The following is a 57671-nucleotide window of genomic DNA, read 5'->3' on the forward strand; positions in this document are numbered from 1 at the left end:
TTTAAAGCGAAACATTTCCTTGCTAATCCTGATTTGAGATTTCAAACCGATATCAAATTTTGGGAGGATGCCCTCTTTATCAATACCTTTTTACTTGAACACAAGCAATACGGGGTAGTCTCAGAAGCAAAATATCATTACCGCCGACGTGTCGATGAGGATTCACTCGTTAGTAACGCTTGGTATCAAAAATCAAGATACACGGAAATGATTAGACGCTGCTATTTAACACTGATTAACGAATCAAGGAGTCACTATAACGAGATCCTTCCATATGTGCAGTTTTTAATCACGTATCATATCCGGTTGTACCTGTTTCCTAAAAACAACCCTATTATCTATGAAGTATTATCCAAAGAAGAACAAGAGGAGTTTTTTGAGGAATTTGTGAAGTTAATTCAACTGTTTGATCAGAAATACATCAAGGAACAGGACATGCCCTTTTATTATAAAACCTATTTGTTAAACCTAAGTGAAAATGGCTGGCCGTACAAAGAAAATATAACTCCCAAGAAGATTGAAAAACAAAAGGTTGTAATAACTGAATGTCATCACCGTGCTTTAAAGTGGACAATAAAAGGTCACTTCATGAATAAAGTCTATTTTATGAAGGAAAATGATCGGCTGTTTATCCAGGCGAAAGACAAGATCACGTATTTGCCAAAAGCCGAACTTCCAGGAAAACTGCGGATTATCTGGGGAACCGTCGTCCGAAACTACGAGCATGCTGGTTTTGAAACGAGTCTACCCTTCTATCGGAATAAATTACAATTCGGCCTAGAAACCGAATCCGGCAGAAAATACATGTTAAACAAAGTAAACTTGAAAGAATTAGAGCTGGATTAAAACAAAAGGGGTCGATCCAATTATTGGATCAACCCCTTTTTCATTATTGATAAACAGGAATATCGTATAGCAGCGTAAATTGTGTTAGCGTACTTAACATCTGTGACATTCTCGTCGTTTGTTTAACAGCCCAGCCAATATCAGTTGCATATTGATGGGATGCATAACCATAGGTATCCATCGCTTCTGGATTCCAGCGCATTTTATAGAGCGTGTCTTGTCCTGCATGAATATACTTTTCAGCAGCAAACTTGGCACCGCCAATGATCGCTTTCTCGACAGTTGTCCAGCCTTGTTCATAGGCAAACTTGGCACCATAGTAATCAGGGTTGCTATCATAGGCACCCACGCCATAGACATTATAGACCGTTACACCATTCACTTTTATACCAGTGGCGAGCTTGCTTTTACCATTACCAGTTTCCAAGAGAGAATGACTAATAAGGTAGATTTCATTAATATGGTAAGTGTTGGCTGCTTTAATATAGGAACTTCCCTTACCAGCTAAAACCCCTTTACCATAAAGAATCCGGTTGTTCAACTCGGTTGCATTTGTCCCTGCCGGATGCGACAAGATTAAGAATTGCAAATACGTATCCGAATTGGATTGGAAGTTTAGAGGGTCCAGATAATATTCGACTTGTTCGGATGTAGCGGACAACCACTCTGCATCTTTATCGGTTACTGGCGAAGCATTTTTTTGCATATTTACCGCTTGATCTAAAGTCAAATCATAGACCGTTTTTCGTTGTTCACCAATATCTGACTTTTTAATATAGCAAATCACAACTTTTCCATTTACCGTGGCATAGGATTTATACCAATTTTCACTATAGTTATAAAATTTTAAAATCATATTCTGCGGATAATCTCTTAGAATCTTCGAATCTCTCGAAGGCAATGAATAAACATGAGTAGATGATCTTAATGTCAGACCTTGTAAAGTAGTATTCGAGAAGTTAGCTTGCTCAAGATCGTCCTTATGAATATAAACCGTCTGAACTTTCCCATTCACCGTTACATACGACTTTTTCCAATGAGCAGAATACGAATAATATTTCAAAATGGTTCCTGGTTTATAGCTTTTCAATACTTTCGCACCCCTTGTTGGAGAAGCGTACATCATGGTCGGATTTTTTAAAGCAATTCCTTCTTCTTTTTCCGACTTATCGACCAGTTGGTCCACTTGATCTTTTGCAAGATAGACAACTGTTGGAACCCCATTATAAGTCACAGTCGACTTATACCAATTGGATGAATAGGTATAATACAATAACCTTGCACCCGAAGGATAGACTTTTAAAACCTTTGAACCTTTTGATGGTGCTGAGTACATGTTTGTTGGATTTGCTACCGCAATCCCAGATTGTTTCACAGGATTAGTTGTTGGTTTTTCAATATCATCTTTATGAATATAAATTGTGCGAAGCTGACCATTCACAGATACTACTGATTTAAACCATTCAGAAGTATAAGTATAAAAAGATAAATAGGAATCTATGGCAAACGTTCGTAGCACTTGCGCATTTCTTGATGGTGAGCCATACATATTAGTCGGGTTCTTTGTGGTAAAACCTTGTTGTTTAACTGGATTAGAGATGACTTGCTCCACATCATCCTTGTTAATGTAGACGGCTTGTTGCACACCATTAACATTTACACTGGTTTTATACCAACCCGATGTATAGGTATAATATTTAAGTAGTGAGCCTTCACTATAAATCTTTACTACTTTTGAACTTCTCATTGGTGAGGCGTACAAATTGGTTTCTGCCTTGATCGCAATTCCCTCTTGTTTTTCAGGATTGCTTTCAGCTTGTTCAATATCATCCTTATGGATATAAACGGTTTGATATTTACCATTGACATTCACACTCGTCCTAAACCATTGTGATGTATAAGAATAATAGAGTAAGAATGAACCCTGGCGATAGGATTTTACCGCATTAGACGTTTTTGTTGGTGAGGCGTATAAGTTGGTCGGATCCTTTAACGCAATCCCTTCATATTTTACCGGGGTGGATGTAACTAAATCAATCGCACTTTTTGGAATGTAACCTGATTGCTCGGCTCCATCGACATTGACCGTAGTAACATACCAATCAGCTGAAAAATCATATACTTTTACTAAAGTACCTTCTGTATATGTCTGAAGGCTGGTTGAGTCCGTAGAAGTTTCGGCAAAGACATTAGTCACTGGCAGGATCGTTATCCCTGTAAGTTCGACCTCTACATTCGCAATTTTTTCCGCCGTCACATTGTCTTTTTCCACCATTGTGGTTTCTTTAACTTCTGTTACTTGATGCTTCTCTTCTGTTACTTGATCCTTCTCAACTGGAGCAGCTGTTGTTTCAGTTACAGATTCCTCTTCAACCGCAGCTTTTGTATCCTCCATTACTTGATTCTGGTTAATCGTAGCTGTAGTATCCTGATCTTTCTCGACAGCAGTTATTGCTGCCTCCGTCGGACTCCCCTCTGCAAACGCAGGTAAAGGGCTCATTGTTGTGAACAATAAGCCTGCGATAGCGGCATGCCCAACAATTTTTCTAACCTTCTCCATAATACCTCCCTAAAAGTGGTAAATAATTTTTTAAGAGACCAATTGACCCCTCAGTCCTCTACAAAGTTTGACCTTGAAATGAGAATCATCGTGTTCTCTATAAATCTAGCAAAATCCAAATGTAAAACTTCAAGAACATATTTCAGTAGACGAACTATTTTCTATTGTAACAATATAGTTATAGAATTTTAATCTATTTTTACAAATTACGACAAATTACTTATACCAAAAACGACATTTTATGGGACTTTTATCTCGCAACCACAAAAAAAAGAACTATTCCCAAATTGGAAAATAGCTCTTTTGAATCTTGTCCTAGATTACTTTATATTTTTAGGTTGATTTATTTGGCGAATCGCATCATAAACCCTTTTACAATTATCTTGATCCGTAAAGGAATAAAATTGATTCACACGTTCCTGGAACGATGCTTCCATTTGGCAATTTTGATTCATATATTGTATAATTCTGTCCGCTACCTGCTCACTTTCAGTCAAGACATCACCAAACCCCATTGTTTGATAATCAAAATACCCTTCTGCCAAATGGTTCATTCCAAATTGATAATAAACCACCGGTTTCTTTAAATAAGCAAAATCAAAGGCGACCGAGGAAAAATCCGTAACCAGTAAACTGGATTGATTAAAATTATCACGATAACTGCTATTCATGTCCGCCACTTCAATCGAATCATCAATCTGATAATCCTTCAACTGCTGCCTGATATTAGGGTGTGGGAAAAAGACTAGCTTATAACCTTTTTCTTTTGCCGCATTTAATAACTTATCATTGTTCAGCAGATCATTGAAGGCTTTAAAGTATTCCGATTCCTTAAAGACAGGATTATATTCGCGCGTTCCAGTGATTGGATTTAGCTTTGCTACCAAATCGCTGCGCCATGTCGGCATGATGAGAATCCGCTTCTTATCATCATTTTGCAATTTATCAAAGCGCGGAAACCCTGATAATAAGACCTCATTTTCCGTGTAATCATAATGGCCATTTACAATCGAATCGTATTCTTGGTTGGCCGCCGTGATAAATAAACGAATATTCTTTTTATATTTATTTAACCAACTTGAAATATCGTCCTTAGTGATACCGTGTTGCAGGAAAATAAAATCATATGTAAATAAATCCTTAAGATACTTTTTCATTTTCCCAAATGGATTGACAATAAACTCATCGGCATGAGAAGAAATCAATTTGTCGGCAAGTAATAAATAACGTTTATGCTGGCGCGATCCATACGGAATAACATTGCCAATCTTTTGAAGGCGTTTAAAATCTTCACTATCTTGATTTATAACGAAGTATTTCTGAATTCCGTCTTGTTGCTTTGTCGCATATTCAAACAGGACTTCCGCATTATCATCGGCTTTGTTTACCCGGTCCATAAATAACCAGATGGGCTTCTTTTGAAAGAAATGCTTTTGAAGAAAATGATCTAACCTGACCAATAACGCCCTTCTGGAGCCTGGTTTATTCATTTTATATAAAGTTTTAAGAACAGCAATTTCTTTCCCGCGGATTAATGTAAATTCACTTTTTCTAACCAGGAATTGCTTCTTCTTTTTTTGATAAATAACTACGTATCCATTTTTATTAAAATAAGAATAACTATTATCTTTTAAATGGCTTTGCCCGCTAAATAACACATCTAACTTTACTTTACTCTCATGAACGATCGCATAAAAAGAAATTTTTAGTGATTTACTCTGTTTTCCTATTTTAGCTAATGGAAAGTTGAATTTAATCCCTATGGCCTTTTTTATGTTTTTCCCAAAGACATTAATATCTTTATAAAAACGTTCGACAATTTGAGCCTCAATCATTTCACCATTAACCGCTGCAACAATTTTTGTATCACTATTTTCAAAAAGAGAAGTAAAATGACCTTCAATAAAAAGCTGCTTACTTTCAATATTGATTAACTCTACCGCAAATTGATGCTGGTCCAAAGCATCCCTGACCTGATCGCCGTGTAATAAGACCGCATTATTAGGCGAATAGAATGGTTGGTAAAAATCAGTAGAATTCTGACCGGACTTAATTCGTAACAAATAATTTTTCCGATACAAATTTAAATGCTTCTGTTCCAGAATGATATCATCATCGATATAGCTTAGCAGGTCTCTAAGCTTTTTGAGGAACTTTTCCGTTTCTTCTGCAGTCATGAGTACATTTAAATCATTATTATTAAGACGCCACTGCAAATCATACATTATCATATATTGAAAATATTTAGGGACAAATCCTAAAATCTCCAATGACATATTAATAAACGTAAACGAAAAGTTCTTCAAACTGTGTAAATAATAGTCCTTATCCTGTAAGGCCTGCTGGGTCGCAGAAGTATTGGTGCTTCGTTTACGGTAATGGTATTTAGCCTTTTTTACAACACCATATTCACACTTCTTTAAAATAATCCGATTTAACCATTCTGCATCTTCCCCATATTTTAGGGTTTCTTTAAATCTTTGCTCGCCAATTGCCGTCCTTCGAACAAACGAACTTGATGCAGACATTTGAATAAAGCGATGGTCCTTTAGAATATTGATGATTTTATTGGATGCGTATTTATAGTTAAGTAGATGCTCACCTTTAGCTTGGTCAAACCAAAAGATGGGTATGGAAACAACATCGATGTCTTTGCCCTGCTTTTCAAAAAAGTTATAGACCTTTTCTAAGGCATTTAATGATAATTTATCATCTGGATCGAGGAAGTTAACATATTTCCCCTTTGCCGCCTCTAACCCCGCATTACGCGCACTACTTACCCCTTGGTTTTCTTGATCAATAAAGACGATATTATTCGGATACTTTTTTTGAAACTTTTTACATAGTTTCCCACTTTCATCTATGCTTCCATCGTTAATCAAAATCAATTGAATATGCTTGTCGAAGTTTATCGTTTGGTTAATAATACTTTCGACAGCTTCTTTTAAATAATCTTCAACATTATACACCGCCATAATGATCGAAAAATAAAAATCATTATAAGACCGATTTTCTGGCTCCAAATTTACTACCTCCGAAAGAATAGATTAGAAAAAGGGCAAACATCAAGTTTATTGATTTTCACCCTGCCCTGGATGTTTAAAATTTGTTAATGCAGGAGTTACAAATATTGAGTTGATATTATATAGCAGGACAATTTGGTCAATATTGTTTTTCTCCACATATTTTTCGATGGGCATTTTATTGTAATGACGTAGATCTAATACATGCGTCTCTTTATAATGTGGAACAAGAAATTGAATAAATGCATTGGCATAAGAATCCTTTATCACTAATACCTTTTTTCCGTTTGTTTTATTAGGATTGGTAATTAACAATTGAGCGTAATCCCCACCTAAATAAGCTTGATAACGGTTGGTGTAGGGATCTTCCATTGTTAAAAAATCCATATTATATAATCCACTTCTTGTACGATTTCCCCATTTCATCGTATACGGCTGATGTTTTTCTTTCAGCTGGGCCACTAAAATCGTATCAGTCTTCTTAGCATTGGCACTTGTTGTTTTCCGAGCATCGGAACCCAAAAACGGTTTTCCAGATAAGTTCCATGTGTAATCGTTATATTGGTAAACCTGGTTATCGGTTTGCTCATTCGCATTAATCTCAGACATGACATTTTGATACGCATAAAAGGCAGCTTTTGCTTGCCAATGATGGTCTGAATAGAAAAACATATAGTCTTCATTCATATGCTTAGCAAGGGCGTTACGGGAGTCAATCGGATGGGACGCTTTTCCAAGCTCTTTATAAAGAAGGTTCATATTTTTTTGACCAAAGCTTGGAAAATAGGCAGGAAATTTATCCTCCATCATGGTTGATTTATTCGGCATTAATGCGGTATACACACTGATGTTCTTTTTAGCAAGGTTTGTCGCAAGTTCATTAATTCTTGCCGCTGTTTGTTTCGCATCAGCAGGGGTGACCTCGGCAATTTGTGATAACAGATACCCATCATCCGCCACATAGACATCCTCAATAATATTTTGTCTGAAGAAATTCTTATTAATTAAGGCATTCGTTTCAATAAATGAATCACGCATCGGAAATTGATCATTGTAATATTGCTCAAAACGCTTGGAATACTCCCCAGTCAGTAAATTATCCTTATTTAAATCAGGCCTTTGCGCTAGCTTTCGATTTTCTAGTAACGACATGGACTTCGATGGGGTCACAAATGTAAAAATAAAGAAACCGAAGATCGTTAACAAAAAAATAGCTATGACGGCGAGGCCTTGTACATTAGCTTTTTTCATAATTCCCTCCATACTCATTAAAACCGGAAATAAATAAATGGATTGAAGGTGGACGATACCACGCTAACAAGCGTTAAAAAGAAAATAACAGCATAACTTGCTGTGACCACAATATCTCTGCCGCTGGCGATTCCTGATGTCCCCGGTTTTATAACTTGGTCTTTGAGAACTTGGAATACAGGCGTGGCCGCAATAATAGCAATCAATAGGACGATTCCATATTGGGATAGGTAAAAGCTTGCGTGCTGATCCCATATCGGGTTGCCATTCGCAAAAAACATCACTTTTAAATAATTAAACCCATACGTAAATGTTTCGGCACGGAAGAATACCCAGCCAATCATCACGGCAATAAGGGCGTAAAGATGTTGGAATACCCTTGGAATACTTTTGATCCATTTCAATAAAAATGCTTTTTCTAACATGATTAACACTCCGTAATAAACACCCCAGGCGATGAACGTCCAGGCGGCACCATGCCAAATCCCAGTCGCAAGCCAGACAATGAACAAATTACGATAGGTTTTATATGTCCCACCGCGGTTTCCACCTAAAGGAATATATAAATAATCCTTAAACCAGGTACTCAAGGAAATATGCCATCTTCTCCAAAATTCCGTTGCGGAACGCGAAATATACGGATAATTGAAGTTCTCAAGAAAATCAAAGCCAAACATTCTGCCTAAGCCGATTGCCATATCGGAGTATCCCGAAAAGTCAAAGTAGATTTGTAATGAATAAGCAATGATACCAATCCACGCCATCCCCACCGACATTTCACCTGCAGGCATAGAAAACACTTGGTCGGCGACCCAGCCGCAATTATTGGCTAGAATCATTTTCTTAGCTAAGCCAATGATAAATCGTTTCGTCCCATACGCAAATTTCGATAACGATTCTTTCCGTTCATCGATTTGATGAGCCACTGTGACATAGCGGACAATCGGTCCAGCAATCAGCTGTGGAAACAACGCCTTATACATTGCCATGTTGATGAGATTTTTTTGCGCTTTCGCATCTTTTCTGTACACATCAATCACATAGCTTAGTCCCTGAAAGGTAAAAAAGGAGATTCCTAATGGGAAAGGGATATTTCCTAATTCTATCGTTGTTCCAAACAGTTCATTAATGTTATCGACAATAAAATTGGCGTATTTGAAAACAATCAAAATGGAAAGGTTCGCAAAAATAGTTACCCCCATTACCCACTTAACCAAGACATGTTTTTCCCTATTTTGATCAACTAACAGGGCAAAAACATAATTAAGTACAATGGAGAGAAACAAAAATAACACAAACTTTGGTTCACCCCAGGCGTAAAAGAACAAACTCGCCAATAGTAAGATGGTGTTCCTTAACTTTCGGGGTGCCAAAAAATATAAAGTTAACGTGAGAGGTAAAAATAAAAATAAAAATACGGTTGAACTAAATAGCACGATTTTTATCCTCCGTAATTCTCTGATTGTTTTTGAAAGGATGGGTCCTCACCCAGCAGGACTCTTTTGACTACTTTCTCCGTAGATTTCCCATCATGCCAACTGCAGAATCGTTCATAAAATGCAGCGTATCTATCGGAGTACCGCTCATTTATCTCAGCAATGTTCGCAATTGCATCAATGACAGCATCACTTGTCCGCAGCAATGGCCCTGGGCCTTCATTTTCAAAATCCAGATAGAACCCTCTTAATTGGTCCCGATACTTATCAAGGTCATACGTAAAGAATAAAATCGGGCGCTTAAGATTGGCGTAATCAAAAAATACAGAAGAATAATCAGTGATGAGAATATCCGAAATCAGGTATAATTCAGCAATATCATCATACTTTGAAAGATTGAACGCAAAGCCATCCAAGCCTTCCACATTAATATCATCCGCAATAAAATAGTGCATCCTTAGTGCGACCACATAGTCATCCCCAAGGGTTTCCTTCATTTTGTGTAAATCCAGCTGCAGTTGAAATTTATACTTGCCAGGCTCATAAAAGTCATCGTCCCGCCAAGTTGGTGCATATAGTACTACCTTTTTGTTGTCAGGTATTCCAATGTTTTTCTTTACTCTTGCCACAATTTCTTCTTTTTGCGGTGAGTAAAGAACATCATTTCTTGGGTAGCCGAACTCCAGCATTTCGTTATCAAACTTAAAAGCGCTTCGAAAAATTTCCGAAGAATAGCGATTCGGCGATAATAAATAATCCCAGGCACGTGACTGCATATAGAAATCCCGCTTATATCTTGGATTGGCTGAATAGACATCCTTCATATCAAAAACCAATTTTTTAAGCGGGGTACCATGCCAGGTTTCTAAAAAGACATTTCCCTCGCGTTTAACAAGATGCAGCGGCTGCCGCATATTATTAATCCAGTATTTTGATACCGCAAAATAGTAGTAATAGGCAAGGCTGAATCGTTTCACAATTTTTGCATTCCCAGGGATTTGACGATGTTTATCATTAAATACCCAAATACATTTATAATCAAGATTGTTTTCAATGATATATTCGTAAATATTACGGGGACTATCCGAATAGTTTTTTCCTAAGAAACTTTCAAAAATAATGTAATTATCTTTCATCGGGAATCTTAAGAAAAATTTATTATAGATGTACCTTTTAAGCCTAGTGAACCCTTTTATCGCATTTTTAAAATCCCTTGCTTCTACATGGAATCTATATCCTTTGATGAATTTATTTTTATTTCCAGCCCGTAACTGGTTCACTTCCCTTTTAATATGACTAGGCTGGGAAGTAATGCTCGCTGGATTAAGTATTTTCATCGCGGACGACAATAAGTTAAAGAATTCATCTAGGTGTTTTTGATCTTTAAAGATATTAATAACCTGTCGTCGGTAAAACCTGAGAAGGAGCCCGTCCAAATATTCCTTAACTGGTTGAGACGTTCCATACTGCTGATTCATTTCCATATAGACTTTGATAAAATCACGGGTTCTCTCTTGAATAGAACGTTGAACGAGACTTGGATTAGAAATCGGGTCATTACGAACACGTTGAAAATATGTACGGATATTTAAGCTTGGTAAACTTTTGACGTATAAGAGAAACGGGATGATCCCTGATATATCTGTGGCGCCTTCTGTTCCCTCATAGAAGCGAACCATATGTTCTTTGATAAAACTGCTCCGAATCAATACATTCAAAATACTTCCGCTATGGAATATTTTTTGACTTGGTTTAGGGGTCACGATGACTTCTAACGGCTGTGGAACCTCTAAATCCGTCGGCCTCAATAATCTTTTGGTTCTCCCTGCAATCGCAGGTGCCTCCTCAATATGAGCCAAAAGGATTTCAATCGCTTCTTCTGCTAGGATGTCTTCGCTATCTAGAAAAAACACAAACTCCCCTGTCGCAGAACTCAAGCCTTTATTCCGTGAGTAGGCTACTCCCTGTTTTGATTCATTTTTTAAATAGACAATTCTTTTGTCGTCTTGCAACGTTTCAATGTATCCTGTATTTTCTGCATCCGAACCATCATTTATGATAATAATCTCCAAATTCATATAGGTTTGTGATAATACGGAATTTAAACAGTCTCCGATGAATTCCATGGAGTTATAATACGGGATTATGATTGATACCGTCGCTTTTTGTTTAGTATACATACTTTTTCTGTCACACTCCCTGAAATTTCGACAATATTCCTATTAGATTTTAACAATTAATCATTGTTATGTATAGAATTTGTTAATTCATACAATTTAATCTGTTTGTAATTTATTTGTGTTATGAAAATAACAGAAAATCAAGTAAAATGATTGGGGACATACTGTAGATAGACACCATAAGGAGAAGGATCCAACATATGAGAAAGTATTACTTAGATTGGCTGCGTGTTTATGCAATTATTGCAGTCGTAATGATTCATGTTAGTGCTGGCGTTGTTTTAATTAACCTTTTTAAGCATAACTCTAGCTTTTTTCTGGCTGGAAATCTTTATGAAACACTTTCACGCTATGCCGTTCCCATTTTTTTCATGATTAGCGGTGCCCTCATGCTGGGCAGACGAGAGGATCTTCAGATTAAAGGATTCTTGCTGAAAAGGACAAGTAAAATTTTAGTCCCTTTAGTATGCTGGAGTTTTTTCTATTATTTATACAAAGTTTCGAAGGGAACCTTTGAGTTTTCAGTGCCGCAATTTTTCCGTTATTTATTAACTGATCAAACTAACTACCATTTATGGTTTATGTATGTGATTTTAGGTCTATATTTGATTACCCCCATTCTTGCAATTTTCATCAAAAATGCCAAACGGGTAGAAATTGAATACTTTTTACTGTTATGGGGAATCGCAACAGTGGTAAGTGCATTTGTCAGGTATTTCTTCGGATTTACCTATAAATTAGAACTGAACCATGTCGCTGGAAGTATTGGATTTTTTGTGCTGGGCTATTACCTTGACCATTTTGATTTCACAAAAAGAGCAAAACGAAGTATATACATAGCGGGTTTAATCGGGTTCGTGCTGACCTTTATCTTGACCTATTGGTATACAAAAAATAGCAATGGTCAACTTGATACGTACTGGTATTCCAACTTTGCGCCTAATGTCGTGTTGGTTTCCATGGGGATCTTTTTAGGGATGAAGTCGCTGAACATGAAGAAGGCACTTCCTCCAGTGCTTAATTTACTCAGCATCTATAGTTTTGGAATCTATCTTGTCCATGCTTTAATTATCTACTTACTTAAGGATTACTCGCTGTTCCTTGATAGTAATCAGATTCACCCATTGATATCCGTACCAGTCAACATTATCATCATCCTCATCATCAGCACACTTGTGGTTTATGTCATTAAAAGGCTGCCACTTTTAAATAAGCTGATACCCTAACCACATCAAAAGGGCTGCCTCTGCGGCAGCCCTTTTTGTGTTCTACTATTGTAAGTAAATTTTAATGGTATCGCGGTCAAATACATTTTAAACCTTATTAAATGGTAAGATTATAATCGCTTGTCCTTCCAAAAATTCTTTACTATATGTTTTTGCGGGTTATAGACCTCTAATGTATAGCCTTTTTTACGCAGATAATCAATAATAATTGGAAGCTGCTGTGCTGTTCCTTTTGAATCATGGAATAGAATCACGATTGGTCCCTTTTTACCTTTGAGTCCTGATTTAACTCTTGATGTAATCGTTTTGGGACTTGTTCGATTATATTTCCAATCAAGTGTATCAATGTCCCAGTCCCACATCTTAAAGCCCTTTTTCGCTAATGCATCCCGTAATGGTTTCTTCATATAGGGTTTGCTTCCATAAGGCGCGCGGGTTAACAAACTATTAAACTTTGAAACTCTTAACAAAGTTTGCCGTGTTTTTTCCATTTCAACTGCAACGTTTTTAGAACTTCCACGATATAATTTTTTAACACTGTGGGAAACACTATGTAATGCTGGATAATTCCCTTCTTTAATCATCCTCTTAACGGTTTTTGGATTCCGTTTAATATTACCTTCAATCATAAAAAAGGTCGCATGCGCTTGTTTCTTTTTCAAAATATCAAGTATTATAGGCGTGTATTGATTTGGTCCATCATCAAAGGTCAGATAAACAACCTTACTAGCTTTTTTTTCGTTTGCGTATGTTTTATTTGTTGAAAAAAGGCAGGTACTAAGCAGCAGCAACATCGCTAGAATGACCGTGGTTGTTTTTTTTAACATATCTTTTTCCCCCTCTAAAATAAAAAACTCTAAATCTTCTATTCTAAGATATGCAATTGACACTTTTCCTTTTTTCCTTAAGTCCCGTGCAAAAGAAAAATCCTCAATGATGAATAATCCTGCATTATTCCAAACAACCTATGGATACAATTAGATCGTTTTCCTGAGGTGAATGATATATGGAAGATAAACCATTTATTTTTTCTAGAAATATGACCGCGATTGCAAAGGGACTTGCCATCGTCTTAATGGTCTATCACCATTTATTTGCTTTTCCCAACCGTATTGCTGCTGTCGATTATAAGCCGATTATGATGGTTGATAACTTACCTTTAGACCAGCTCATTGGTGAATTTGGGAAACTATGTGTGGCAATTTTCCTATTCTTAAGCGGATTGGGTCTTTATAAAAGCTTCGAATCAAAACATAAATTCACCTTTCGCCAGGGGTTCAAAAGAGCAATCAACTTTTTTACACTTTATTGGCTTGTCTTTTTTATTTTTATTCCGATTGGCCTCAAATATTTTGATGATACGGTAAGGTATGCGTGGAACTCTAAACTTTTTATTTATAATTTATTTGCCCTGATTCATACCTATAATGGCGAGTGGTGGTTCATCTCTGTTTATATTGAATTGGTACTGCTTTTCCCTGTGATTGTAAAATTGGTTGAAAAATGGCCAACTTTGACAAGTTACCTCTCATTTATTTTTTTGTTTCTTTCTGCTTTCTTTTTACACGTTGATGAATTTTTTTCTAACTTGGAATTAGTTCAGATTGCAATCAACCATTTAGGTACGTTATTTCAATGGCAAATCATGTTCATTACCGGGACCTACTTTTCCAAATATTCTTTATTTGAAAAAATGGATGCATTTTTCTCTAAAGTACACTTAAATAATAAAATCGTGTTTATGCTGCTTCTTGTTCTCTACTTTTATTTTAGACAATACTCTTTCAAATTTATTATTGAAACAAGAGGCCCTGAAATAGAAGGAATCTTTAACTACTCAGATTTTATTCTAGCACCTATGGTGATTTTCTCGTTTGTGAAACTAGTTCAAAATATCACCATTCTAGAGTGGTTATTCCTACAATTAGGGAAACACTCAACGATTATTTGGCTGACACATACCTTTTTTATTTATTACTTTTTTCAAGAAATGAGCTTTGCACCTTACTATTCAACTCTAATCGTGATTTGGGTGTTTATCTTAACCATCATGGTTTCAATCGGAATAAACTTCATAATCCGTCTGGCTCATATACCATTTTTCAAAAGAACGAGGATGGGAACGTCTTAATAATAACTAATTGCTTGACTTCCAAACTGTTTCCATCCCTCAACAAATGATTTAATCGGGCGCTTTTTATTCTTTGTTCCATCTAATGGATCATTGAAATAAACATATTTGGAATCATAACCAGTAATCACAACCGAATGTTCTTTATAGGTAATTCGAATCATTCCATGTGAGGTATACCATGTCTGCCAATAAGAATTAGGAACACGGCTGAACCAGCTTGTATTAATGATCCAGACTGGATGACCGGCACTAACATAGCTTAAAATCGTATCAAAAGATTTTCCAGTCAGATTTTTAATTCGATTTGGTTTATATTTTTCAGCCAAAGCTTCAATGGGTTTGTTAAACACGCCGAATCCCGGTTTATTGAAGGTATACATATTGCCGACAAACCCATAGTTAGGATGACCAAAATAGATTTTGCCATTTTTTCGTTTCAGTGTGGCCGGGTCCTTTTTCACTTGTTTGGCGAGTGTCATTTTATTTACTTTTATACCAGTATAATTCAATAACATTGTTATACTTGTTACTTCACACCCACGTGGTAATTCGGGCATTTGTTTAACCATCGGTACATTAAGTATTCTCTTTTTTTGTCTTTTCTGTGATTTGACGATGACTTTTCTTGATAAGCTTTTATTTTTTGCTGAATCTACTGAATAAATCTCCAATATACTTCCAATTTTTTGCTGTGGAATTGGAAAAGAATAATTCCCGTTTTTGTCCGCAGCTTGCTTTAAATAATATTTTGAATTCCTTTTTACATATACGATTGAATTTGCCTCTGCCTTCCCTTTAATCGTAAAGGATTTATTGGTCAGATTATTTACCGTAGGTATTTTCGGCGGAGTTTTATCAATCACGCCAGTGGCTGCCTCTGTCTTACCCGAATTGGCTGCCAAAAGCAGCAAAATAAACAAAGATACGATCCATTTGATTCTCTTCATTTCTTTCAACCCCTCCTATTAGAATGATGTAAAAAAGCTAGGGGTGGATGCTCCCTAGCTAAGACGATAAAGTTACATGCTTACACTAAGATCGGTAATATATTTACTAGCGACATATCCAACTCTTCCACCGATATCAACAACATAGTAATCTTTATCCCTTTTGAAAAAATAGTAATCTTGATTTTTATTAATATAGGCAATGACCTTACCTGAAGTGGTTTTGTCGACCACAGGTGTTTTTGCCTTCATTTTAATAATGCCAATTTGGGGAAGATTTGTAGCCCAGCCGCTTACCGTTGCTTTCTTTAAGGAAACCACCGATTTCTTTTCGATATAACCGGTTCCTTTCCCAAATTTGACGCCAAACCAAGTACCCTTACTTGAGATAATTTTCAGAGTTTGGTATTTTTTCAATGTTCCAATCGCAAATGCTTTGCTGCTATTTTGATAGATAGTTACATCTGCTTTACTCTTAAAATATGGAGCGGAAGCCTTCGCTTTATGATGCTTATTAACGATAGCTGCTAACCCAGCAATGACCTTTTGTGACTTCTCATAGGAAATACCTCTTGTCATAATCGCTAATACGTAAGGGTTTTTGTCATACACAATCGCTGCATCGTTATAGATTCGATCCATTGGAATCATCCCTACCTTGTGGGCAACAGCTGTGCCCTTAATCCCACGCGGTATCGTTGTATTATAGACGGTCTTTTTCAAATAGCCGACAAGTTCTTTTCCTAGCGGGCTTTTATTCGAGAATAGATAGAGCCTTTTCGCATAAATCGTTAAATCTTTTGCCGAAGTTAAATTTTGCCCATTCGGATAGGCATACTTGCCGCCCACGCTTTTCATATATTTAATAAAATTTTGTTGTCCGACTCGTTCCTTTAACATGATAAAGGCAATATTATCACTATAAATCATCACTTTTTTAACCAAATCTCGAATCGTGTAGGACGTTCCAACCTTATCTTTTTGAATGACGCCACTGCCGCCATAGTAATGATAGCTCTTGTATTTCAACTTCTGATTTAAATTGATCTTGCCTTTAGCTGCTTGCTCCATAATATAGAGTGCAAGCGGCAGTTTAATCGTACTTGCCGCACGGCTAGAGGTCTTCCCTTTAATTTGAAACGTTTCCCCTGTAACCAAATCCTGATACTGGAGCATAACCAGACCGCCAGATTTTTTTATGTACTTGTTTAGTTCAACCGATACCTTCTTAGTAAAATCCTGATGCGCTGTTAATTCAGCTGCACTAGCCTGTGGGCTCGGTATAATCATGGAAAATACGAAAATAGCAATAATTATTCCTATTAAAAAACGTCCTGCCTTCAACTCTTTCCCCATCCTTCACAAAATTCTAACAATATACTAATTTTAACAAGAATATCCATTTTTTATATACCTTTTAAAAAAATGATTTTCATATTAAATTAATGAAAATCAAGTGGTTAGCATAAAAATGCACACGTAATTCATCTTCATGAAATACGTGTACATTGGTCTATTTAGTTAAATATGTCGAATAACTTAGACCATCAAATGTATAATAAACCTTCCAATACGTATAGTAGCCGAAAGAGGTAATAGGTTTTTTCGGGTAGAAATAGTAAGTTTGCCACGACTGTCCAGTGGTAATCCAGTCCTTCGGAGAATACGAGTAAATGACTTTGCCATTATTAATTTGCTGTACTTTAGTTACTTTTAGATTGCTATATCCACGGTTGTTTACATATAGATAGCCATTGTTATAGTAAATATTATAATTGGCCGAGAAATAATAGCTTGGCTGCTCACGAATATCTAAGGAAAGTTTTTTTGTTTTGACTTTTTTGGTGCCCTTTTGCCGTACATCTACAGCCACTTTGTAATCCCCATCATAATAAGGCGCCCAATATAATGATTTATTGCTGGAGTAATCCTGGACCGTGTACCAGTAGCCGTATCGATAGACTCTAAAGCGGTACTCTAAATAAGAACCTTTCGATTTTGCCGTAAAGTAAAAGTATGTTCCTGCAGCCTGCTTTGTACTAATATCTGATTTTAACGTTGGTGTCGAGAAGTACGATGGCTTAAAAATGGTAAAATTGCCTGTTTTCGTTGCTGTCTTTTTTGATAATTTGCTTCGGACTGTTACCTGTACCTTTGCAGCCCCGGCACTTTTTGGCTTCCAATAGGTGTAGTTTCTGGCTGAATAGTTCTGAATGGTTTTCCACTTTTTATTTTGGTAGACACTAAATTTGTATTCAAGGTTAACGCCTTTTCCCGCTGCCGACCATTTAATCGATGTAGAAGTCGGACGAGGAGAGGACATATTCGCCTTTAATGAAGTTACATAGACCTTGCCATCGGTAATGTCATAACTTATTTGCTTTGTGACGATTCGGTTTGGATATTGTGACCTGCGAACTTCCACTTTCAGGTTATATCTTCCTGAACGTGTTGGTTTCCATGAATAATAGTTTTTTGCGCCGAAAGATTGGACAACCTTTCCATTAACAGAAAATTGATATTGAAGGCCACTTTTATTGGTCTTCGCCCATAAGTTTATCGTCTTACCACTCAAATAGGGAGATTTAATATTTGGTGCAAACGAAGTAATCGCAAAATCAGGTTTATAGGCTGTAATTGTATATGATATTTCCTTTACCACTACTGCACTAGGAAATGCGGGATCTCTTACCTCAACTTTTATCTTATATGTACCGGGAGCTGTTGGTGTCCACTGGTAGGCATTTGAGGTACTGAAAGTTTTGACAATTTTGTTTTGAATAGAATATTGGTATTGAAGCCCCGTTTTACTTGCACTTGTTTGAAATGTTATCGTTTTTCGTTCGATTTGAGGGGATTGTAGATTAGCAGTCGGACTATCGATAGTGAAATCTGCGTCATATAATACTTCAGGCCAGAGGTAATAAGGCTGGCTTCCTATGTAGGAATATTCATCTGCATTTACAGAGATATAATAGATTCCTTTTTCTAATTTTGTATTCAAGTACCTATAATAATAGTCAGATTCATCATCATAAAAATAATCACTGCTGGCTACGGTATTACCGTTCACATCATAGATTGTTATAGCATACTCATCATAATAATAGTGGTTATCATAAGACTCATCATTGCCTAAAAATGAGTATAACGTAAACTCACCTTTTCTTTGCATTTCTATTTTGTAAAGATCTTTGTCTTCTTCACTTATAGTCCCTTGAACTTCATCTAGGGAGTGAATGGTCTGATTTACATCCTCAAATGTATCATTTGGTTCCACTTCTGTTACTACTTGGTTGTCCTGTTTCTTAAACCCAGCTTTTACATCAGACTTCTCTGCAAAGGCAATGTTTAAAGAAAAGGTAAATGACAGTATTAAAATAATTGAAGTAATAAATATCCTTTTCAATTTCGGTTCCTTCCCCCTATTGGAATTTTTTATCCAATAAATATTTTACCATATTAAATGGGATATATATCCTATCCTATTAAAATATTTTTCTAGTATTTAGGTACTTTTCTACTATTAAATTTCATAAAAATACCCCCGATAAGCTTAAGCTCGGGGGTATCAAATAACTTATTTTTATACAGTTACATGCTTCGTTTCCATCACTTTGCTTGGAAATTGGAAAACGGAAGCTGCCATATTCGCTGAACCTTCGTTAAAGTAAATCGTAAAATCTTAATGGTTCTTAACACCAGTTACGACTGGAGGTGTTCTATCGATAGTGAATACAATAGATGTTACATTACCTGCCATATCTGACACTACTAAAGTGTATACTCCTTCTTTAGGAACTACAGTGCCTGATTCCACTGGCTTACCATTTAATAATCCACCTAACTCATTAAATTTTAGGATAACAGCCTTTTTATAGATGCCATTGTCATTAACACCAATTACCACTGGTGCTGTTTTATCAATCATAAAATGAATGGTTGCTTTGTTGCCTGCTTGATCGGTTACTACTAATGTGTAGGTTCCTTCTTCTATTACAACCTTTCCACTTGTGAATTCATTACCATTTAATATAGCTGTTCCATTATCAAAGGTAATCGTTACATCATGATTGTAGATGCCATTATCAGATACACCAGTGATTGCTGGAGCCGTTTTATCAATCGTGAAATTCACAACGACTTGATTTCCTGCAGCATCTGTTACAACAAATGTATAAGTTCCTTCAGCAGACACCGTAGTTCCGCTTGTAAACTCATTACCATTTAATGTTGCCGTCCCATCGTTAAACGTGATAGTTACATCTTGATTGTAAATTCCATCTTCAACTCCACTTACAACTGGAGCGGTTTTATCAATTGTAAATGTTACCGTTGTTTTGTTGCCAGCTGCATCTGTTACCACTAATGTGTAGCTTCCTTCTTCAGTTACTACAGTTCCATTAGCAAATTCTTGATCATTTAATGTTGCTGTACCTTCATCAAAAGTAATTGTTACATCTTGATGATAGCTTCCGTTATTCTCTACTCCTGTTACATCAGGACTTGCAGTATCAGTGCCTACTAATTCAGTAGTGTTTCTTACACGAATACGTTCACCTTGTGCAAATGCACCTGATAAACCGACTGCTTCTAATGTGTCACCCTTTTTGAGAACAGGTACTGAACCGCTCTGATTCACGATGTAACCATCCGTAAATACTAACACTTCGCCAGTTCCATCATTAATGACATAAGAATTTTCGTCATACTTAGATACGACTTTACCTTTTACCTTAACAAGTAGACCTTGGTTTAAAGCAGATGTTGCTTCCCCAGTTGGTACCAGTTTTGGCTGGACAGGTTCACTAGATCCTAGTTTAATAACGTCTTTCGCGAAGCTAGTAAACTCTAACTCTTTGTTATTTTCAAATGTTTTAATATGTCCATAAACACGAACCTTGTCGCCGAGTTTCAATGACCCATCTGGTACTTCTAGGAACGCCATAATACCGCCTGTAGCATCTTGAAGATAGAAAGCATCAAAGAAATTACCTGCTGGAGTAGTTACCGTTCCTTCTACTACTACATCTGTTTCATCAGCTAATTGACGAACATCAGCTATGTTTGCCACTTTCATTTCACGATGTGCTAACCAGTTTACAGCATTGAACGTAAATTCATCGTTACCTTTCGGTTCATACGATTCATCCATTTGTTTGTTGTTAAAAATATTCATTCCTGAAACAATGATACGGCCATTTTCACCAATTTCCTCTGATGCGATTAATGGAATTTCTGAGCCGCCTGATGTGTCAGAAACTGCATCATAAGTGTATCCACCTTGGATATTTCCTTGGTACGTTGTTTCATTACCTTTTGCTAAAATTGTCACCTTACCAGTTTCTGTGAGCTTACCATTATTTACACCGGACAAACTTCCACCGCTATAGTAATCAATGAAAGATACTCTGTCGGTAATATGGTTGGATACAAGTCCTGGATGTACTCTGACTGCATAAGGGCTAACCGTTGGATCACTCCAGAAGTTACCGCTCTTACTTAAGTCAAATACTCCATCATTCCCCATACGGATAGCAGAACCGATATTACCTAATAGGTCATTATTAATAGTAGGGTCTGCACTGTTATTGCTCTTTCCTGCCATTAATAAAGATCCGCCGTTTTTCACGAATTTCGCAACAGCAGCATTTTCTTCAGCAGTTAAGCCAATTCTTGCATTTGTTAGTACTAATACTTTTACATCTGCTAAAACTTCATCTGTAAGGGCAACTTTATTTTCAGCTACTGTGTAGCCCTCTTTTTGAAGCATAAGCGTAAATGCAGTTAAGTTATTTTTGTATGTTCCACTGTCACTGCTCGTATTTTCGTTACCATGGTTGGCATCGATTAATACTTTAATACCTAGTGGTTCTTTAATTTTTACTGGTAATGAATATTTTACATCTCCAAGGTCTAGACCTTCATTTGATGTTACTACGACAATTAATTGATGGTCCCCTTTGATCGGACTTGCCCATGTTGCTGTTGCAGTTGCAGAGTTCTTCGTTAAAATAGAAGAAATATTATTTGTTCCAATGAAATTCTCAGGATTCACTTCATCGTAATAGAAGTCTACCTTTAAGTTTTTCACAACCTCTGTTCCGTTGTTAGCCACAGTTGCCTTTAATGTTGCTGGGTTGCCGCCAACAATCACATCACCGTCAATATCAATTCCGTTTACTTTTACATCAACAGATTCTTCTTTTGACCAGATTGGTGAAGAATAAATTCTTTCGCCATCCATTTGCGTAACCTTAACAACAAACCATTGCTGGCCGCCGGAAACTGTATAAGTTGGTGTCCATGTGAAGTCTTTTTCCATTGGTGTAATAGAATCAACTACTTGTCCACCGTTCGTAATTAATTCAACTTTAGAAATTCTATCATCTGACTTATAAGTAGTTGGAAGATAGCTATAGTCTGTACTATTCTTCGCTTCTGCTACTAAGTCACTACCCGATATTTTAAAGTTTAATTTTTTGCTATCAACTGTTGAACCCATATAATAGCCATTTGCTAAAACATCTAGCGTGAAGTTTGGATCTTCTTCCATGTATACACGCATATTACGCATCGAATGAAGTAGTGATGCTTCTGAAAGATCATCCGCAACGATTACCGTACGAGCGTTTACTTCTCCCCATGTTCCTTCATGGTTATCTTCACCATAAGTAGGGGCAACATGCCAGCCTAAATCTAGTGCTGAGAAGAATTTGTTTTCAGCATTGGCATAACCATAATGTCCTGATCCGTTACCAACCTCTAACATTGTAAATAATTTGTCTACATCAGAATTGTACGGTTTAAAATTGTTGAAGGCATTGGAAGACATATCTGGGTGGTTAAATTGACCCACGATATCATCATATGTCATAACCCATGCATAGTATTGATTCAAGTCTTGGTATTGCTTTCCATTGATGTTTCTATCGATAAAGTTTTGAGTTCCAAAGATATTTGAGTGGCCCCAAGTTGTTGAAGTCATTTCAAATGCTGGGAATACTACATATTCACCATTCTTTGTATATTGAGTTGCTAAGTTTTTCGTTAATTGCCACTGGTCTCCACCAGTACGTTCTTGCATGTTATCACGAACTACCGTATCAGTTCCCAACTTTTCAGGGTCGATATCGTGTGAGTGATCCGAGAACGCAAACCAATCATAATGATGCGCTTTACCAGCTATTAACGCAGCTTCTGGAGTACCAGCACCATCGTGAGAGATGTTTGTATGATTGTGTGTTGTACCACGGTAATGATTACCACCAGAGAAACGAGGTACCACTTCAAAGGTCCATTCTTTCACAGCCTCGTTGCCTTTTACGTCTTTAGCTATCACCTTTACAGTGTGAACGCCAAGTGCAAGTTCTTCTTCAGGTGTGTATTTAACCTGTGTTTTGCTGATTGTTGCAGCAGGAGCTGTAAGCTCGTTACCATCCAACCACATTTGCACAGACCCTTCTTCAATTCCACTTGGATCGTTAATTAAAGCAGTAATTTCAGGGTGTGGACTTTCCACTCTCGTTTCATTTTGTGGTTTTTCACCGCTGATTGTCGGAGCATCAGTATCTTCTTTTAATGTTACGGTAAACGGTGCTTCTTTTGTTCCTGCTGATTGAACTTGAATACCTGCCTTAGCTTCAATGTAATATTCGAAGCCATCTTGAGGTACATTTGCAGCTTCTAACGTAACTGTATAGCGGCCCTCGCTGCCTTTAGCCATTGGTAATGCAGTGTAATCAGTCGTACCAGTAGCTCTGTAATAAGTTGTTACAGATTCTGCACCATCCGCATTGGCTGCAAATTCTACATTTACACCTTTGTAAACTGATGTTAATGCTGTGTGTGTTATGCCAAGAATTGGCGCGATGTCACTAAGCTCTCGCGGGAAAACTTGGTATCCATTTTGCGGATTAACATTTGAAGAAAATTGACCTAATACACCTGTAACTGTATAGCTTTTACCAATCACAAGGTCTGTATCAGGTACGATTCCTGTTGGACTCATAACCCTTATCGTTGTACTTTTATTGTTTGCATCTACGAAAGTTACATTATAGTTTGCACCAGAAGCAGCTACGGCAGAAACTTTACCAGTTACTGTAACCAGCGTTCCTTCAAGCGGCTCAGCAGTTGCATACGTATTTAAATCAAGGATCGTTAATTGTGTAGGATTTGGTATTGAATTACCTTCACTGATTTTCTTAATGGATACTGGTTCAAATTCAGCTAAACCATTATACACAATGACTTTTCCTGTCATTCTTAATTTATCACCTTTTAACACATTGTATGGTGTAACTAAGGAAGAATTAAAAACGTTAATGCCTGCAGTGTCGTCTTGGATAAAGAAGTTTTGCTTTTGTGTTCCAAGAATTTGATTGTCTACTGTTGCAACCCCTTCAACAGTAAAATACTTATTTAAGTTGATCGTTTTTCCATTTGCATCAGAAGCACGAACATCTGCAAGCTTTGTCACCACTGATAAATCAGCTTTTGTAACTGCTACAGGCGTACTTTCTAGCATAATTCCTTTAGCGGAGCTTGTAATTTGTGTTACATAAACGGTATCAGGAGCATCCGCGATCGTTGTTGAAAAATCACCTGCTGTACCTGATTTTAACTGTTTTAATCTTTCAGATGGATTAGCTGTATCATTTGGATAAATATTAATCGTAGAGTTTGCTACAGCAGCACCTGTATTTCCAGTTAAATTACCTTGACCATTAATAACGGCATAATTTAATTTTGCACCTGTGATAGATGCACTAGGTGTGGCAATATTCACTTGAATGGCCGCACTTTCATCCATATCCGCTTGTGTTGCTGCAAAGTATAAAGATGTGAATGTTTTATCCGTCGTGAAGTTTATTGTAAAGGTTCCATCTTCTGCTGCTGTACCTGTAGCAAGAGCAGTTCCTTTAGTGGCACTTTCATATACTTTAATAACAGAGTTTGCCGCAACCGCATCTGCAGCACCTTTTACTGTTACTTCAGTACCTTGTTGGGTAACTTGAATATTAATTCCTTTTGGCTGCAAGCTGGTTACTGGAACCATTGGAGTTTCTGGTGTGCTAGCAGTATTTCTTACAGAAGTAATAGCACCAGTGTAAAAGTCGGCAGCATTGTCATCAGTATCCCATGCATTCCCTTTACCTGGAGCCGGATCAACGTTCGCATATGGACGACGTTGAACACTTGTTGTATTAGATGGAGCTTTTGTTGCAGCAGAACCTTCAAATGAAGTTGCTCCGCCCATACCAACGAAATCAACAGTATCCGCTGGTTTTGCACCTGATGCAGCTGTTGTTTTGTCCTTGAACAAGGCAATTTTTGCACCACCGCCAGCCATTGTTAATGCACCCGTTGCATCTGGGGTTGGTAGATTTGCACCAGTTGCCCCACCACCTTCAGCAATTAGGTAGTAGCCATGTGCTTTAATTGTCCCTGCTAATGGTGTAACCTGCCAAGTAGTTCCTGTTGTGGAAGCATATTGAACAGACCATCCGTCAAGAACAACATCTTGATTGGTAGGGTTATATAACTCGATAAAATCCTTGTTATATGGTGCCCCTGAGTTACCTCCCCCGCCAAAATATTGAGAGATAACAATATGATCAGCCATATCTGCATGTGCTCTAATACTTAGACCACTTGGCAAAAAGGTACTGATCAATAGAAGTGCTGCCATGAACATGCTCGTCCAGCGCTTAAACTCCCTATGTTTTGCTTTCATCCATCTACCACCCTTTGTAGTAATTTATTTTACCCTAGTAAAAAACGCTTACATTTCTTTCACACCAAGGGAATATATTACTCTATAATTCTATAAAATTTTCAGTACTTTGGATATAGAAATATTTATACAAATTATTTCTAAATAGCCAAAATAATTTTTCAATACTGTATACAAATTCACATAAAATGTGATTATATTAAGGAGGTTTTACCTTTATTATTCCTATTGGAAAATTTAGTTATTTTATCGAAAAAATATTCAGGAGGTTCATTCGTGCTTTCGTTTTCCCTCAAAATTCAACAAATTGTGAGTTATTTTGATAGAAGCCGTTATTTCTGTAGTTTACTATCCATCCTTCTTATTACCTTACTTTGTTTCCCTAAACTCGCCAATGCCCATGCATATAGTGCTAGTTATACAAAAATAACAATGGATGAAAAGAAAACTGAGTTAGTATTCACCCTTGATACTTTATCCCTTATAGAACTATTACCCGATATTGACCTAAATAAAAACTGGGTACTTGAAAAATCTGAAGTAAAAAAAGAGCAGCATCATATTGAAGAATTAATTACTGAAGGTTTGACCTTGGACAAAAACAACAAAGAAGTTACTCCTAAAGTAGAAACAATGAAGTTAGTAAAAAAAGAAAACAAAGAGTTTCTTTCCACGACGATGACCTTTCCGGCCTTTTCCGCTGGGGATACAATCGTTTATAATGATGGCTTTTATTTTAATGATACGGGGACGAATTATGTTGATTTAATTTCGGCATCTTTTATGGGCCAAACGAGTGAGGCCGTATTACAGGGAAAGGAACGGACTTGGACCATTCTTTTAACTGAGGTACAGCAGGAACAAGGTCAGGATCAAACCACCCAGCCTGCGCCTAGTACGGAACAAGATCAACCCAATGCAACTGCGCCAGAACCACAAACAACCACTTCTTCTTGGTTTTCATTTTTCAAATTAGGGATGCTCCATATTATTACTGGCTATGATCACCTATTATTTCTATTTGCCTTGTTGTTAAGAAAACAAACCCTCAAACAGTATTTATCTATTGTTACATCCTTTACATTGGCACACAGCATCACCCTTAGCCTTGCCGTATTAGGTTGGATCACGTTACCTTCGCCTTTTGTTGAAGCAACCATCGCCTTTAGTATTTGTTACGTGGCTTTAGAGAATATTTTCCGCAAGGAGATCAGACACCGCTGGAGTATTACCTTTCTTTTCGGTTTAATTCACGGGCTTGGGTTTGCGAGTATCTTAAAAGAAATGGAGATTACTAAAAGCCATCTTGCTGTAGCATTAGTTAATTTTAATCTGGGTATTGAAGCGGTGCAGTTAGCGATTGTTCTTTTACTAGTGCCATTACTTACGTATATTTTTAGATTAAAGATCTCAAGTAGATTCATCCAAATTGGTTCATCAATCATATTTATTTTAGGAGCAATTTGGCTAATGGAACGAATCTTTTCATAGAATTTTATTAAACCGAAAAAACCCCTGAAAAATTCTTTCAGGGGTTTTTCTTGTTAACTAATTACTTTACCGTTACTTTCTTAGCCTTACTTACATTGCCAGCTTTGTCTACTGCTGTGACTTCAACCACTTTGCCAGCTTTTTGTTTTTTAATTGAGATCGAGAACTTGCCATATTTATCAGCCGTTTTAGAACCAATCACTTTGCCGCTCACTTTTACAACGACATTTGAATAGGCTTCTGCTTTACCGGTTACTTTGGTAGTTTTCACAGTAATTTTATCAACAGAAGGTGTGCTTGGAGCTTTTTTATCAATCGCAAATTGAACAGTTGTTTTGTTTCCGGCAGCATCAAATACCACTAATGTGTAGCTTCCGTCTGTTTTCACAACTGTTTTCGTTGCAATAGCTCTTCCATTTAATAAAGCTTTACCTTCATTAAAGTAAATAACTACATCTCTTTTGTAAAGACCATTATTAACTACACCACTGACTACTGGAGCAATTTTATCTAGAACTTTAATTGTTGTTTCACTCTTATTGCCAGCTCGGTCTGCCACAACTACTTTTAAAACCGTACCCGCATATTGTGCAGCTGGTAATGTTACAGAGAATTTGCCATTTACACCAGTAGTCGTAGTACCAAGAATACCTTTGCTGTTAGATACAGTAACTGTAGAACCAGCTTCAGCTGTTCCAGAAACCACTTTATCTTTGTTACTTACTGCATTTACGACAGCTTTATTCGGAGCAATAACGTCAAGAACGAATGTAGATCCAATTGGACTTAAGTTGAATGATAAATCAACAGAGAATGCGAATAACAGAGTACCTTCTTTAAGTGGCGCCATTAATGGAACACTGAAATTACCGTTTTCATCAGCTGTTAAGTGGACCTTCAAATTGAATCCATTTGTAATATAGACATGTGTTCCTGGTTCTGCACCATGACCTTTAATTTCAGTAGACATATTAGTAACTGGGTCAAATACAGGAGCATTTGGATCAGTTACGTCTTTAACCGTTAACCGAACTTCTTTTAGGTTAAGTGCTTTATCCGTAATCGTAACGACAACTTCAGTTCCTGCTTTTTGAACTGGAATGTCTACAGAGAAGCTTCCATCTTCAGTGGCAGTAGTAGTTTTATTAACGACTCCTGCTGTTACCACAACAGTTGCCCCTGCTTCTGTTTTACCAGTTACAGTTGTTGATTGGTCTGTTACTTCATTAACTGATGCAGTTACTTCTTTATCAAGTATAATTCTATCTTCAATTTGTGCCGCAACTGGTTGTGGTAAGGATTTGAAATACTGGACAAATCCGTCTAAGTCCACAACGTTTGTTACTCGATTTTTACCAGACTTAAGGACCGCAAAGCCGTCGCCGCCGTCTGCCATAAAGTTGTTTACTGTAATTGTGTATTCTGCAGTTGGATCTAATGGTGTACCATTTTCTAAATAGATATCAAGCACCTTGCTGCCGTATGGCTTATTATCACTCCAAGTATATTTCAGACCTGATATTGCCATGATTTTATTATAGCTTGGTGGTGCTTGGAATTGTTGATTTAATAAGGTTCTAATTTGATCCCCAGTGACAGTCATTGTTACTAGATCATTACCAAATGGCTGAACCTTGAATAAATCGCCCCAAGTGATTGTTCCTGCTGGAAGTGGGTTACGAATACCGCCAGCATTCATAAATCCTAATTGAGTGCCTGTTACGGAGCGCATACCATCAGCAATTAAGTTACCCAGTGCAGATTCACCAGAAGCATTGGCCACATTTGTAATTGCAGCAGATGTAGTACCTACTACTTGACTTACAACAGGTTTAATATCTTCTTGATAGCCGTCAAGTTCTGCTTTAATTTTTGCATTTGCTGTAATTTTGCTATGAAGTGTGTCTACCACTTCAGCCTTTGTTTGATCCTTAATCACATCTCCTGTAGTAGGGTCAATGGTTAAGTCAATATCAGAGAAGGCAGTACCATAAGACCAAGATTGAACTAATACTTTTCCATCAACATTTGTATTGAGATATTTATGATCATGTGCACCATAGATAACGTCAACAGCAGGGTCAATCGCTTTAGCCATGTCAACAACCTTACCAGTTGCTTCTGAACCATCAGTTTTTGAAGTTCCAGGATCATGTGCCATTACAACAATCGTATTAACGCCCTGATCCGTTAATTCTTTTGCATATTTGTTCACTGCAGTTACTTCATCAGTGAATTTAACACCCTCTACACCCTTTGGAGTAACAATTGTTGGTGTTTCAGTTGTTACAACACCAATAAAGCCAATTTTAACGCCATCTACTTCTTTAACAGCATATGGAGGTAAAATTGTTTCATTTGTTTTTTCATCGACTACGTTTGCTACAACGTAATCCATTGTTGAACCAGTAAACTTGCCATATTTCTCTTCATATTGCGCAGTTTTCGGATGATCTCCACCGTGAATTAAACGCTTCATTTCTGCTACGCCTTCGTCAAATTCATGGTTACCGATTGTACCAACATCCATTCCGATTTCATTCATCATACGGATAGTTGGCTCATCTTGTAATAATGCAGATACTGGCGGGCTTGCTCCAACAAGGTCACCAGCCTGTATCATTAGAGTATTAGCAGGGTTTACTGCTTCTCTGTCTTTTAGGTAAGCGGCTAACCATTCGACACCCCCAGAGTAATCAACAACTTTACCAGTAGAGTCTTTGACAGATCTCCAAGTATCAAGCTGACCATGGAAGTCATTGATACCTAATAATTGAACATGTATATTTTGGTCTAATTCATACAGTTCGTATCCTGCTTTAGTGGTTGATGCACCAAGATCTTTTACATCTGGTTGTTGCCCAAGGTATGCTTTTGCATCTGGAGCAGAGTGGAAAACAACCTTTGCTACGCCGCCAATCGGTGCAATCTTCCAGTTGTTATCTGCCACAGGATTGATGTTACCTTGCGCACTGATATAATCCATAAGGATTTGACGGTTTTCGAATGGAGAATCTACAACAGGTTTTAAATTCTTCAATTCAGGTAGACCACCGCTTCCGCCAGCACGATAGTTATTAGTCGCAATGATGAATTTTTGGTCCATTTTAACAGGAGTTCCATCCATCATTCTTAGGTTCACAACACGTTCACCTTTTGGTTTCGTCACATCAATGTCGTATTTCACACCATCAATGACATCATAATTGTATGGGCGGAAATCGTAATCAAGTAAATCTTGCGGTTCTGCATTATTCGGGTCAATTGTATTGAATTGTTTCGCTGATTCTTCAATCCACCTCTTCACTTGATCGCCTGTAACTTCAAGAGCCTTTAATGTGTTATCAAACAAATATAAATCCGCGGCACTCTTAATGGTTACATCGCCCTTAGCAATATTTGTATAATCGCCAACGCCACCACGGCCGCCTTTAAATGGAGCTGCTGCTGCAAGGACCGGATAATCTTTATATTCTGTGTTTGCAATCGCCTTTTTCACGTAATCCATCTGTGCTGCATTAACAATTTGTGTGGAAGCGTCATCCATGACACGGGTGAAGAAACTGTGCATTGGAATTTCTGTCGTACCGATTTTTCCACGTACATAAGCAAGTGTTTGCTCATGAACGGCTTGTGCATCACTAACAATTGTTGAGTCTGATGCAGTGTCAGCAGAAACTGGACGGTTAACCGATTTAGAATTAGCCTTATCAACAGTCCACTTGCCATTTGCATCTTGTATAAGTGCTAAATCGAGGACACCTAGGTTATTTCCCCAGAAGCCTGCTTCGACCGCTTGTACTCCATTGATTGTACCATTGGTATTATCAATGCCAGTCTTGCCTGTAAATGATGCATCACCTGGGAAGTTTACGTGTGCATGTCCAAATAGCATGGCATCAATGCCAGGTACTTTTGTTAAATCGTAAACGGCATTTTCTGCAGCTTCTTGACCTTCGGCAGCGATATCACAGCCCGAGTGAGCAATTGCGACAATAACATCTGCTCCATCAGCTTTCATTTGCGGGATAAATTTATTTGCTTGGGCAACAATATCTTTAGTAATGACTTTACCAGTTAGGTTATCTTTATCCCACTGCATGATTTGCGGTGGTGCAAACCCGATGACCCCAACCTTAATCACATGTTCATTGCCGCCAGCATCCTTAATCGTTTTGTCTACAATTTTATAAGGAGTGAAATAGTTAACATCATTTGTTGAGTCGGAATCGTGGTCGTCTTTATAAATGTTAGCGTTTACAATTGGAAATTGTACTTCTTCTTGTACGTCTTTTAAGTAGTCTAAACCATAGTTGAATTCATGGTTCCCAACAATACCTGCATCATATTTTAAATAGTTCATTGCTTTGTAAATAGGATGAGTATCGTTTGGTCCAAGTTTATTTACTTTTGCTACATAACTTGCAAGTGGATTTCCTTGAATCGTATCACCAGCGTCAAATAGCATAGAGTTGTCGACTTCAGATCTAGCTTGTTTGATTAAAGTAGCTGTTTTTGCTAAACCATAATTTGTTACAGGTGCATCTTTGAAATAATCGTACGGCAATACATTAGAATGCAGGTCCGTAGTTTCTAAGATTCGTAGTGTAGCCGTATTCACTGTTCCTTCAGCTTTTGCAGCCTGTGGGAAAATATTCAATGGAACTGTTGTAAGCGCTAACGCTGTTGCTAGAGAAGTATTAAGCATACGTCTTTTCATGCTTCTTTTTATCTGTCTCTTCACACTTTTTCCGCCCTTCGACAAAATAATTAGTATTGCATGACTATTCTACTAACTTTTCCAAAAGAATAATAGACCTTTTTTTAAAAATTTATCATTTATTTACAATAATATTTTTTGAGAATTCATCCTTTTAATCTATTGTTTTAAGGGAACTATCCAATTTCTGATAAATAATTCATGAAAGAATTATTGCCAAAAAATCCAGTTAAAAAATATGTAAGTTTTTCAAATATATGTATTAAATTTCGATAAATTCTGATATTCTAAAATATAGTTCAAAATACCGTTGTGGAGGAAAACTTGATGAGAGCTAATAAAAAGAAAAAGAGAACGTGGCTCCGCGTAACTGGAATTGTGTTAATTTTACTATTAATCGGAATAGGAGTTTATGCCTATTCAGTATATAATTCATTAACAAATGCTGTCGAAACCATGCATCATCCTGTCGACCGTACATCAGAAAAGCGGACTGAGGAAGTATCCTTGCAAAACAAGCAGCCGTTTTCCGTTTTACTTTTAGGGGTTGACCAGCGTAAAGGGGATAAAGGCCGTTCAGACACCATGATTGTTTTATCAATTAATCCGAAGCTTAATTCGGTTAAGATGCTAAGTATTCCAAGAGATACACGTACGGAAATTGTCGGTAAAGGTACAGAAGATAAAATTAACCATGCCTATGCATTCGGCGGCGAAGAAATGGCGATGAACACAGTGGAGCAGTTTTTAGATATCCCCATTGATTACTTTGTAAGAGTGAACATGGAAGGTTTTAAAGATATTGTCGATGCCGTTGGCGGCATAACGGTGGATAATGATTTGGACTTTTCTTATGGAGGCTATCATTTTCCTAAAGGGGAAGTAACCTTGAATGGCAAAAAGGCTCTTGCCTATACTCGAATGAGGAAAGAAGACCCGCGCGGTGATTTTGGCCGCCAAATACGCCAGCGTCAAATTATCCAAGGGGTTATAAAAGAAGGTGCAAGTTTATCATCACTAGCCAATTACAGTGATATCTTCTCTGCACTCGGAAAAAACGTAAAAACAAATCTCACCTTTGATCAAATGGTTTCTATTCAAAAGAACTACAAAAGTGTCGGTGGTAACATCGATCAAATGACCATCAAAGGCAATGGAACAAGAATTAACGGCATCTATTACTTTGTCGTTCCCTCTGACGAAAAAGAGCGACTACAGACAGAAATGAAAACACAGTTGGAAACTACTTAAGGTAAAAAAACAGTCTGCCAGAAGATTTGGCAGACTGTTTTTTATTGTCATTATTCATTCATTTCATACCAATATCCATTTCCTAAGGAATCACGATATTCAATCAAATAATAATACCAGGAATATTTGGAAGGCTTGGTATAGACAAACGTATTAGAACCTGACTTCACCGTATATGACTTTTGGGCAACTTGCGGACTGCCCTCATAGCTATAAACATGAACGGTAGCCGTAACCTGTTGCGTTGTGTTAATTTTCAACTGTAATTGATCGTTATAAATTTGATCGGAAGCTAAGTGAAAGCCAAAACTATGTGAAATTAGCCACGCTGGATTACCTGTTGACGTCATTTTCCCTTTAACAGACTTAAGCCCGTAGGCATTCTTAGCGGTGATGACATAATAATATGTGCCATCCTTTTCTTCGCTGCTAAGCCAGCTAAAATATTGGCTGCCTTCATTTACTGCTTTATCTTGGTCAATGGTTTTAATCTTTTGATTTGATTGATTATAAATTTCAATTGTCACATTTGCTGCCCGTGATAGTTTGTAATGTACCTCACTGCCTTCACCTGGATAAAACATGACGACAGCAGGATAACTTATTTCGATTTTATTAAGCTCGACATGTACATTTCCCGAGTAGATTTGAGTGATATTATACTTATCAACGACTTTAATTTTAAACTGATATAGACCATCGTTAAGCTGGGTGTTGGTATCATCCGTCCCATTCCATGTAAACGAGTGCTGCCCCGCTAATTCGGCTGCATCTGTTTTAATAGTAGATAGTCGTTTACCGCCTTGATAAATTCCAATTGTCACCTTTCCAGGCTTGTTTAAGGTATAGCCGATGGTCATGGTCCCTTTTGTTTTTAAATAATAATCTTTCCCCGTCGCAATAGAAGGTACACGCCAGTCCTGCAGGATCAGCGAAGCGCTGTTCATCTTGGTTAAATTCCCAGCCATATCCTTTAACTGAACGAAATATCGGTATGTGCCTTCAGGGACCAGTTGATTTTTATCATTTTTCCCTTTCCAACTAGCAGTGATTGTTCCAGCGCTCACTTTTTTATTAACTAACTTCTTTATCATGGTCCCTTTTTCATTGACAACAGAGACGACCATATAACTGGTTTCTTTTACATTCACTTTTATAGTGTTCGTGGTTTTTGTATTCATTTTAAAGAGTGTGGATGATAGCGTGATTTTCCCTGTTGGACGGACACTGTCTACTTTTAGCTGAACCTTTTTGGGTTTCCCTTTTTTATTGTGACTATCTGTAAATGACCAGACAATCTGGTAGGTCCCATCCTTGACTAGATGCCCTTTGGTGGTTTTCCCATTCCATGCTAGTAAATGTTTCCCCGCTGAGATGGTCTTTTTGGAAAGAATTTTCTTTACCGTTTTACCAGTCTTATCCGTCACAATAGCAGATACCTTCACTTTTTGTGTCAACTCATAAGGAATGGTAACCTTTCCACTTACATTCGGAGAGTAGGAATAGGTGCCTGACACCAAAATGGCTGGTTTTGTATGGTTAACCACCTTCATCATCGTGCTTTTATAAAAGCTGTCGGACCCGTCGCTGATTTTCACTTCTACTTTATAGGACCCCGTCGAAACAAACTTTTTACTTGTTGATTTCCCATCCCAAGATACGGAGATTTTTGCTCCTGTTGAGGTTTTATTCGATAGTATTTTCCTGACCGTTTTTCCGTGTGCATCCTTAATCGATAAAGAGACCTTGGTTTTACTCGTGGTTTTAAAAGAAAATGCTGCTTTGTTTTTCCCTGTCATGTTATAGGTTTTCGGTGCGGTGATGGTTGAAATTGGGGCAGGTGTATTAGAAAGCGCCTTATATGCATCAATTCTTCCGTACCCGTAATCTTCATCCCATCCCCTGCTGCCAAGATCGACTGTTGATTTTTTAAGAATGGTTTCTACTTGGCTGGCACTTAAAAAAGTGTTCTTTGCCCGGACGAGCGCAGCAATTCCTGATACCATCGGTGCAGCCATGGATGTCCCGTCATAAGAGGCATACGTGCTTCCCGATATCGATGAATAAATATCCACCCCTGGAGCAGCAAGGTCAATATAATTTCCATAGTTTGAAAAGCTGGCAATTCTATCATTTCGATCAATTGCACTTACACCCAACACACCCTCAGATGCGGCAGGATACATCGGGAAAAATGTACTAGAATTACCGGCTGCAGCCACAAGGACGACACCTTTTGATTTAGCATATTTTGTAGCAGACTCTAGTAAATAACTATAGCTATCATCACCAAGGCTCATATTGATAACATCAGCGTGGTGGGCAACGGCATAATAAATAGCTCGGATGACTGTATCCGCACTTGCCTGATTTCCTTGAAAAACGTTAATTGGCATGATCTTTACATCTGGAGCAATCCCAGCGATCCCAAACTTATTAAAACTTGCTGCGATAATGCCAGCAACATGTGTAGCATGTTCATCGGGATCATAACTGGAAGAACCATTTACCGCATTATAGGGGCTGACAATCTTTCCTTTTAGGTCAGGGTGATCCTTCTGAACCCCGCCATCGATTACCGCAACGGTAATTTTCGAAGAACCCCTTGTTTTGTCCCATGCTTTTGGCAGATGGAGTTTGGTAAGGTACCATTGCCGACTATAGCTCGGCTCTTTGGGTACATATGTCTTTTTGTATTTGTAGTTTGGCTCGACTAATAGCACTTGTTTATTCGTTAATAACTGTTTCGCAATCGCGGCTAAATTCGCACCGGGCGTGACTTTAACTAAGGAGAAATCCTTGTCGTCTAATGGAGTTTCTTCTCTTATATCTACTTGTTTAAGCAATTCCTCCCGTTCTGTTTGTGTTGTATCTGACGCAAATTTGACGATTAGTTCTTCGGCAATATATTCCGTCTTCTCCTTAAACAAGACATCTGGATCGATTTTCTTTGGATGAGCATTGATCCCATCGGCACTGGCATCCGAAGACATAAAAAGTAAGCTGAGCACCATCAAGCTCAGTGAATAAATATATTTCACTAGTTATCCCCCATTATATTTCTCGTAAAATGTCATTCTATTTTATTAATCTATTCTATCATTTTGTAGGTAGATTAGGGTGCATTAGAAGTAATATTATTTTGTTGGCACTAATATGAAAAGAGGAAATCGGCAATGGGCTGATTTCCTCTTTTTATTAGATTTTTTTGCATGTGGTTATTTAATAGTTAAGGTTCCATCTTCATCAGTACTGTAGTAGGCATTCAGACCGGCGTTGGTACCCAGTTGAAATTCGACTTTACCCTTTTGCATATTCACGTAGCGAACATAATATTTTCCCGCTTTGTATGTATGCCATGCGACGGGTTTACCAAAATATTTCTTCATTTGGCTAGCCGTAACTTTTGTTGAAACCATTTTTGTTATCAAAACAACTTTTTGTCCCGATGAGATTTTGGTGTCTGAATTTCCATAAAAGAATCCGTAATAAGCATTTTTCGTATTATAGAAAAGATATGCTTCAGATTGCCCTACTTTCCCTTTTTGCTTTTTTTTCAAGGTCTTATAGGTCATGTTAACATTCCCATAAACCCCTTTTAACTTTCCTTTCTCAAGCTTTCTATTAAAAACTAGCAAACTTATTCATTTGGTTTTGTAAAATAATTCCACTTAGCATAAACGTCCATCCTGAGCGGACAAATATGTAATTTTGTCCATGAGTGGTGCCTGACACCTTATTATCATGGATTTGTCATGAAACTAGTAAGCTATTGAAATATTTATGTAATATTATTGTGGTAACTTTTATATAACAGTAGAAAGGGGTTTTAGTTTATGAAGAAATTCCTCGTCATGTTTGGTTTGGCAGGTATGATATTACTTGGAAGTAGTCATGGAGCATCCGCAGCATCCAATACATATAAAGTTAAGAGTGGAGATTCACTTTATCGTATTGCAAAAACATATAAAATCTCGGTAAACACATTAAAAAAATGGAATAACCTTAAATCAAATACGATTCACCCAAATCAAAAGTTAAAGGTATCTAGCACAACGGCTAGTAAACCTGTCGCAAAGAAGGCAAAAACTACTACAACGAGCTCAAAGAAGCCAAAAGTAGTAAAAACAATTACTGTTAGCGCGACTGCCTATACAGCAAATTGTAAGAACTGTTCTGGCATCACGGCTTTAGGTTTAAACCTTAAGAAAAATCCAAAACTTAAAGTAATCTCTGTTGACCCTAAAGTCATCAAGCTTGGTACAAAGGTTTATGTTGAAGGGTATGGCTACGCGATCGCCGGTGACACAGGCGGAGCGATCAGAGGGAAAAAGATTGATATCTTCGTTCCTTCTTATAAGAAAGCAATTCAATGGGGAAGAAAAACAGTGAAAGTGCAAATATTAAAATAATCAAATCTAAGCCCCAAGTGAGTTCATTTACTTGGGGCTTTTTTCAATGTATAAATAGATATTTACCATGCTTTCCTCTACTAAACTAAAAAAAACAACACCTAATCACGAATAATTAGGTGCTGTATTATACATTTATTTAACTGTAACAGTCAGTTCTGCACTTACATTCTTTGCAGCATCAGTTGCAGTAATGATTAAATTAGTATTGCTTAATTGAGGTTTGATAGCAACTTTGAATTTACCATATTGATCAGTAATTCCAGTCCCTATAACAGTGGTACCTACTTTAATCGTAATAGTTGACTTCGCTTCTGCTGTCCCAGTAATTTCTGTTGTAGTGTTATCAGGAACAGTGATTGCCTTTGGTGCTACTGGTGCTATTTTATCAATCGTAAATACTACCGTTCTCTTGTTCCCAATTGCATCTTTCAACTCTAAAGTGTGTTTTCGAGATTCTTTAACAACATAGCCTGTTTTAACGGCTTTTCCATTCAACATTGCCGTTCCTTCGTTAAATGTGAGTTTAACATCTTTATTATATAGAGCATTATTGCTGACTCCACTAACTACTGGTGCTGTTTTATCAATGGTAAACACAACTGTTGTTTTGTTGCCAGCTTTATCTGTTAACACAACTGTGTGCTTTCCTTCTGTTTTCACAACGGTTTTTGTTTTAACTGCTTTCTTATCTAATGTTGCATTTCCTTCTTTGAAAGAAATCGTAACATTCTTGTTGTAAGTCTTCTTATTAGTTACTCCGCTTAATACTGGAGCTGTTTTGTCCTTTACAACCACTGTTTTCGTTTTACTGATGTTCCCCGATTTATCCTTGGCTGATAAATATAGTTTTTTACCGGCTTTTTGTTTAGGGATTTTCACCTTAAATTTTCCCTTAGAATCTGCTTTTTTTGTGTATTTTTTAGAGCCGATCTTTACAGTAACCGTTGCTCCCTTTTCTGTTACGCCTGCCACTTCATTTGATTTGTCAGAAACAATGCTAACCGTTGGGAAAGTAGGAGCTTTGATGTCGATATTTTTGTAATATGGAGCTGCTAGCTGATTAAAGGTCTTGCTTGATCTAGTAATAACTACTTTTGCTCCAATCTTTACCTTACCGAATAGTTCAATTACCTCTTTATTATGCATCCGGATACATCCACCCGAGATATATTTCCCAATCGAACTTTCATCGCTATTACCATGTATTGCGTACGGATAGCCGCCATTCTCTTGTTTACTTAACCCCAACCAGCGTTTTCCAAGTGGATTGCGAGGATCGCCGCCAGGAATATTATGTTTATAATAAGGTCTATTTTTAATCTTTTCCCTTATGTAAAAAGTTCCTTCTGGTGTAAGTTTAGATGTTCTGCCTGTTGCAACATTGTATGTTTTTACTAATTTACCATTCTCATAAAATGCAAGTTTATTAACCTTTTTGTTAATAATGATCAATTGTTTCTTTGATATAGTGCTAGCCTCTGCTTTTTGAGACTGAGGAAAAACTGAAAAACCTAAAAATAAAATAATAAATCCAATCAAAATACGCCTTAACACAAGTGAACCCCCCTGTATTTTCCATTTTATTACTACAATATTACAATATTAATACAATACCATAATTAATGTTTTAATAGAAACAGATAAACCTTATATTTATTTCGGCAATTTATTACAAATTTTTCAAACAATTTGTCGACAAAAAGAACACTTAAAATTGATTTTCACAGACTAATATAGTTACATAGCTCGAATTATCGTGCTGCTACCACTACAGTTATCTCGTCATTTCTCGGGAAATAACAGCATTTTTCTCATTGACTGACAACCTTTCTTATTAAATATTTAGAAAAAAATAGAGAAAATATGAATTTTATGTATCTTTTTGTAGTAGGATAGTAATAGTTTCAAACTATCCTATACAGGATTTAATAGCTGTAATCCAACACCATCTAGACATGATGAAATACCTAGAGGGCCCCACACATTCCGACCAGTTTCAATTAAGTCAATCTTTATTCGAACTTAGTGTGAAGCAGGAATTGCTGCGGATAGTTTAATCAAAGGTTTTGATAGGGAAAAGATTAAGTATCAACGGAAAGAGAATGGGACCATTCAATACTGGATAAACAACCAATCCTATCTAGCGAAACAATAAAAGTGGCTGCCGAAAGCTTCGGCAGCCCTTTCATTTATTCCATCTTATGCGTCCATTCTTCTCGTTGACCTGGCTGAACTGTCATATTTCTGTTGCATGAATCGTTTATGAATTATTTTCTCAGACATATGGAGACAGATGTGGAGAATTAAAATACCCAACGTGAAAAATTCCACTGCATAATCGATATAGTACCATGAGAGTGTAGCCGTAATATCGTATAAAGCATGGACAATAACCGTTAGCCAAAGGTTCCGCGTCCATAATAGAATCACTCCAAACAAAAATCCCATATTCGCGAAGGTAACAATGGCCCCAATTCGAATCGCCCATGGCTGCTCGGTATCAAGTGTATGGTCAATTCCGAAGAGAATAGAAGTGATAAACAAGGCTGCCATTAGGAATACATCCCTTGACCCACTCTCCCAGCGCCGTCGAAAAACCTTTTTAAAAACTAGAAGTAGTAGAATCATATAAGCAAGCCGCCAAACCTCTTCCAGTCCTGCCAATAAATCATTATAAATATCCGAACCAATCGAATCTATTTTTTCAAAAAGATTCCCAATCGTTTGCTCTTGAAAGGCAGGGACTTCCGGTTCGTCCACTTCAAAGACTTGCGACTCCGTGTAATCTTGAACATATTGATCATAATCCTCGTTAAAATCCTCAAAGGTGAGACTAGAATATACATTAACAAACGTACTTCCCATGAAAAAAATCAGAAAGGCTCCTGTAAATTGAAGCATATGCTGGCGCGGGCTTTTTGTATGTGGCAGCTTGCCTCCAAGTCTACGGTAAAGTTTCCAGCCGATAAAAAACGAGCCTACCATAACAGCATCGTATAATGTGCCAGCCAAAACGCTGTAACGCGTAAGGTAGAGGAGAATTTCCGCACCAAATGTGACAATAAACATGGCAAATAGCAGTTTCTTTGAGATCGGTTTGGTTAAATTTGTTATCATCTCCATCATTCCCTACCTGAAAAATTTCGCGGAGAAATTCAGTTTCCTCCTTACCTGCCTAAAATCTTTACTATAATAATTCCAACCGCATTCATAAAAAGCAGGAACAAGAAACAGAAAAACGTCCACATCCATTTTCTCGACACGAAAGGATCCCCTCATTTTTTCAGAATTATATTAGTAATAATTTAGCATATTAATAGTTAATAATCACCCCTATAATCTTTCCAGAGATAAGAAAATTATTGTGATTTTTAAACTCAAGCATACATATGATTGTACAAGCAATCGATTAATCTAAATAGTTAGGAGTCATGTTAAATGAAACGTCTTGTTCCTATCATTATCTTAATCGCAGTTCTCTATCTTTTATCAGCCACAAATCCTAATCGATCTGCCTATATCGACTGGGTTAATCACAAAACCATGGATAAATCCTCAAGCCTGATTGAAAAAGGAGTCTTATCCTTAGCAGGGGAATCCATTTTTGATGCAGGAACCACACATAAGGACTATATTATATTCTCTATCTACAAAACTGACTTTTCTGAAGTGGGATTTGGAAAAGTTACGTCAATTGGTATATTAAATAAATTCATTACGATAAAAAATTCTGAATGACAAAGATTAAACAAAAGACCAAACATTGGGCTTACTCCCTCGTTTGGTCTTTTTTCGTTATTCAACTTCTTCCACTTGAAAAACTGGTACTCGGACGGATTCGCCATTCTCGTCAATAATATCTTCATAGCTATTAAACATCCCAATGACTGTAAAATTTTGATAGACGATGAAATGGGTCTCTCCTTTTAATAAGGCATACGTTTTCTCCCATTGTCCGGTGCTATCATTAAATGTTTCTGATAAGGTTACCAACGCTCCGCCATTTTGTAAGGTATCAGCGAAGGCGGTGAAGCGAACTTTTTTTCCAAAATAGTTTGCTATATCTTCAACTTCAATATTAACATAATCTAGTTTAATTTCAGTAAACTGATATTGTCCATTACCATCGGGTTCGAAATATGCAATCTCTCCCTCGCCCTCCCCAAATGGGTTATCGACGACTAAAACATGATTTGAGTCAACTGTTAGCTGATCGGCTTCCACATCGAGGATTTTTACCATTGACCCAGCTCGGACTTCATAAGCCAAATAATGATGCTTCCTCTCTGATGACTTTGCATCAATATAAAGAACTGGAAAATCAGAAGTACTCAAACTGCCTTGAAAAGCGAGCTTATTGATGACGGGAGCTCCTTCGACCGATCCCTCTGTTACCGCCATCGCTTCCTCACCCGTTAGTCTTCCATAATAAATGCCGCCGTCGGTGGAGATTGCAGCAACAACGCTATCAGCCTCCCACCTGTTGCTCTCCTTGACCATGTTCGAAAACTCTTTTCCAGGGTATAATCTCTCCAAGACACGAATAGGTTCATATTTATCCCATGCAAGATTTGCTTTCGCAATCAATTCTGCTGTATCCTCCAAGGGTTTTAATGCTTCATAAATACTGATTGCATTCTCGTATTTATTGGCTGCTGTAAGACTTTCCGCTTTGGCTAATACCTCAGACGTTGCTTCCTCGATATAAGTAAATACATCAGTACCGTTCATATTCGCTTCTAACTTTTTGATAGTAGTTGCTGATTCTGCAAATGCGTTAAAATCCTTTTTATCAATCGAAGCTTTTACAACCTTTAACAGGTTTTTATCAAGTACATGTTCGAGCCAGTCAGAATCCATCGACAATCCCCTAAGTGCACTAAATTGTCTGTTCCCCTCATCTACAATCGCTGAAACGGACTTAGTTGCAACCATTTTATTTATCTTCGCTTCGTAATACTTTTGGAAAGCAGTTTGGATTTTAGTTGTCTTTGCGTTTAGGCCCTTGCCGTAGTATTCTGTTGGAATCTTGTTGAGGAGGTTGAAAATCTCCTCCTCTACAGAAATACCATCAACAGTACCATTCTCTAATTTATCAAGATAGGAGTTCTTAATCGACGAAAAATATCCCTTCATATCCTGATCTATCTGCGTCAACGCAACCATTTCCCCGTACATATCTTTTTGGACACTGGTGCCTGACACCCATTTTTTCTGACTTTCCTGCCAGCGCTCATACATCGATACTAGGCTCTCGAGGTCATTTTCTTTATTATAATCAGCTGCTTTCCCATCGATATCTTCCATGACTTCACGAATTGGGGATAGTATCGACAACATCAAATTGATGTCTTTGTTATGGTCAGAGACTGAAATGTTTAGTTTTGCGTCATGGAACTTTTCCTCCGCGGCAACTAATTGACCTGACTTATATAATCGAACGGCTTCATTGTAAGTGGCAATTTTTTGATGGGCCATAATGATTTTTACGCTAACAACCGCCAGCAAAATAACAAGGATCAGCAGAAAGAAGTTTTTCGACATATTTACTTTTCGATAAACGGTAAATTTAAACATGTAGTATTAGATCCTTTCTACGACACAAACCGCTTAAAATCTGGATCATAATGATACTTCATTTCAACTAAACGCTTCGCTCTTTCCTCTAGACTTCCCCAATCGGTATCAGGGTTTGCTTGGAGGATATTGCAAAGCCTTAAAAATCGGTCCTTTGGAAAATATTCGAGAAATTCCTCAATGAACTCTGAAAATTCCAGAATATACAGTTTCATCCGCAGCGTAGTCCCAGCCACAGCGCTAAGCGATTCAATCCCAAAATCCCTGATAACGGCATCACGATAGTGAATAAAATAAGCAATGCATTTTTTAGTAAACAGGGCCCGATTAATTTTTAATACCTCTAGGGCATATTTTACAAAATCCTTATCATAAGATGATGGAATCAAAGACTCCAGTTCAAGCTCCATATCCCTTCTAAGGACAATATCATTTAAGACCATGACTCGGCGCATTTTAACTTGATCGCTATAGATCAAATCACCAATCTCACGTAGTTTTTCATAAGCAGCAGCCAGCTTTTCCTCTCTGACATCCTCTAGGGCAAGGTCGCTGTCAAACTGAATACCAGCTCCAATTTTTCGAAGGTCCACGCGCAAAAGCTTTTTCAGCTCAGTAAAATATTCACTTTTTATAAAGGCAAACGTGAGAATGATATAAACTATCACAAAGATCATCCCGACGATTAGCGAAAGATAGAGTGCCTTTACCGTTGGTGCAGCAATAATTCCAATACAAACCAGAATCAGTATTCTAATGGCCTCTGTAAATAAACGCTTTTTAAAAATCGAATGAGCCAGACCTTCGATACCCATAAAAGTGGAACCACATTCTGGGCAAGCCTTGTCCTTTAGAACAGAGTACCGATTGCACTTTTTACACATTTTTAGCTTTTGGAAGCGATATTTCGTCCTTTTTTTCTTGGATAGCTGGATGGCGTGTTTAGCCATTAGAATCACCTTTATTCAACATGATGACTAATTCATCATCGATATCGTCGAAATTCCCGCTGTTCCGCTTGTTCTTAACTAATTTATAGGTTTTCCAGCCAAGAATCATAACTAGTATACTCGTAAATACAATATTATACATGCTGTCTCCCTTCTTTGAACATTTTCTATCAAAATCGTTCATTTTCCAAAAATTTCATTAAGGTTATTATAAGGTTTATATTTTAATATTTAAAGGCAGGATATGTTTAGGAAAATTATGGGGACGATGGTAAAATGGGAGTATAATGCGGAAAATTGTAAGTTTTGCTCGAAAATGGAAACTACTTTTGGAGGTTGCACACAAATGTTAAAAAAATGGATAAGTAGTTTTATAGTAATCGCGTGTCTTTTCTTCAGCATGAGCTATTATAGTGTACGTGCCGCTAGTCCAATAAATTCCACTTCCCGAATTGAAGGGATGCTGGTCGTGGATGTAAGTAATTCAATGAAAAGCAGCGACCCAAAGAATATTAGCAATGAAGCGATGAAAATGTTCATTGATATGGCCTCCATTAATGGTGATAAAATTGGTGCCATCTCCTATTCCGATGCCGTAATGCGTGAAAAAGCATTAGTTAAAATCAGATCGACTCAGGATAAAAAGGATCTTAAAGATTTCATCGATTCATTGGAGAAATACACATATACTGATTTATCTACCGGGGTGAGAGAGGCAGTAAAGGTGCTGGATTCTAGCCATGAACAGAACTACTACCCGCTGATTGTCCTTCTTGCCGACGGAAATAATGAATTAAATCCCAAGAAGTCTAAAACTCTGAAAGAGGCCAATACCGATTTGGAAAAAGCCATCGATGCCGCAAAGGCAAAAGGTTATCCGATTTATACGATTGGCTTGAACGCAAATGGCAAGCTAAACAAGGATGTTCTCACCAATGTTGCGGATCGCACAAACGGTAAGTTCTTCGAAGCAAGATCAGCTGATCAGCTGCCGGGCATTCTTAGTGAAATCTTTGCTAACCACCTAAAGTTAAAAATTGTTCCCCTCGATCAAATGGTCGGGAACGGTCAGTTTCAGGATATCAGCATCCATGTCCCGAATGAAAATGTTTTAGAGGCCAATATTTCATTAATTTCTAGTAAACCAGTCGAGGTAAAACTCGTTAATCCATCCGGCCATGAACTTCCCATCCCTTCAGACCAAGTCCTTTTCTCCCAATCAAAGACCTATTCGATGGTAAAGCTCCTAAAGCCTGCCCAAGGAGATTGGACGCTGAAGGTTAAAGGGGTGGATAAGGATAAGATCGATGTTAATCTCATTTTTAACTATGATTTACAGCTCAAGCTGGCTCCACTAGCCAAGAAAACCTTTAAAGCAGGTGACACCGTCAAGATTAATGCCTTTTTTGAGGATAATGGAACAGCTATTTCTGATAAAGAAATCTATCAATCAATGAAAGCTGGACTTTTTGTAAAAGATCTCGATAAAGGAAAAATTAAGGAAGTTGCTCTAAATTCAAATAGTCAGGGTTTTACAGGAGAACTCAAGCTTGGGAATGCCTCTAGTTATGAGGTGGTAGTCAAAGCGGAAGACAACAGCTTTTTCCGGGAAACCACACCGCTAAAGATAACTGTACAAAAAACAGCGAATTCTTCTGCAGCTGTCAAACCGGCTAATACAGAAAATGAGGATCCTTTTCCATGGCTGTATGTTGTAGCGGCTGTTGTTGGCGTCCTTCTGGTTGCAGCCCTTGCTTACACCCTTTTAGCAAAATTGAAACAAGCCAAGCGCGGCTTCAGCGGGCAAATCGTCGTGGAAATTAAGGATGAAGATACAGGTGAACGCAGCAATCCGCAATACAAAAAATTAAAAAGCTTTACAGGGAAATTTCGGATGCATCAGTTACTAGCACTAGCACCTGAATTTGCCGAAACCGAGCAAATCATTTTCAAACCATCTGCCGGTGACAAGCTTCTGCTCATTAATAACTCTGACAGTACCGTCGAAAAAGGCGGACGCGCCATTGATGCCAAAAAAGGCTTCGAAATAAAGAAAAATGACCGTCTCCGGATCGTTCTAAAAAGGGTTAATAAATCAGTATATATTGAGTATATCAGTTAAAACGAAAAGCGGAAGCGCCTTGTCCAGGGGCGTGAGTCTAGACGAGCCGGCGAGAAGGTTGCTCTTTAACCTTCTTGACGGATTGGCTGTAGACCTTCGAGCCCCTAGGCGCTGCAGCTAGACAAAAAGAATTTAGGGTGTCAGGCACCATTTTTGGTGCCTGGCACCCTAAATTGAATCTTTTTGAGATTCTTTTTCGTCATATAGAAGAGAAAGTTTGAACTTTTTACAGCCAAGGAGGAATTTTTGCATGAGAGCAAGTGTGAGAGAGCATATTCAGCAGTTAGATGTTTCCTTAGGCGGAGGGATTATTTCAGAGAAAATCCGCGTTGATACCATAGATAATCCAATGCTCGTCATTGGCCTTGGCGGCACAGGCATCGATGCCCTACTACGCTTGAAATATCAAGTCAATCGACGATTCAAGCTCCCGCAAGACCCTTTATCCAAAAAGAAAAAGGATAAGCCCAATAATATTGAGTTCTTAGCCTTTGAAACAAATGAATATGACAAAAATAAAAAGTACAAGGGAATCGGCCTTGATCCAAACAAGGAATTCGTCCTCCTCTCCAACCCAGAAATCGGCGGCCTGCTCCAAAATCGCAGTACGATTGAGCCCTATATAAAAGAATGGCTCTCACCTGAACTCCTTATTACGGATGGGATCAGCGGGGCCTCGGGAGTTCGCCAAGCCGGCAGATTACTTCTATTCACCAAAATCAACCAGGTTGTCCAAACGATTGAACGGAAAATCGAAGCGGTCCTTGAAGGGACTAATAAACGGTTATATGTCTTCATTCTAACCGGCTTGTCCGGCGGTACCGGCAGTGGCTGCTATCTTGATATTTCCTACATCACCCGCGGGATTATGGAGCGAAAATTCGGCCCGACCGGCGTGGATAAAGTCAGTATTCTCGGCTACCTATTCACACCAGATGTGAATTTATCCAAACGCGGTTTAAGCTCGCACACCGTTGAATACATTGAGAAAAATGGCTATGCTGCTTTAAAAGAACTCGATTACTGGATGAATGCCGATGAACGAAATGAACGCTTCAAGCAGAGGTACGGCAGCCTCTTGGAGGTAAATTCCCCCATGCCGCCGTTCAATCTCTGTCACTTAATCTCAGGGACAAACTTGGAGGGGAAATGGCTCGAGAACGCGTATGATTACTGCATGAATGTCACCGCAGAAAATATTACAAACTTCATGGCCAATGAGGAAAAGCAATCGGGTGAAGAGTTCGCAATCCATGATTATATTAGTAATATCCGGACCAATATTGCCCAAATGCCAAAGCCATATGCCGCCAACTATCAATACAACATTATCGGTGCATCGATGGCAGAAATTCCACTTGAAGAAATGACCACCTATATCGGCTATAAGCTGTTTGAAAAGATGAACAGCATGTTCGATGCCGGTCCCGATCAAACAGAGGTCGAGCAATTTTTAGAAAAACTACGGATAGATCCGGATTCCGTCCATCACCGCTTTAACGAACGAGTCCCAGAACCTTTATCCGGTTTTGAAAATAGTGACCGCTTTTCTTACAACAACGTGATTAAAACATCTGTCATTAATATTGATGACGAATTAGATCGTGAATTTTTACTAAAAGCACAAGAACAGTACAGAAAATGCAAGAAACAGCTCCCTGGTGAAATTATGGAAGAATTTCGCCGTCAAATTGAGCGCTTGTTCCTTCACCCGAAAAAAGGGCCAATTTTTGCATCGCGTCTCATCTATTCAAATGATGGATTCTGTCTGTTAAAAACCTTGCAGGCATATATGGAAGGACTTCGTGACCGCTTAGAGCGTCTGCCTAGAGCGATACAGTCTGAACAGGAATATGCCTTAAATAAACTTGAAGATGCGAGAAGTGCCTTTATCTCAAAGGATCGCAAAAAGAATGCCTATATTGAGGCCAAGCTGAATGAATATGATGCCCGGGCAGAAAAGGTCCGACTCGAAGAAATGATTGAATTTTATGAGGACCTATACCAACTGCTCAATAGTCAAAACAACAAAATCTATGAAATATATAAAGAAATCCTTGAAACGCTAAAGGGAATCTTTGAGAAGAATGCGGATATCCTGGTTGATGGTGAGGAAGTCAAACACGATCATGATGTTACCTATTATTGGCATTTGGTTAGTGTACCAGATGTTGCCCGTGAGATTCAGCGGATGTTTGATTCCAAAGACGGCGAATTATTGGTCCAGCAGTGGTCTGAAATGCTACTAGAAAAATCAACCTATTGGGTCAAGGAATCAGATGTGGATGTCGTCGGCACGGTGTCTGAATTCTTAACTGACCAGTTCGGCGAATTGATAACCAAATCAATGGAAGACTTTTTACGAATGAAATATGGCGAAGATCAACCGATCGACAAAATTATTGAAGATAAAATTGCCGCACGACTGGACCGGGACGCCTTGCCTGTATTCCATCTTGCCAACAGCAACGGACAGCTGCACTTCCCACAATGGGGCTTTGTCTCCGTTCCGGTAAAGGCACCAAATATTTTCAATGGAATTAAAAATTTCGAAAAGCATTCCTTGAGCCATTCGCGGTTCACCATTAAGGAAAGCGAGCTGAAGAACCGGATCTTCTGGCTGAATACGAAAAATGGGATTCCGTTGTTCGCTTATTCGCCACTAGCTATCTACGAAACTTCCTATGAAAAGACCATCTTAGAAAAAGAAGGCGTCGGCCGCCATCTCGTTCAAACGGATAAAGAAAACTGGGCCTACCTCCCATCACCTATTCCGGAAAAGTCATGGGGAGATACGTACCAAAATGAGCGTGTCAAGCAATACAATGCCAGTGTTCGTACCCTATTTGATGAGGCTGTCGGATTCAAATGTATCTCAGAAAAAAATGCGGATCATAATACAAGCGCACGTTTCCAATGCCATTTTACCAAAGAGATTAGTCTTCCAGATTTATTTGCGCAGTATGAAGTTGATCCGAATCAGATTGAAAAGGCAAGTCTCGGAAATCTGAAACATGTGCTTACGAAGCTCAAAGACATGTCTTCGGGCGGGATGGAGTGGGATGGTATAAGTGATATTTTCGGAAGCACGAACTTAGAATTAGCCAAAGAAAACTTCATTCGCTCACCAAAGCTCATTGAAAAGGTGAAAATAGAAGCAAGAAAACATCGCCTAATCCAAGAAAAGATTGCTGAAATTGAGCAATGGATCGAATCGCAGAAAGACAGAGAGGTTTCGCTGAATCAGTTTATCCAGGCGGTTTATACAAAAACGATTCGGAAGAGAGGCGCTCTCTATGTTTACGATAAAGAGATTGAGGAAGATGCTTGGGCACCTTTCGTAAACCTGATGAAGACGACAAAATTTGTAGATTATGAAATCTATAAGGCTTTCAAATCGTTAAATCCTAAACAAATGGCCCAACTCGAAAAGAAATCAGAGCGCCGAAGCAGTGACTTGATTAATCAAGAACAGGCGACAGAACTTATTGCTGCCTTAGAAGAAATGGCCGCTTCATATCAAAAGGAAAAAGAAGCCCTTGATTATGACTACAAGGATTTTGCGAACGGTGAAGAATTGTACAGCTTCTATAAAGAAATAATGATTAAAGTTCAAGATATGCTACGCCAATTAAAATCGTAATAACAGCCTGATAAGAAGCTAGAAATGATGTGGCCACATGCAGGATTTGCTTGTGGCCCGTTTTAAAGCGGAAGCGCCCTGGTCAGCGACGTAAGGGCTGGACTGAGCCGACCAAGATAAAGGAAAAAAGCAAAGCGGAAGCGCCTTGCTCAGGGGCGACATGCATAAGACGAGCCGGCGAGAAGGTTGCTCTTTAACCTTCTTGACGGATTGGCTTATGACCCGAGCCCCTAGGCGCTGGAGCTAGACCACACGAAGAGCGATAGCGCATTCGTGCTTGACTTATCGAAGCGAGGTGAGGGAAGTACTCTAGTCGCTAGGGTGCTGGAGCTGGACAATTTTCAAAGTAGAATACTCCTACTTTTTTCTGATGAGGGGGAATACAACTTGAGAGACCTTTTACAAACGTATGCACACACTTTTTCCATTCAACTAGAAAAAATGACGCTAGAAGTAAATGAACAGAGGAGTGTGAACCATCCGGTTGTCTTCTTATTCCTGGGTGACCTTGTTTTGGATGCCCTTAAATCAATCATAAATATTAATGAAGAAAAATGGAATAACAGTTCAGGTGTACTTTATTTTCATGCCTATCAAACAGAGACAATCACGATTCCAAACGTCATATCGATTCAACTTCCAGACCAGGGATTCGAACGTAAGACCAAACGAAAAGATATATATGAAGCTTTTTGTCGTGATGAAGAAAAACTGATTGAACTGAATAAAGTTTATCGACTGCTTACATCCAAAATAGCAGAGTATGGGAAAGTGTATTCCTCCCTTCAAAAAGTAAACCTGTGCGTGGTCACAGCCATTGAAGACCCTGCGAATATTCTTATTCAAGAATTTACCTTATTGTTAAAAAGTATTCTTCAAGAATCATTCCGATTGGTCGAACTGGACCTTTATGGATTAATAAAGGAAAAACAGGATGGCAATAATTTTGCCCTATCAACCTCGCTTGGGATGAGCTTTTTCAAAGAATTAGATTGCTATCAAAGCGATGAATACACCTTTCTTAAAGACCTCCAGCTGACAGAAGATCACCTGCGGCTGCCGGTAAGTCATCCTCCCTCCCCACTCTTTGACATGGTGTATTTACTAAGTGATAAAAATGAAGATGGTTTATTATCAAGTGAAGCCGTGCTTCAAAACTATGAAATAATCAGTAATCTTAATCTTTTAAAAAACCGCAAGATGATCACGGATTACCATGAAAAAATGGACAGTTATAATCATGCTGCTTTTCGAAAGGGGATTCGCGGAAATTCAAAGAAACCCGTGTACGCCTCAGCAGGCTTTTCCAAGGTAAGTCGTCCGAACAAAGCGATTGCACTTTATGCGGCAAGCCATTTTTACAATGAACTAATGGAAGCATTGAAAGCTCCCATTTCCCTGCCCAAGGATAAAGTTCTCAGCTTATTTGCCCTGTCAGAGAGTTCCTTTCAAAAGTACTATACTAAATGTCTTCCTTCCATTGATAAGCTTGTGGACATGAGTGGATTAATCAGTGCGACGAATTCCTATCAAACTGTGAAATATATGTCTGTCAGGGATGCGGAGGATTACTTGTTCGATAGTGGAGCGGAACAATTCTTCGCCGCCAACTTCAAAGAGCCGGTCCGTGAGCGCCTAGAGCAGTTGAATCTAAAATTACAAGTCCAGCGCTATCTTGATGAGAATGTGATACAGCATGAACAATATGGTTTATATTGTGCCTATATCTGGACTGCCGATTCGAATGATTCAGCGATAAGTGTCATCCAAGAGATTCATAGAATGCTCCAAGATACGAAACATGAACAAGCAGAAAAACAAGCAAGACTCGAGCACTACTATCAGCAACAGGTCGATAGCTGTGATTTTAAAAAGAGTTATCTTCCCTTTTCGGATCGTAAAAACATGCAAAATTTTCTGCATTTCTTATTTGAGGCGGTATATGGCACCAAGTATGAAATGATCAAGCTTGATGTGAAGCGGGAGATTTTAAAGCTGTACTTAGAGGTACTGGAAGAAAATCACCTGAAATTGCGCACCAAACTGGAACATCTCGGCCAGATTGGTTCTTATTTAAAACAGACAGCGGCGGAAAGCCTTTATGAGGCTGATGATTATTTAGATAAAAATATTTCCGAATATTATGAAGAGATTATTGCAGGTATTACAGCAAAGTTTAGGGAGAAACGCGGGGCTCACTTCTTTTCTGACGATCGCTTCTTTGGAAACTTGCTAGGTTTGCTTGAAACCGGAGGCAAGCCGCTGCTGGAACGGGTCCTGGATGTCTGCAGCCGCGAGGTCCTTACCCAAGAGGAATTTCACCGCAGTTTTGAAGATGAACTGCTAGAACGCGCCAATGTGATCACTAATTACGAGAACAAAGATGTCCTCTCGAAAAGTGAATTATTTAAGCAATTATATAACCGCCTCGATGACCAATCACCGATACACATTGAAGTGTTTAATTACACTCAGGAGCACCGTCATGAGGAAAAATACTTCTTTGGTGATTTTTACAGCAAATTCATGGAGTTCGCCTTAGAAAAAGAACATGATACCAGACAATGCAAAGTCGGTTGTGCCCATGAGAAGAAAGCAAGCGGGATAGAAAAGCTCACCCTTATGGGTGGATTTCATTTAACGGACTTAATGTACTATCGAAATGGTGAAAAATACTACAGGGCTTATTGCGAAGAGGGATTTGAATTCCACTCGCAATCCGTTATTAGCAACTCTATATCATAAGGAGTATTGAAGATGACTGTCCGAAAATTTAGCTTTCTGTTTTTTGTATTTAGTATCCTTGCCGGATTGATTGGTGCATTGGTGGGTGAATGGCTCATAGCATCCTATTATGGTGTTTGGCCTAATATCCTGTTAATGGGAGTCTACTTTGCACAATTAGCCTTCATCTTTGGACTTTTCTGCTTGGCTGCTGAGTTGATTACACCAGTTATTAATGGGCGCAGCTGGCGCTTAGAATACTCGGGATTCTCATGGAGGATTCTTTACCCAGCAACCTTCGTGATGCTGTTTGCTGCCGGAGTTCTCTTTCAATTCTTGTACTCACTTAATTTTTCAAACATAAAACCGCCTGATGATATTGTCCTGGTACTTGATACTTCGGATAGTATGAATAAAACCGACCCACATCATGAAAGCTTAAAGGCGGCGGGAAAACTAATTACCAGGATGAAGCCAAATCATCGCGCTTCGGTCCTCTCGTTTAACGAAAAAGCGGTGATTACCAAATCGATGTTTAACATTAGCGATAAAGAGGAACGGTTGGATGCCCTCAAGCAAATCAATGAGTTAACGGCCTCCGGCAGCACCGATATTGGCAACGCCTTGGATACTGCGATTCAAGAAATTGACATCCATCATCAAACAGGCCGCAAACCCATGGTGATTCTTTTTTCGGATGGATACAGCGAACTGGATCTGAACGAAGTTGTAGAGCCCTATCAGAACAAGGACATTATTATTAATACGATTGGGATGAGTAAGATTGATAGAAGCGGCGCCCGACTCCTGCAATCCATTGCCTCAAGTACAGGCGGTTCCTTCTCTGATGTGAAAAATACGAACGAATTAACGAATGTTTTTGAAAAGATTTACCTTGAAAACCAAGACCGGCTCCTTGTGACAGAACGACATGGATTGTTTCAAGACAGTATCTATCTTTCTGTTCTCCGCGTCGTCTTCCTTACATTAATCGGTGCCTTATTCGGGCTTGCCTTGGGGATTATTTTTGACAACCGCTATTTGGCAAAAAGCTATTTGATTATTGGGCTAATTGCAGGAATCCTTGCAGGACTAGTACTGGAACTTGGATCTAAAAACAATATGCTGGGCGGATTTCCCCATCGGGTCACGGCTGACATTCTCTTAACCGCGTTAACGGGCTTGGGGACCATGATCATTCCCATTCGTGAAAAATTTATTGGCCGCTCGAGTCGCAGCAGTGGTGTACCTGATTTATCTCAAAGAAGCTCAGTCCCGACAAGGGAGACCTTTAAAAAGGGGTTTTGATTATAAGCAAGGCGGCGCACACTCCGCTTCGCGAAAATATTCTACTAGAAATTGGGTGATTGTTGGTGAATTGGGAAACCATTTCTTCTCCTGATCATGAAATAAAAGATATTAAAAAGACAATAAGAGATTCTGAGGTTCATTTAACATGGTTTTGGTCGAAGGATGTTGACTTTGTCTACATCTACAAAACATCTACTGATGATATGAAGCCGCTCCAGGAGCTCAAGTTACAGGACTTAAAGCTTTACACACGGGAGGAATATAAGGCAAATCAAGGCTATCTTGGCAGGATTGATGGGATTGGCCGAACAGCGTATCGTATTTTTCCATGCCAAAAGCGGGAGGGTAAATTGATTGTTTTCAACCAGGAAAATGATCATAATCTCATTTATATTTCAGGTTCAAAAGCAAGAATTTATTATTCCATTTCCTATAAAAATAAGCTCTTCCAGGCACGCAAAAAAGTACAGATGTCTATTATGACCGAATTGCCACTCGAAAAAGATCTGTTAGTATATGTGAAAAAAAACGGCGGAGATCCTGTCTCGGTTGAAGATGGAACCGTCTATCCATTTGTCCGCGAGTTCCCCTCTGGAAAAACCGTGTCTCCAGAGATTGAAATCGATAAAAATGAGTATATTCGCATCTTTTTTAGCGATGGGAAGAAATCAGCGCAAAGCTATGAGTTAATTCCACAATAAGGGAGACTATCCGCATGTTTGCACTGCTTAAACGAATGTTTGAAAAAAAACAACCGGCCAAGGAAAGGCTGCCATTTTATGATATTGTTTGTCCTTATTGCTTTTCAAAATTTCATCATGAAGAGGTTGTTTTTCGAGCCGCCCATCATCGCGACGATGATGAAACATTAGCCCTTCAAGAAGATGAATTGTTAAACAATTACCGGGAAAAATTCGGGCTTGCCCCCATAGATGAACTCGAGGCGATTATCAATCCCTCAATGATTCCCGATGAAAATAAAATTTATGCCAACCGTGTTCTTATGGGCGTATCTGATAAATATTCCGTTGTGACGAGAAATCGCCTATGCTCCTCCTGCCACAATGATCTTCCCGTCACTGCGGGGAAACATCCAAGTAACATCGTTTCCATTGTCGGTGCTACATCGGTGGGGAAATCTGTTTATATGACATCGCTGATTCATACCCTTCAGCATGTGACGGCTAATAATTTCGATGCCGCATGTATCCCGCTTGATAACGAAATTAGTAAACGATTTCGGGTGAACTATGAAATTCCACTCTTCGAAAATGGGAGTCTATTACAATCAACCGAAAAAGCGAACCGCCAGGAGCCGTTTATTTTTCAATTCATCTTTAAGGATGATGAACAAGCCCCCTTAACGCTCGTCTTTTTCGATGTAGCAGGCGAGGGAATGACAGACATGGATTATATTAAGCTTCATGCAGCACATATCAAAAATTCTTCTGGGATTTTATTCTTAGTGGACCCAATGCAAATCCGCGCCATCCGTGAAAAGCTAATCCATCAAATGGGTGAAAATCCTGGAAAAATTGTAGGTCAAGGCGATGAGCCGCGCGAGGTGGTCATTTCCCTGTTTGGAGATTTCATTGCCCATCTCGAAGACAGCAAAACGGATATTCCAACGGCAGTTGTTTTAACAAAGAGCGATCTCCTAAATTCCTTAAAACACGATGATGGAGACTATATCCGGTCAAATAGTAATGTGTTTCGCCATGTGATTCATCGTGGTTACTTAAATTTAGATGAGTACGAGAATATTAATGGAGAAATTAGAAGATTCCTAACAAAGGTAGATACCCCTTTTGTGAATGCGCTTGATGTTTACTTTCGGGATACCTCCTATTTTGCCGTATCTGCCCTGGGCAGCAATCCTATCGATCAACAGGTCAGTGGGATTATTAGTCCGATTCGTGTCGATGAACCGTTTATTTGGCTGCTTTATAAGTTGGGCTATATAGAAGGGAGAAATGAGAAGTGACCGGCAAGTTGATCGCACAGCAAATGTACACACGCGAACGGGGCGGCGTTTTTCATGCTACTGACGGATATGATACCATTGCTATTTCCGAGAGCCTTGATAAAGCCTTTGTAAAAAAATTCTTACATCCCTTTTGTATGTATCATGCGCCAAAGCCCCTAACAGAACGCGGTGAAAAGGATCCTACTCTCTATCCAGAATCTGTGACCCTGTTTCAGCCTGAAACCGGTGACCTAGTCATAGGTCAGGCCGTTTTTGTCCCGGCAGATTTTACTGGGAGCCGCAGCACGTATTTTATGCATAACTATATTATTCCTCCGGGTTTGAAGGATGAGTGGGTCAAACAGCCTGAGAGATTATTTCAATGGAACGAATTTCGCACCTCTTATGATATCGAATCAGGGATGGTCCTGCCTGACGTAGAGGCAGTTGAATATAACACGACTGATATTCTCGCTGTGAAAGATGAATTGTTAGTCCGCTTAGCGATTAGCGAGGATCAATTCAAACAGCTTTTATTTGCTGTAATGACCTCCATAGCAGGAAAGAAAAAGGTTTTCATTTCACTGGATGTACCGCTGCAAGACTATACGAACTACGCTCTATTACTTTTAGAGCTAATTTCGGTGTATTTGCCCTATGCTTATCGCCGAAAACTTGGAGCGATTACCTTTACAAGCGCACCTGAGAGCAAGAATTATATCCATGTCACATTTTTTGAGCCGGGAACATTAAATAAAGCCGATCGCAGCATCGAAAAACAGTTTATTTTTGACTTTGCCGCTGAACGAATCTCCGGTATAGATATTGGCGGCCAGACGCATGAGTTTTTGGATTATGTGCTCGAACATTTTTCCAGATCAGAACGAATCGATTCATTCCTTGAGTTTGCTGACCAGGCGTTAGATGGATTACCTGAAGAACAAAAACTGGAACGATCAAGCTACTATCAGCTGACTGCCTTGTTTTTAACTTTATCAAAGCTAGATCTATCATTCTATGAAAAAAATAAACTTGGTTTTTTACATAGTTTACAAAAGTTCTTGCAGGTAAATAGTGCAGAGAAAGCCGATTTAGTGGATCTCTTTTTGAAGCTGCTTCATCAGGAAAAAATGGCTGCAGATCCGAAAACAGCTCTCGACTACATCCAATCCGTTGTTTCTTTAAATTCAATCCTAAGATGTGATGAAGCCACCCTCTTTATACTCGAGACATTGAACTATTATCAAAGAGATCCGCTTTTCTATAAGTTATGGAAGGAAATTGAACAGGACAAAGAGACCTATCAATCCATCGTCCAGTTTATGATTAACCATCCTGATAATAATGGGCTCCTTGAAGGCTATCTGATGGAACGATTAAAAAAGGCCGCTGGAGTAGACGAGATTCTTTCCGAGTTACAACAAATATTGGAAGTGTCCTCTCTTTTAGAAAATGAAACATTTAAAGCTGTTTCCATAAAAAAGCTTTCTTCGGCGATAACCTATCATTCGTTCAAGGATATCTTAGCCATTAAGAACTTTTCCATCGACCGGGAAAGCACTGAATTTAAACACTTTAAAATGGTATTGCTTGCAAATGGAATCATCATCTTATTGCGTTCTATTCGTCTGGAGGAACTGACAGTAACTGAAATTATGTCCTTTGGTGAGATTTTTACAAAGGGACTAAATATTAGAGATTTGAAAGATCCAAAGGTAAGGGAAAATTATCAGATCATCCATGCCCTTTACGAGGTAGTCAGCCATCCCGCTCATGCAGATACGTATAATTTTGGTGCTTTAAGCGGAGCGGGCCGATCTAAACTAAGAGACACGCTTAAACATGTCCTGCGCGGCCAGTCTAATCCTGAGTATTTTCCGCTATTATTCATGGCTTTTGAGACGGAGGTCAGCGGGGTAGACTATCAAGGTTTATTGGAATACCTAATTAAAAACTGTGATGCCCCAACAATTCTAGCCTTTATTCGTGCCAGTACGCGACTAATTGACTTGTACCCATTTTTTAGAGCATCGTTGAAAAAGTATCTAATCAGCCATCCGGATTCCATTTGGAAAAATAAAGCACTTAAAAAAGAACTTAAATTAATTAAAAACTACAGTTTAAAAAATTTACTGAAGGAAGTGGAAACTGAAACCGCC

Annotated in this window: 32 protein-coding genes (2 of these 32 only partly in view); 14 read left to right on the forward strand and 18 right to left on the reverse strand. The window is 38.3% G+C overall.

All coding sequences use genetic code 11. The annotated features are described in order from the left end of the window. Nucleotides 1–846 carry the 3' portion of a glycosyltransferase family 2 protein gene (locus tag QNH17_RS25450; RefSeq protein ID WP_283875923.1) on the forward strand. Its footprint begins 492 nt before the window's first position, so the window shows 846 of its 1338 coding nt (coding positions 493–1338); its start codon lies off the left edge, out of view; it ends in the stop codon at nucleotides 844–846. Nucleotides 847–889: 43 nt separating this feature from the next. On the opposite strand, the gene QNH17_RS25455 is transcribed toward QNH17_RS25450, so the two are convergent. From QNH17_RS25455 to QNH17_RS25475, 5 genes are all read right to left on the reverse strand, one after another. Further along, on the reverse strand, nucleotides 890–3406 hold the full coding sequence (locus tag QNH17_RS25455) for a glucosaminidase domain-containing protein (protein ID WP_283875925.1): 2517 nt from the start codon (nucleotides 3404–3406) through the stop codon (nucleotides 890–892). Between the two features lie 320 nt (nucleotides 3407–3726). After that, entirely contained in the window at nucleotides 3727–6429 is a 2703-nt protein-coding gene (locus QNH17_RS25460) for a bifunctional glycosyltransferase/CDP-glycerol:glycerophosphate glycerophosphotransferase (RefSeq protein WP_283875927.1), read from the reverse strand. A 48-nt stretch (nucleotides 6430–6477) separates the two neighbouring features. Next, nucleotides 6478–7680 carry a DHHW family protein gene (locus QNH17_RS25465; RefSeq protein WP_283875929.1) on the reverse strand — a complete coding sequence of 401 codons (1203 nt, stop codon included), beginning with the start codon at nucleotides 7678–7680 and terminating at the stop codon, nucleotides 6478–6480. 17 nt (nucleotides 7681–7697) lie between these two features. Next, nucleotides 7698–9116 carry an MBOAT family O-acyltransferase gene (locus tag QNH17_RS25470; RefSeq protein WP_283875930.1) on the reverse strand — a complete coding sequence of 473 codons (1419 nt, stop codon included), beginning with the start codon at nucleotides 9114–9116 and terminating at the stop codon, nucleotides 7698–7700. 5 nt (nucleotides 9117–9121) lie between these two features. Continuing rightward, a complete protein-coding gene (locus tag QNH17_RS25475) occupies nucleotides 9122–11296 on the reverse strand; it encodes a bifunctional glycosyltransferase/CDP-glycerol:glycerophosphate glycerophosphotransferase (protein ID WP_283875932.1) in 2175 nt (724 codons plus the stop codon). 200 nt (nucleotides 11297–11496) lie between these two features. On the opposite strand from QNH17_RS25475, the gene QNH17_RS25480 reads away from it, so the two are divergent. Next, nucleotides 11497–12522 (forward strand): acyltransferase, encoded by a 1026-nt coding sequence (locus QNH17_RS25480; protein WP_283875934.1) that lies wholly within the window; start codon nucleotides 11497–11499, stop codon nucleotides 12520–12522. A 110-nt stretch (nucleotides 12523–12632) separates the two neighbouring features. Here the strand turns inward: QNH17_RS25480 and QNH17_RS25485 are convergent, their stop codons facing one another. Beyond that, nucleotides 12633–13349, reverse strand: a complete 717-nt coding sequence (locus tag QNH17_RS25485; protein WP_283875935.1) for a polysaccharide deacetylase family protein — start codon at nucleotides 13347–13349, stop codon at nucleotides 12633–12635. Between the two features lie 179 nt (nucleotides 13350–13528). Between QNH17_RS25485 and QNH17_RS25490 the strand changes: the two genes are divergently transcribed. Then, entirely contained in the window at nucleotides 13529–14653 is a 1125-nt protein-coding gene (locus QNH17_RS25490) for an acyltransferase family protein (protein WP_283875936.1), read from the forward strand. Here QNH17_RS25490 and QNH17_RS25495 read toward each other — a convergent pair. From QNH17_RS25495 to QNH17_RS25510, 4 genes are all read right to left on the reverse strand, one after another. After that, nucleotides 14650–15603, reverse strand: coding sequence for a C39 family peptidase (locus tag QNH17_RS25495; RefSeq protein WP_283875937.1), 954 nt, complete (start codon nucleotides 15601–15603; stop codon nucleotides 14650–14652). The two genes, QNH17_RS25490 and QNH17_RS25495, sit on opposite strands and share 4 nt — an antisense overlap. Nucleotides 15604–15675: 72 nt before the next feature. Continuing rightward, nucleotides 15676–16947 (reverse strand): serine hydrolase, encoded by a 1272-nt coding sequence (locus tag QNH17_RS25500; RefSeq protein WP_283875938.1) that lies wholly within the window; start codon nucleotides 16945–16947, stop codon nucleotides 15676–15678. 169 nt (nucleotides 16948–17116) lie between these two features. Beyond that, entirely contained in the window at nucleotides 17117–19012 is a 1896-nt protein-coding gene (locus QNH17_RS25505) for a triple tyrosine motif-containing protein (RefSeq protein WP_283875939.1), read from the reverse strand. A 276-nt stretch (nucleotides 19013–19288) separates the two neighbouring features. Next, complete coding sequence (locus QNH17_RS25510; RefSeq protein ID WP_283875940.1) at nucleotides 19289–25342, reverse strand: lamin tail domain-containing protein; 6054 nt, start codon at nucleotides 25340–25342, stop codon at nucleotides 19289–19291. 276 nt (nucleotides 25343–25618) lie between these two features. Here QNH17_RS25510 and QNH17_RS25515 point away from each other — a divergent pair, with 276 nt between their 5' ends. Continuing rightward, nucleotides 25619–26833 carry a HupE/UreJ family protein gene (locus tag QNH17_RS25515; protein WP_283875941.1) on the forward strand — a complete coding sequence of 405 codons (1215 nt, stop codon included), beginning with the start codon at nucleotides 25619–25621 and terminating at the stop codon, nucleotides 26831–26833. Nucleotides 26834–26894: 61 nt separating this feature from the next. Here QNH17_RS25515 and QNH17_RS25520 read toward each other — a convergent pair whose 3' ends face one another. Then, nucleotides 26895–31577, reverse strand: a complete 4683-nt coding sequence (locus QNH17_RS25520; protein WP_283875942.1) for a bifunctional 2',3'-cyclic-nucleotide 2'-phosphodiesterase/3'-nucleotidase — start codon at nucleotides 31575–31577, stop codon at nucleotides 26895–26897. 303 nt (nucleotides 31578–31880) lie between these two features. Between QNH17_RS25520 and tagU the strand changes: the two genes are divergently transcribed. Next, nucleotides 31881–32804 (forward strand): polyisoprenyl-teichoic acid--peptidoglycan teichoic acid transferase TagU, encoded by a 924-nt coding sequence (gene tagU, locus QNH17_RS25525; protein ID WP_283875943.1) that lies wholly within the window; start codon nucleotides 31881–31883, stop codon nucleotides 32802–32804. Between the two features lie 50 nt (nucleotides 32805–32854). On the opposite strand, the gene QNH17_RS25530 is transcribed toward tagU, so the two are convergent. Further along, the gene (locus QNH17_RS25530; RefSeq protein WP_283875944.1) at nucleotides 32855–35845 is read right to left on the reverse strand and encodes a S8 family serine peptidase; all 2991 of its coding nucleotides are present in this window, start codon (nucleotides 35843–35845) and stop codon (nucleotides 32855–32857) included. Between the two features lie 177 nt (nucleotides 35846–36022). Continuing rightward, nucleotides 36023–36379 (reverse strand): hypothetical protein, encoded by a 357-nt coding sequence (locus QNH17_RS25535; RefSeq protein ID WP_283875946.1) that lies wholly within the window; start codon nucleotides 36377–36379, stop codon nucleotides 36023–36025. A 261-nt stretch (nucleotides 36380–36640) separates the two neighbouring features. Here QNH17_RS25535 and QNH17_RS25540 point away from each other — a divergent pair, with 261 nt between their 5' ends. Continuing rightward, complete coding sequence (locus QNH17_RS25540) at nucleotides 36641–37216, forward strand: 3D domain-containing protein (protein WP_283875947.1); 576 nt, start codon at nucleotides 36641–36643, stop codon at nucleotides 37214–37216. Nucleotides 37217–37351: 135 nt separating this feature from the next. On the opposite strand, the gene QNH17_RS25545 is transcribed toward QNH17_RS25540, so the two are convergent. After that, nucleotides 37352–38773, reverse strand: a complete 1422-nt coding sequence (locus QNH17_RS25545; protein WP_283875948.1) for an Ig-like domain-containing protein — start codon at nucleotides 38771–38773, stop codon at nucleotides 37352–37354. Nucleotides 38774–39418: 645 nt separating this feature from the next. Further along, nucleotides 39419–40336, reverse strand: coding sequence for a CPBP family intramembrane glutamic endopeptidase (locus QNH17_RS25550; protein ID WP_283875949.1), 918 nt, complete (start codon nucleotides 40334–40336; stop codon nucleotides 39419–39421). Nucleotides 40337–40657: 321 nt separating this feature from the next. Here QNH17_RS25550 and QNH17_RS25555 point away from each other — a divergent pair, with 321 nt between their 5' ends. Further along, the gene (locus QNH17_RS25555; RefSeq protein ID WP_283875950.1) at nucleotides 40658–40957 is read left to right on the forward strand and encodes a DUF4359 domain-containing protein; all 300 of its coding nucleotides are present in this window, start codon (nucleotides 40658–40660) and stop codon (nucleotides 40955–40957) included. A 57-nt stretch (nucleotides 40958–41014) separates the two neighbouring features. Here QNH17_RS25555 and QNH17_RS25560 read toward each other — a convergent pair whose 3' ends face one another. Genes QNH17_RS25560 through QNH17_RS25570 form a run of 3 tightly spaced genes read right to left on the reverse strand, consistent with a single transcriptional unit; the run spans nucleotide 41015 to nucleotide 43888 of the window. Further along, nucleotides 41015–42796 (reverse strand): hypothetical protein, encoded by a 1782-nt coding sequence (locus tag QNH17_RS25560; RefSeq protein WP_283875951.1) that lies wholly within the window; start codon nucleotides 42794–42796, stop codon nucleotides 41015–41017. 17 nt (nucleotides 42797–42813) lie between these two features. Beyond that, the gene (locus QNH17_RS25565) at nucleotides 42814–43746 is read right to left on the reverse strand and encodes a hypothetical protein (RefSeq protein ID WP_283875952.1); all 933 of its coding nucleotides are present in this window, start codon (nucleotides 43744–43746) and stop codon (nucleotides 42814–42816) included. Continuing rightward, nucleotides 43739–43888 carry a hypothetical protein gene (locus QNH17_RS25570; RefSeq protein WP_283875953.1) on the reverse strand — a complete coding sequence of 50 codons (150 nt, stop codon included), beginning with the start codon at nucleotides 43886–43888 and terminating at the stop codon, nucleotides 43739–43741. The genes QNH17_RS25565 and QNH17_RS25570 overlap by 8 nt, the downstream gene beginning before the upstream one ends. Before the next feature lie 204 nt (nucleotides 43889–44092). Here QNH17_RS25570 and QNH17_RS25575 point away from each other — a divergent pair, with 204 nt between their 5' ends. From QNH17_RS25575 to QNH17_RS25605, 7 genes are all read left to right on the forward strand, one after another. Continuing rightward, the gene (locus QNH17_RS25575) at nucleotides 44093–45868 is read left to right on the forward strand and encodes a vWA domain-containing protein (protein ID WP_283875954.1); all 1776 of its coding nucleotides are present in this window, start codon (nucleotides 44093–44095) and stop codon (nucleotides 45866–45868) included. 250 nt (nucleotides 45869–46118) lie between these two features. Continuing rightward, nucleotides 46119–49511, forward strand: a complete 3393-nt coding sequence (locus tag QNH17_RS25580) for a tubulin-like doman-containing protein (RefSeq protein ID WP_283875955.1) — start codon at nucleotides 46119–46121, stop codon at nucleotides 49509–49511. 387 nt (nucleotides 49512–49898) lie between these two features. Continuing rightward, the gene (locus tag QNH17_RS25585; RefSeq protein WP_283875956.1) at nucleotides 49899–52256 is read left to right on the forward strand and encodes a hypothetical protein; all 2358 of its coding nucleotides are present in this window, start codon (nucleotides 49899–49901) and stop codon (nucleotides 52254–52256) included. 12 nt (nucleotides 52257–52268) lie between these two features. Beyond that, entirely contained in the window at nucleotides 52269–53543 is a 1275-nt protein-coding gene (locus QNH17_RS25590) for a vWA domain-containing protein (protein WP_283875957.1), read from the forward strand. Nucleotides 53544–53608: 65 nt separating this feature from the next. Then, nucleotides 53609–54247, forward strand: coding sequence for a beta-mannanase (locus QNH17_RS25595; protein WP_283875958.1), 639 nt, complete (start codon nucleotides 53609–53611; stop codon nucleotides 54245–54247). 14 nt (nucleotides 54248–54261) lie between these two features. Continuing rightward, nucleotides 54262–55530 (forward strand): TRAFAC clade GTPase domain-containing protein, encoded by a 1269-nt coding sequence (locus QNH17_RS25600; RefSeq protein ID WP_283875959.1) that lies wholly within the window; start codon nucleotides 54262–54264, stop codon nucleotides 55528–55530. Continuing rightward, nucleotides 55527–57671, forward strand: the 5' portion of a protein-coding gene (locus tag QNH17_RS25605; protein WP_283875960.1) for a GAP1-N2 domain-containing protein. The gene runs 699 nt beyond the window's last position; the window shows 2145 of its 2844 coding nt (coding positions 1–2145); its start codon is at nucleotides 55527–55529; its stop codon lies off the right edge, out of view. Before QNH17_RS25600 ends, QNH17_RS25605 begins: the two co-directional genes overlap by 4 nt.

This window comes from Neobacillus sp. SuZ13, assembly GCF_030123365.1.
Taxonomy (GTDB): Bacteria; Bacillota; Bacilli; order Bacillales; family Cytobacillaceae; genus Neobacillus.

Coding starts and splice junctions, on each gene's coding strand:
- QNH17_RS25485 (WP_283875935.1), bottom strand. CDS start 13,349: ATGTTAAAAAAAACAACCACGGTCATTCTAGCGATGTTGCTGCTGCTT.
- QNH17_RS25455 (WP_283875925.1), bottom strand. CDS start 3,406: ATGGAGAAGGTTAGAAAAATTGTTGGGCATGCCGCTATCGCAGGCTTA.
- QNH17_RS25570 (WP_283875953.1), bottom strand. CDS start 43,888: ATGTATAATATTGTATTTACGAGTATACTAGTTATGATTCTTGGCTGG.
- QNH17_RS25550 (WP_283875949.1), bottom strand. CDS start 40,336: ATGATAACAAATTTAACCAAACCGATCTCAAAGAAACTGCTATTTGCC.
- QNH17_RS25495 (WP_283875937.1), bottom strand. CDS start 15,603: ATGAAGAGAATCAAATGGATCGTATCTTTGTTTATTTTGCTGCTTTTG.
- QNH17_RS25590 (WP_283875957.1), top strand. CDS start 52,269: ATGACTGTCCGAAAATTTAGCTTTCTGTTTTTTGTATTTAGTATCCTT.
- QNH17_RS25490 (WP_283875936.1), top strand. CDS start 13,529: ATGGAAGATAAACCATTTATTTTTTCTAGAAATATGACCGCGATTGCA.
- QNH17_RS25540 (WP_283875947.1), top strand. CDS start 36,641: ATGAAGAAATTCCTCGTCATGTTTGGTTTGGCAGGTATGATATTACTT.
- QNH17_RS25535 (WP_283875946.1), bottom strand. CDS start 36,379: ATGACCTATAAGACCTTGAAAAAAAAGCAAAAAGGGAAAGTAGGGCAA.
- QNH17_RS25510 (WP_283875940.1), bottom strand. CDS start 25,342: ATGAAAGCAAAACATAGGGAGTTTAAGCGCTGGACGAGCATGTTCATG.
- tagU (WP_283875943.1), top strand. CDS start 31,881: ATGAGAGCTAATAAAAAGAAAAAGAGAACGTGGCTCCGCGTAACTGGA.
- QNH17_RS25580 (WP_283875955.1), top strand. CDS start 46,119: ATGAGAGCAAGTGTGAGAGAGCATATTCAGCAGTTAGATGTTTCCTTA.
- QNH17_RS25480 (WP_283875934.1), top strand. CDS start 11,497: ATGAGAAAGTATTACTTAGATTGGCTGCGTGTTTATGCAATTATTGCA.
- QNH17_RS25560 (WP_283875951.1), bottom strand. CDS start 42,796: ATGTTTAAATTTACCGTTTATCGAAAAGTAAATATGTCGAAAAACTTC.
- QNH17_RS25555 (WP_283875950.1), top strand. CDS start 40,658: ATGAAACGTCTTGTTCCTATCATTATCTTAATCGCAGTTCTCTATCTT.
- QNH17_RS25565 (WP_283875952.1), bottom strand. CDS start 43,746: ATGGCTAAACACGCCATCCAGCTATCCAAGAAAAAAAGGACGAAATAT.
- QNH17_RS25465 (WP_283875929.1), bottom strand. CDS start 7,680: ATGAAAAAAGCTAATGTACAAGGCCTCGCCGTCATAGCTATTTTTTTG.
- QNH17_RS25600 (WP_283875959.1), top strand. CDS start 54,262: ATGTTTGCACTGCTTAAACGAATGTTTGAAAAAAAACAACCGGCCAAG.
- QNH17_RS25575 (WP_283875954.1), top strand. CDS start 44,093: ATGTTAAAAAAATGGATAAGTAGTTTTATAGTAATCGCGTGTCTTTTC.
- QNH17_RS25475 (WP_283875932.1), bottom strand. CDS start 11,296: ATGTATACTAAACAAAAAGCGACGGTATCAATCATAATCCCGTATTAT.